This is a genomic window from Streptomyces sp. 796.1, assembly GCF_047525675.1.
Lineage (GTDB): Bacteria > Actinomycetota > Actinomycetes > Streptomycetales > Streptomycetaceae > Streptomyces.
In genome coordinates this window covers 244,732-301,320 of record NZ_JBLIWA010000002.1, presented here as the reverse complement: position 1 = coordinate 301,320, position 56,589 = coordinate 244,732, and the positions used below count along the sequence as shown (strand labels likewise).

Below are 56,589 nucleotides of genomic sequence, written 5' to 3'. Positions count from 1 at the left end.
GCCGGCGCCCGACCGCGCGGGCGGCCGGGCCCGCCGCCCGGGCCGTTGCGCCGCAGCAAAGCGCGACGCGCCAGCCGGCCCCCCGCGCCGCAGTGGGCGCGCCGCGCCAGCGGATCAGTTGCGCCGCAGCAGGCGCGACGCGCCGGCCGCGACCGTCGTCGCGAGCACCCAGCCGAGGAGCACCAGCGCCGCCGTCACCCACTGGGCCGGCCCGTGCGCCGTCCAGTAGCTGGCCTGGCCGAGGTCGATCACCGGTAACAGGACGTCCAGCGTGTACAGCGTGGCGTCCCACTCCGGGCCCTCACCGTCCTTGATCGGCGCCGGGCGGTGGTGGGCGAAGAAGACCGCGCCGACCGCCCACAGCAGGGCTATCCACACCGCCGCCCGCCCCGGCCGGTAGCCGTAGGCGACCATCCAGTCCTGGAGGTAGCCCCACGCCTTCCCGGCCAGCGGGAGCGTCTCGCGGCGCCGGCGCTGCTTGGCCAGCAGCACCACCCGGGCGAACTCCTCCTCGCCGCTGTCCCGCAGCGCGGCGGCCAGCATCTCGTACGGCTCGGGCGCGTACTCCGGCGTCGCCGCCGCCACCCACTCAAGGCGGCGGGCCAGCGGGAAGTGGCCGCGCGGGATCAGCGACTCGTAGCTGAAGCCGGCCATCGCGAGGCCGCCGGGCCCCGGCCAGCTCGTCGACTTGTCGACCAGATTGACCACCTTCGCACCGGACAGCACCACCCGGCCGCCCTGCGTGCGCTCGCACAGGAAGCGCAGCTCCGGCGTCTGGATGCGGCGCATCGACAGTTCCTGGTCGCTCGCCATGGTGAAGCGCGCCTGGTCCAGGTCGATGGCGTCGCCGAACCTGCCGTCGTCGAGCCGCACCCCGCCCTCGCACTCGAAGCGCTGGGTGCGCACCCCGCCGGCCGGGGCCAGCGGCGTGCCGTACGGCGGGGTCGTCCCGGTCGAGAACGGCGATCCGGTGACGCCCGCCGGCGTCAGGTACACCGTGCGCTCCACGCTGAGCTGCGGTGCGTTGAGCGCCCGGCGGCCGTGCGGATTGCGCAGCTTGCTGCCGCGCAGGCTCAGCGAGACGCCTATCTGGGCGCCGCGCATCGTCAACTCTCCGTACGACTCGATGAGCTCGGCCTGGAGGTCCTGCGCCACGCTCAGCCCGTCCGCGGTGATCGACCTGCCGTACCGGTCCTTGCGCACCACCAACTGGTTGAGCAGCAGGTCGGTGCCGATGTGCGCGTCGGTGAGCCGGATGCCGCGGGCCACCGTGCAGCGCGGCAGGTGGAGATCGCCCTCGGTGTGCAGCCTGGCGGCCTCGATCCTGGGTATCGCACAGCCCACCAGGCGCAGCGTGGTGAACCGCGACTCGGGCAGCAATATCTCCTGCTCGAAGCGGCAGTTGCGCAGCTCGACGAAGGGCTCGATGGTGCCGCCCGAGAGCTCCAGGGTCCCGGTGATGTAGGCGCCGTTGAGCTTGAGCGCGGCGACCCGGCCCGGCTGCGCCGGCGGCGGCTCCAACAGCAGCAGCGCCAGCACCCGGGCCCGCACGCTGCGCTCGGGGCCCCACGGGTGCGGGCCGGTCGGGTCGTTGCGGTGCTGGTTGGGGGAGCGCAGGTCGAAGGTGCTGCCCGTACGGAACGCCTGCCACATGCCCCACTCGGCGGGAGTGAGGCCCAGCCCGTCGGGCGGGTCCCCGTCATGTGGTTGCGTCACTGCTGTCTCTCCCCCTCCGGGTCGGTTGCGGTGGGCCGGGCCGTGCTGGCATCGGCTCGGCCCGGCAGTGGGCGTGCTCGTCGGGCTCGCGCTCCGGGTTCGCCGGCCGGGTGTGCTTCCGTCCGTGCGCTCCGGTTGCTCCGGTGCGCTCCGGTGTGCGCCCTGGTGTGGCGGCCGATGCCGGGCCCGTACGCCCGTACGGACCCCATTCCCGCTCTGTGACCGGTTGAACACCACAGGTCAGGGCCAACTTGCTGGACCGGTATCAGCGATTGATACGGTGCGCCGCGGCCCGGGAGGTGTCTGAGACAATTGTCCGCGTGATCTCCCGACTCGATCTGCGCGGTGCTGCCGGTGCCCCTGGGGCCACCGGTGACATCGACCGCGACCTGCTGCCCCGTGCCGAACTCGACGTCGAGGCCGCCCTGGAGAAGGTGCGGCCCATCTGCGAGGACGTGCATCATCGCGGCACCGCGGCACTGATCGAGTACGCCGAGCGGTTCGACGGGGTGCGCATCGAGCGCGTCCGGGTGCCGCGCGAGGCCATCGACCGGGCCCTGGAGGAGCTCGACCCGCAGGTCAGGGCCGCCCTTGAGGAGTCGATCCGGCGGGCCAGGAAGGTGCACGCCGCGCAGCGCCGCACCGACCACACCGTCCAGGTGGTGCCCGGCGGCACGGTCACCGAGCGCTGGGTGCCCGTCCAGCGCGTGGGCCTGTACGTGCCGGGCGGCAACGCCGTCTACCCCTCGTCGGTCGTCATGAACGTGGTGCCCGCGCAGGAGGCGGGCGTCGCCTCGCTCGCCGTCTCCTCGCCGCCGCAGGCCGCCTTCGACGGGCTGCCGCACCCCACCATCCTCGCCGCCTGCGCCCTGCTCGGCGTGGACGAGGTGTATGCGGCGGGTGGCGCCCAGGCGATCGCGATGTTCGCGTACGGCACCGACGAGTGCCGCCCCGTGCAGCTCGTCACCGGCCCCGGGAACATCTGGGTGGCCGCGGCGAAGCGCCTGCTCAAGGGCCGGATCGGGATCGACGCCGAGGCCGGCCCCACCGAGATCGCCGTCCTCGCCGACGACAGCGCCGACCCCGGCCACGTCGCCGCCGACCTGATCAGCCAGGCCGAGCACGACACGCTCGCCGCCGCCGTGCTGGTGACCGACTCGGAGCCGTTGGCCGACGCCGTCGAGGCGGAGCTCGTCCGCCGAGTGGCCCGCACCAAGCACCGGGAGCGGATCACCGAGGCGCTCGCCGGCCGGCAGTCCGGCATCGTCCTGGTGGACGACGTCGAGCACGGCCTCGCCGTCGTCGACGCGTACGCCGCCGAGCACCTGGAGATCCAGACCAGGGACGCCGCCGCCGTCGCCGCCCGGGTGCGCAACGCCGGTGCGATCTTCGTCGGCCCGCACGCCCCGGTCTCCCTCGGCGACTACTGCGCCGGCTCCAACCACGTGCTGCCCACCGGCGGCTGCGCCTGCCACTCCTCGGGCCTGTCCGTGCAGTCCTTCCTGCGCGGCATCCACGTGGTCGACTACTCGCGCGAAGCCCTCGCCGAGGTCACCCCGCACGTGGTGACCCTGGCCACCGCCGAGGACCTGCCCGCGCACGGCGCCGCGCTCACCGCGCGCTTCGGCGACGCGCTGCCAGAGCAGCCCGCCGCGGCCCCCGCCGGCGCGAGCGCGCCCGACCCCGCACGGAAGGCTCCACAAGGCACGTGACCGGCATCGACGACCTTCCCGTCCGGGACGAACTGCGCGGCAAGAGCCCCTACGGCGCACCGCAGCTCGACGTACCGGTACGGCTGAACACCAACGAGAACCCCTACCCGCTGCCCGACGCCCTCGTGGCCGAGATCGCCGAGCGGGTCACCGAGGCGGCCCGGCACCTCAACCGCTACCCCGACCGGGACGCGGTCGAGCTGCGCACCGGGCTCGCCGCCTATCTGACCCGCACCGCGGGGCACCCGGTGGAGCTGGCCAACGTCTGGGCGGCCAACGGCTCCAACGAGATCATCCAGCAGTTGCTGCAAACCTTCGGCGGCCCCGGCCGCACCGCGATCGGCTTCGAGCCCTCGTACTCCATGCACGGCCTGATCGCCCGGGGCACCGGCACCGGCTGGGTCGCCGGGCCGCGCCGCGCCGACTTCACCATCGACGTGGCCGCGGCCACCGCCGAGATCGCCCGGCTGCGCCCGCACGTGGTCTTCGTCTGCTCGCCGAACAACCCGACCGGCACCGCGGTGGCCGCCGAGACCGTGCTCGCGCTCTACGAGGCGGCGCAGGCCGCCCGCACCGGCGGCGCGCTGCTCGTGGTGGACGAGGCGTACGGCGAGTTCAGCCACCAGCCCTCGCTGCTGCCGCTGATCGCCGGCCGGCCGCGCCTGGTGCTCTCGCGCACCATGTCCAAGGCGTTCGGCGCGGCCGGGCTGCGGCTCGGCTACCTGGCCGCCGACCCGGCCGTGGTGGACGCCGTGCAGTTGGTGCGCCTCCCGTACCACCTGTCCGCCGTCACCCAGGCCACCGCGCTCGCCGCGCTCGCGCACACCGATACGCTGCTCGGATACGTCCAGCAGCTCAAGGACGAGCGAGACCGGCTGGTCAGCGAGTTGCGGGCGATCGGCGCGCCGGTCGTCGACTCGGACGCCAACTTCGTCCAGTTCGGCCTGCCGCCGGCCGCCGTCGGCCGCTGGGGCGACCCGGCAGCCGACTCGCACGGGCTGTGGCAGGCCATCTTGGCCCACGGCGTGCTGGTCCGGGACAACGGCGTGCCGGGCTGGCTGCGGGTGAGCGCCGGGACACCGGCGGAGAACGACGCCTTCCTGGACGCGGTCCGGGCGGTACTGAAGGAGAACGAGCGATGACCCGCGTAGGGCGCGTGGAGCGCACCACCAAGGAGACCTCCGTCCTGGTCGAGATCGACCTCGACGGCACCGGCAGGACCGAGATCTCCACCGGCGTCGGCTTCTACGACCACATGCTGGACCAGCTCGGCCGGCACGGCCTCTTCGACCTCACCGTCAAGACCGAGGGCGACCTGCACATCGACACCCACCACACCATCGAGGACACCGCCCTCGCGCTGGGCGCCGCGTTCAAGGACGCGCTCGGCGACAAGGTGGGCATCTACCGGTTCGGCAACTGCACGGTCCCGCTGGACGAGTCGCTCGCCCAGGTCACCGTCGACCTCTCGGGCCGCCCCTACCTGGTGCACACCGAGCCCGAGTCCATCGCCCCGATGATCGGCAGCTACGACACCACCATGACCCGCCACATACTGGAGTCCTTCGTGGCCCAGGCGCAGGTCGCGCTGCACGTCCACGTGCCGTACGGGCGCAACGCGCACCACATCGTGGAGTGCCAGTTCAAGGCGCTCGCGCGGGCGCTGCGGTACGCCAGCGAGCGCGACCCGCGCGCCGCCGGCATCCTCCCCTCCACCAAGGGCGCGCTGTGACCACCGGCGCCCGGACCGCGCCCGCCGCGGCGCGGGAGCGGAGCACCACCGGGCCCCGCGCCGCGTCGACCACCACCGGAAGGCAGCTGTGAACGGTCTGTCCACCGTCCTCATCGTCGTCGGGCTCTTCCTGCTCGGCGGCGTCATCTCCTTCAGCAAGCAGGGGATGCCCAAGGGCGTGATCGTGCTGCTGGGCATCAGCGCCGCGATGTGCCTGCTCGCGGGCGTCCTCCGGATCGACGGGTTGTACTGATGAGCGGACGCAAGCCCACGGTGGTCGTCTTCGACTACGGCTTCGGCAACGTGCGCTCCGCGGAGCGGGCGCTGGCGCACGTCGGCGCCGACGTGGAGATCACCGGCGACTACGAACGGGCCATGGCCGCCGACGGGCTGCTGGTCCCCGGCGTCGGCGCCTTCGCCGCCTGCATGCAGGGGCTGCGGGCCGCCCGCGGCGACTGGATCGTCGGCCGCCGGCTCGCCGGCTCCCGGCCGGTGCTCGGCATCTGCGTCGGCATGCAGATCCTCTTCGAGCGCGGCATCGAGCACGGCGTGGAGACCGAGGGCCTGGACGAGTGGCCGGGCACCGTCGGCCCGCTCGCCGCGCCGGTCGTGCCGCACATGGGGTGGAACACCGTCACCCCGGCCGCCGGCTCGGAGCTGTTCGCCGGGCTCGACGCGGACGCCAGGTTCTACTTCGTGCACTCCTACGCGGTACGGGAGTGGACCCTTGAGATCGCCAATCCCGCCATGCGCCCGCCCCAGGTCACCTGGGCCACGCACGGCGAGCCGTTCGTGGCGGCCGTCGAGAACGGGCCGCTGCGGGCCACCCAGTTCCACCCCGAGAAGTCCGGCGACGCCGGAGCCCAGCTCCTGACCAACTGGCTCGGCACCCTCTAGCCGCCGCACGCCGGCGGCCGGCGCTGACCAGATGCCTTCGACCCGAAAGACTGGCACCAGATGAGCAAGCTCGAACTCCTCCCCGCCGTCGACGTGCGCGACGGGCAGGCCGTCCGCCTCGTCCACGGGGAGTCCGGCTCCGAGACCTCCTACGGCGACCCGCTGGCCGCGGCCCTCGCCTGGCAGCAGGCGGGGGCCGAGTGGCTGCATCTGGTCGACCTGGACGCCGCGTTCGGCACCGGCGACAACCGGGCCCAGATCGCCGAGGTCACCCGCGCCATGGAGATCAAGGTCGAACTCTCCGGCGGCATCCGCGACGACGCCTCGCTGAAGGCCGCGCTCGCCACCGGCTGCACCCGGGTCAACCTCGGCACCGCGGCCCTGGAGTCCCCGGAGTGGGTGGCCGGCGTCATCGCCGAGCACGGCGACCGCATCGCCGTCGGCCTCGACGTGCGCGGCACCACGCTCCGCGGCCGGGGCTGGACCCGCGACGGCGGCGACCTGTTCACCACCCTGGCCCGCCTCGACGCCGAGGGCTGCGCCCGCTACGTGGTCACCGACATCGCCAAGGACGGCACGCTCCAGGGGCCCAACCTGCAACTGCTGCGGGACGTGTGCGCCGCGACCGACCGCCCCGTGGTCGCATCCGGCGGCGTCTCCTCGCTCGCCGACCTGCGCGCGCTGAGCGCTCTGGTGCCCGTGGGCGTCGAGGGCGCCATCGTCGGCAAGGCCCTGTACGCCGAGGCGTTCACGCTGGAAGAGGCACTGGCGACGGTGGCGGAGGCGGCCTCGGCATGAGCACGCCCGAGCCGGCCCGGCAGACGGGGGCGATCGAGCGGCACCGGGGCGAGGACCCCTGGGAGGAGTCGATCGGCTCGGCGCGCGCCGTGGCGGCCGGCGACCTGGTCCTCGTCGCCGGCACGATGCCGCTGGTCGACGGCGTTCTCCAGGGTGAGGGCGACCCGTACGAACAGACCAGGGCGGCGCTGCACAACGCGCTCGCCGCGCTCGACCGCTTCGGCCTCGGCGCCGAAGCGGTCGTCCGCACCCGCCTCTACCTCACCCACGCCCGCGACGTGGACGCCGTCAGCCGCGCCCACCGGGAGTTGTTCGCCGCCGTGCGCCCGGTCACCACGCTCGTCGTGGTCTCCGGGTTCGTGGACTCGCGGGTGCTGGTCGAGGTGGAGCTCGAAGCGTTCCGCCCCCGGCCCGGTGGGCCCGCCTCCACCAGCGACGACGATCCGGACCGGGCCGGCGGCGCCCCGGCCGGCAGCACCGAAGGACGAACCCCATGACCCTCGCGGTCCGAGTCATCCCCTGCCTTGACGTGGACAACGGCCGCGTCGTCAAGGGCGTCAACTTCCAGCACCTGCGGGACGCGGGCGACCCCGTCGAACTCGCCAGGCTCTACGGGGAACAGGGCGCCGACGAGCTGACCTTCCTGGACATCACGGCCTCGTCCGGCAACCGCGAGACCACCTACGACGTGGTGCGCCGCACCGCCGAGCAGGTCTTCATCCCGCTCACGGTGGGCGGCGGCGTCCGCACCCCCGGGGACGTGGACCGGCTGCTGCGGGCCGGCGCCGACAAGGTGGGCGTCAACACGGCCGCCATCGAGCGCCCCGAGCTCATCCAGGAGATCGCCGAGCGGTTCGGCCGCCAGGTGCTGGTGCTTTCGGTGGACGCCCGCCGCTGCCCGCCGGGCACCGAGACCGACTCCGGGTACGAGGTCACCACGCACGGCGGCCGGCGCGGCACCGGCCTTGACGCCGTGGCGTGGGCCCACCGCGCGGCCGAACTCGGCGCCGGCGAGATCCTGTTGAACTCGATGGACGCCGACGGCACCAAGGACGGCTACGACACGGCGATGATCGCGGCGGTCCGTGCCGAGGTCACCGTCCCCGTCATCGCCAGCGGCGGCGCCGGTGAGCTGGCCGACTTCCCGCCGGCGATCAGCGCGGGCGCCGACGCGGTCCTGGCGGCCTCGGTCTTCCACTTCGGCGACCTGTCGATCGCCGACGTCAAGGGGGCGCTGCGCGGGGCGGGGCACCCGGTGCGGTAGATCCTGGCGGGGCAGCACCGTCCGGGTGCGGTGTGTGGCGGGCGCGACCTCACCCGGTGCGGTACGGGCGGGCCGCCGTGCTCGCTCAGCGCCCGGATCCGCCGGACGCGGCTACAGCCCGAGCGGCGCTTCCGCGGCCTTGGCCACCGCCGCCGGGTCGCCGTCGGCGCTCACGTCGGCGACCTGCTGCCGGCCGTACAGGTAGAGCAGCACCTCGCCGGGCTCGCCGGTGAGGGTGACGACCGGGGTGCCCTTGTGGGCCACGGCCGTGCGGCCGTCGGGGATGCGGGCGACGAGCCCGACGGGGCTCTTGCGGGCCAGGGCGCGGGCCGTGCGTTCCACGCGCCTCCACAGCACGTCGGAGAAGACCGGGTCGAGCGTGCGCGGGGTCCAGCCGGGCTGGGCTCGGCGCACGTCCTCGGCGTGCACGTAGAACTCCAGCACGTTGGTCGCCTCGTCGACCTGCTTGAGGGCGAAGGGTGAGAACCGGGGCGGGCCGGTGCGGATGAGCTGGATCAGTTCCTCGTACGGCTTGGCCGCGAACTCGTCCTGGACCCGGGCCAGCCGGGCCGCCAGGGGCTTGACCAGGATGCCGGCCGCCGCGTCGCTGCGCCGCTCGCGCACCACCACGTGGGCGGCCAGATCGCGGGTGAGCCAGCCCTTGCACAGGGTCGGGGCCGCAGGTCCCGCCGCTTCCAACAGATCGGCGAGCAGCAGCCGTTCGCGCTTCGCGTACGTAGACATGCCGCCAGCCTACGACCGGCGCGTGGGCCCTGCCACGGATGGGCAGGCCACGGCGCGGCGGCCGAGCGGCGGCCGAGAGGGCCAAGGCGGGTCGGGGGTCAGGCCGTACCGCGCGGCTGCGCGCCACGGCCACCCCGCCTTCGCCGTCTGGTTCCTGCGCCCGGGCGCAGGGCGTTACTTCGGCAGCTTCTCCGTGAGCTTGGGGCCGCCCGGCGTGGAGCTGAGCGTCAGCGAGCAGGAGACCTGGTCCTCGCCGCGGAGGGTGTACGTCTGGTGCGCCGGGTACAGCGCGTAGTAGTAGTACGTCTTGCCGACCGGGATGTTCTTCATCCGGACCTTGGCGGCGGACTCGCACAGCGAGAGCGCCTTGCTCTGGATCTCCTTCTCGGTGGTGAAGGTGCCGGTCAGGGTCGCGTTGGAGATCACCTCACCGTCGTGCGGGCCGGTGCACGAGCGCCGTTCGACCTTCTTCACGCTGGGGTCGAGCCCCGGGTGGTCGAAGCAGGTGCCCGGGCTGAGCACCACGTACGGCACCACGTCGGTCGGCGACGAGGAGGTCGGGCCGCTGGACGGCGTGCTGGATGCGTCGCTGTCCGGCGTCTCGGTCTCGCCCCCGACGGGCGCGCCCTGGCCGGGGGAGCCCGAGGGCGAGGGCAGTTCGATGGAGGGCACCCCGGACGGCAGCTTCGGCGCGGAGGCGCTGGGCTTCTCCTTGGCCTCCTTCTCCTTGCCCTTGTCGTCGTTGCCCGAGGTGGCGACGACAACGCCGACGATGCCGGCCACGGCCAACACGGCGGCGCCGGCGATCAGCGCGACCTTGTTGTTGCGGCGGGGCGGCGGTGGCGGAGGCGGCGGGTACGCGCCGAAGCCGGGCTGCATCGGCTGCCCGCCGGGAGGTATGTGCTGTCCACCGGGCGGCATGGGCGGACCGCCGTAGGGCGGCTGTCCACCGGCCGGCGGCTGTCCTCCGGGCGGAGCGGGTGGGCCGAAACCTTGCTGCGGCGGGCCGAAGCCGCCGGGGTTTCCAGGCTGCTGAGGGTTGTTCGGCGGCGGCGGGTAAGTCATACCAGAAGCATGCCGCATGTTCGCCGAGAGGTGGTCAGCGGGCTGGACAGTGGGGCGGATGCGGGGCGTGGGGCGGCCCTGCCGGCCAGTCGTGGAGCGGCGCGGGGCGTCATCGGGCCGGCGTGCTCCGCCGACGGATCGGGCGTCGGGCGCCGTCGCTGCCCGGGCCGACCGCCCGGCCGCCACCGGCACGATCTGGCCGAAAAGCGACCATGGCGCCCCGTCGTGACATCCGCTGCCACGGTGGCCGAATCCGGGACGAGACGGTAGCTGTGCGGGGGCTGCGGGGGCTGCGGGGACCGGCTGGGGGGCTTGCGGGGCGTTCCGGAAGACCGCCAAGGCCCCGTGCCGCGTACCCATCCCGCTCCGCAGCCCCGCGGACGGGTCGCCGTCGCGCGCGCCCGGGGGTGTGGCGCGCGGGGCGGGCGCGTCGGGGGAGCGCTGCCCCAGGGCGTCGGCCGCCGGTGCCCGACGGCCCGTCCGTGCCGTGCGCCGCTGGGCATAATGGGCCCATGTCCAGCCCCGATTCCCCCGCCGACGCCGCCGACACCAGCTCCGGCCGCCCGAGCGGGCTCGACCCGGCCATCGCGGGTCGGCTCAAGCGCAGCGCCGACGGCCTCGTACCCGCCATCGCCCAGCAGTACGACACCGGCGAGGTGTTGATGCTCGGCTGGATGGACGACGAGGCGCTGCACCGCACGCTGACCACCGGCCGCTGCACCTACTGGAGCCGCAGCCGGCAGGAGTACTGGGTCAAGGGCGACACCTCGGGGCACGTCCAGCACGTCAAGTCGGTGGCGCTCGACTGCGACGCCGACACCCTGTTGGTCAAGGTGGACCAGGTCGGCGCGGCCTGCCACACCGGGGACCGCACCTGTTTCGACGCGGGCGACCTGCCGCTGGGGCAGTAGGCTCCGCTGCCATGAGGACCACCGGTGCCGCCGCGCGGCGCCGGCCATGACGAGGACGCCGGCCAGCGGCCGGCGCCCGACCCCCACCGGGCGCGCCGCGGCCGGGCCGCGGACCGCCGCGGCTGCCGGGCCCCGGGACCACCAGGACACACGAAGTGCACGACACGACGGGCGATGCGGGTATGACGGACGCGACGGGCACCATGGACCGCGAGACCTTCCGGAAGCTGGCGGCTGACCGCCGCGTCATCCCCGTCAGCCGCAGGCTGCTCGCGGACGGCGACACCCCGGTCGGCCTCTACCGCAAACTGGCCGGCTGCACGGGCCCGGCGGCCGGAAACGGGGCCGAAGGCCCGTACGGCGAGGTCGGTCGGCCCGGCACCTTCCTGCTGGAGTCGGCGGAGAACGGCCGGTCCTGGTCGCGCTACTCCTTCATCGGCGTCCGCAGCGCCGCCACCCTGACCGAGCGGGACGGCCACACGCACTGGCTCGGTACGCCCCCGGTCGGGGTGCCCACCGACGGCGACCCGCTGGCCACCCTGCGCGCCACCGTCGAGGCCCTGCACACCCCGCGCGACCTGGGCGGCCTCGTCCAACTCCCGCCGTTCACCGGCGGCATGGTCGGCTACCTCGGCTACGACGTCGTACGCCGGTTGGAGAAGATCGGCGACAGCGGCCGGGACGACCTGCGCCTGCCCGAGCTCACCATGCTGCTCACCTCGGACCTGGCGGTGCTCGACCACTGGGACGGCACCGTGCTGTTGATCGCCAACGCGATCAACCACAACGACCTGGACACCGGCGTCGACGAGGCGTACGACGACGCCGTCGCCCGGCTCGACGCGATGACCGCCGACCTCGCCCGCCCGGTGCCCAGCAGTCCCACCGTGCTGCCGCCCGCCGAACTGCCGGAGTTCACCGCGCTGTGGGGCGGCGAGGCGTACGAGGACGTGGTGCGCGACATCAAGGAGCGCATCCACGCGGGGGAAGCGTTCCAGGTGGTGCCATCCCAGCGGTTCGAGACGCCGTGCGAGGCCAGCGCGCTGGACGTCTACCGGGTGCTGCGGGCGACCAACCCCAGCCCGTACATGTACCTCTTCCGCTTCCCGGCCCCGGACGGCGGCGCCTTCGACGTCGTGGGCTCAAGCCCGGAGGCGCTGGTCAAGGTCGAGGATGGGGCCGCGATGCTGCACCCGATCGCCGGCACCAGGCCGCGCGGGGCGACGCCGCAGGAGGACGCGGCGCTCGCCGAGGAACTGCTGGCCGACCCCAAGGAGCGGGCGGAGCACCTGATGCTCGTCGACCTCGGGCGCAACGACCTGGGCCGGGTGTGCGAGCCGGGCAGCGTGGAGGTGGTGGACTTCATGTCCATCGAGCGCTACAGCCACGTCATGCACATCGTCTCCACGGTCACCGGCACCCTCGCCGCCGGCCGGACCGCCTTCGACGTGCTCACCGCCTGCTTCCCGGCCGGCACGCTGTCCGGCGCGCCCAAGCCGCGCGCCATGCAGATCATCGAGGAGCTCGAACCGACCCGGCGCGGTCTGTACGGCGGCTGCGTCGGCTACCTCGACTTCGCGGGCGACTCGGACACCGCGATCGCCATCCGCACCGCCCTGCTGCGGGACGGCCGGGCCTACGTGCAGGCCGGTGCCGGCGTGGTCGCCGACTCTGACCCGGCGGCGGAGAACGCCGAGTGCCGCAACAAGGCGGCGGCGGTGCTGCGGGCGGTGAGCACGGCCAACCGGCTGCGCCGGGCGTAGCGGCGGCCCCGGGGCGCCGGCTGCTGGCTCAGGGCGGGGCCGCGCCGGCGCCCGTGCCCGTGGCCGTACCGGGATGGGGCCGGTGCCGGCCCGGGCCGCGGCCCGGGTGCAGGCCGGCTCCGCCGCCGGCCGATCGGTCCGGAGACCGTCCCGCGCGCCAGCGGCCCGCCCCAACCGACCCCCGCGCGCCAGCGGCCCGCTCAGCCGGACCCCCGCGCAACCTGCCGCACCACCGGGTGAGGGATAGTGGTGGGCGTGAGTACAGCCGCCGTACCCCAACCCCGTAGCCAGGCCGAGGCCGCGACCCGTGCCGGAAGCGGACCTGCGAAGGGCAAGCGCACCGCGCTCACCCTCGCCGCCGGGCTGCTGTTCGCCGCGCTCGGCGCCGCCCTCGTCCTGCTCGCGTCCGGCCGCACCTGGGCCGCGGGCGACGCCGCCTTCGCCCAGGGCGACCTGCGCCGCACCGTCGACGGCCAGGACATCACCGGGCTGCCCGGCGCGCTGGCCATCGTCGGCCTCGCCGCGCTGGTCGCGGTCTTCGCCGTACGCGGCATCGGCAGGTACGCGGTCGCCGGCGTCCTCGCCCTGTGCGGCATCGGCACCGCCGTCGGCTCGCTCCTCGCGCTCGACGACACCAGCGCCCTGGAGGCGAAGGCCGCCGAGACCACCGGCATCGCCGACACCGCCATCCACGGCGTCAGCCACACGCCCTGGCCGTGGGCGGCGTTCGCCGGCGGCGTGCTGATCTTCCTGGCCGGGCTGTTGGCCCTGTGCTACGGCAAGGCGTGGCCCGCGATGTCCGGCCGGTACGAGCGCAACACCGGCGGCGCCGACCGGCCCCGCCCGCGCCGTTCCCGCCCGGCCCCCGACCCGGACCGGCCCGAGGAGTTGTGGAAGGCGCTCGACCGGGGCGAGGACCCGACCGGCCGCGAGGGCTGACCTGGCCGTTCGGCCCCCTCCGGCATCGTGCCGCGGTATGCCGCGGCACGGCTTGGCCGCTGGCGGGGCCGGCGTTCGGCCCGGCCGCGGGCGGCCGGTGACCCCTTCCGGCGGCGTCCCACGCGCGGGTGACCCGCTCCCGCCGGGCCGGCCCTGGGCCGGCGGCCTCCCACTCGGCCCACCCCAGGCTGATCTCGCATCAGCACGTCAGCGACAATGGACCCACGCAGCCCTGTGCCCCGATCCCGGGGACATCCGCCCACCCCGCCCAGGCGTCGTCCGGTCGCCAGGCGTGGCCCGGGGGGAGCGACACAGCGAACGAGGAGAACTCATGTCGGGTAGCAGCCACGGACACACCCCGGCCGCCTGGACCGGCGTCACCATCGCCTTCATCGGCTTCTGCATCTCCGGTGCGTTCACCGTGATGGCCAAGCCGGTGGGCTTCTGGGCTGGGCTCGGTGTGGTCGTGATCGGCGGCATCGTGGGCATGGCGATGTCGGCCGCGGGTCTGGGCAAGCCCAAGCGCAAGCCGCACGCCGTGCAGCCCGGCTCGCAGGCGTAACCCGCACCCAGCGCCACGGGGCCCGGGACCACATCCCGGGCCCGCGGGCCGCCCGCCCCGGCCGCGCGGCGAGCCCCGCCCCCCTCGGGCCCCCTGGGCCCGTCCCGACCTGCGGTGGGACCACGCAGAGCCCCGCCCGCACGCCGCGTGGCTGTGCGCCGGCCGCGCCCCGCGCCCTCCCGGGACGCCACCGCTCCCGATCCGGCCCTCGGCCCGCTCTCCGACGCAGCGGCCCGGCCTCTTCGTACGCCGCCGGCCCTGCGCCCGCCCCGGCTCACCCGCCTGCCGCTTGCTCTTCCGGAGCCCGGCCGGCTGCCGCTCGCCCAGCCCGCCCGACCTCGGCGGCCCCGCTGCCGGCCGTCGTCGGCCCGGCCGTGCCACACCGCCCGCGATCGCGCCCGCCGACCCGCCGCTGGTCACCCTCGAACGCCGCGGGCCACCCACGAACGCTCGCCCGCGCACGCCAGCGGCGCCGCGCCCCCCCATACGGCTGCCTCAGCCACGCCCTGCGGCTGCGCGGTGGCCGTCCGTGGCGGAGGCTTAGAGGGTGTCCGACCAGCTCAGGGGTGCTCGCTGCGGTGCGGGTGCGGTGCGTCGCCTCGCCGCTCCGGTCGGGGTGCTCGCGCTGGGCGTGGCCGGATTCGTGGGGGTGGCCGCGGTCGATCCGTACGAGCCGGGGCACTACCCGGCCTGTCCGATGCTCCGGTACACCGGTCTGCTCTGCCCGGGCTGTGGCGGGCTGCGCAGCGCGCACAGTTTCGCGCACGGGGAGTGGGCCGCCGCGCTGGGTGCCAATGCGCTCGCCGTCGTCGGGTACGTGGCCTGCGCCGCCCTGTGGACCTGGTGGTTCCTCCAGTGCGCCGGGCGGACCCGGCCCCGGAACAGGCCGCAGCGGCGCCGGGGCGCCCCGTACGCCTGGGCGGCAGTGGGGCTCGTGGTGCTGGTGTTCACCATCGTCCGCAACCTGCCATGGGGGGTGGCGTTGGCCCCGTGACCCCCCTCTGACGTGCGACGGGGCGTGCCACGGCGGTCTCAGCCGGCGACCGGATGCGCGAGCTGGGCCGTGTGGCAGATACCATCGCCATGCCTGGTGATGCGATCGTCCGCCGCACCGGCGCCGACCACCAAGCTCCACCGGAAGGGGGCCGCTCGCGTGAGTGTGCTCGATGAGATCATCGACGGAGTCCGTGCCGACCTCGCCGAACGGCAGGCGCGCGTCAGCCTCGACGAGCTCAAGCAGCGCGCCGCGAAGGCACCACAGGCCAAGGACGGTGTCGCCGCGCTCAAGGGCGACAGCGTCAAGGTGATCTGCGAGGTCAAGCGCTCCAGCCCGTCCAAGGGCGCGCTCGCCGCCATCGCGGACCCGGCCGGACTCGCCGCCGACTACGAGGCCGGCGGCGCCTCGCTGATCAGCGTGCTGACCGAACAGCGCCGCTTCGGCGGCTCGCTCGCCGACCTGGAGGCCGTCCGCGCCCGGGTGGACATCCCGGTGCTGCGCAAGGACTTCATCGTCACCTCGTACCAGCTCTGGGAGGCCAGGGCCTACGGCGCCGACGTCGTGCTGCTCATCGTCGCCGCGCTCGACCAGCAGGCGCTGGTCTCGCTGATCGAGCGCGCCGAGTCGATCGGCCTGACCCCGCTCGTCGAGGTGCACGACGAGGACGAGGTGGAGCGCGCGGTGGACGCCGGCGCCCGGATCATCGGCGTCAACGCCCGGGACCTGAAGACGCTTGAGGTGGACCGCGGCAACTTCGCCCGGATCGCCCCCGAGATCCCCGCGCACATCGTGAAGGTCGCCGAGTCCGGCGTCCGGGGCCCGCACGACCTGATCGCGTACGCCAACGACGGCGCGGACGCCGTGCTCGTCGGCGAATCGCTGGTCACCGGCCGCGACCCGAAGACCGCCGTCGCCGACCTGGTGGCCGCAGGCGCGCACCCCGCGCTGCGGCACGGCCGGGGCTGAGCCACCGTGTCCGCCGCCCCCGCCGAGCCCGACCGCCGCGCGTTGCCCCCCTGGCACCGCGGCTGCCGGGCGCCCGCGAGGCGGGTGCGGGGGCGCCGGGTGCGCTACCACATCGGAAGCGAACCCGGCCAGGTCAACGGGCGTCGATGGCCCGGGGCGCACACCGGCCGCTGAGCCGCACCGCGCCCCGCCGCCGCACCCGCCGAGCCCGTACGACGCCCCGAGCCACCGGTCCGACGACCGCAGGCCCACGGGCGCGCCGCGCACGGGCCGGGTGCCTGCGGGCCGGCATGGCGGCAGGCGCCGGGGCCGGACGCGCTCACGCACCACCCTGCGTGCTGCCGTGTCGCGTCGAGGTGTCGCTGTGCCGCCCCTCGCCGCGCACGAGGCTCGCCCGGTACGACGCTGCGCCGCGTACGAGCTGCCGCGTCCGGCCACCCCATCTCACCCGACGTTGCGTTGACCTCGCGTCGACGCGTCCGACGTCCGTCGTGCCCCTGGCGTAGCCGGGGCGCCCGACCCGCCGGACGCGCGGCGTTCCCACCACCGTCGCCATCCACCGCGCGTCCCGCGCCCGGCCCGTCCGGCATCCCCCGATGTCGGCGGCGCCGCGGCCCGGAGCGCCGCTGGTGGCGGCGTGCGATCCGCGGGGCTCCGGCCCCGACCGAGGAGTGCACCGGATGACTTCCGAGTTCTTCATCCCCGACCCGCAGGGTCAAGTCCCCACCGCCGACGGGTACTTCGGCGCATACGGCGGCACCTTCATCCCCGAGGCGCTGGTCGCCGCGGTCGACGAGGTGGCCGCCGAGTACGAGAAGGCCAAGGCCGATCCGGCGTTCGCCGCCGAACTCGGCGAACTGCTCAGCAACTACACCGGGCGGCCCAGCGCGCTGACCGAGGTGCCCAGGTTCGCCGAACACGCCGGCGGGGCGCGGATCTTCCTCAAGCGGGAGGACCTCAACCACACCGGCTCCCACAAGATCAACAACGTGCTCGGGCAGGCGCTGCTCACCCGGCGCATGGGCAAGACCCGGGTGATCGCCGAGACCGGCGCCGGGCAGCACGGCGTGGCCACCGCCACCGCCTGTGCCCTCTTCGGCCTGGAGTGCACCATCTACATGGGCGAGGTGGACACCGAGCGGCAGGCGCTCAACGTCGCCCGGATGCGGATGCTCGGCGCCGACGTCATCGCCGTGAAGTCCGGCAGCCGCACCCTCAAGGACGCCATCAACGAGGCGTTCCGCGACTGGGTCGCCAACGTGGACCGCACCCACTACCTGTTCGGCACCGTCGCGGGACCGCACCCCTTCCCGGCGCTGGTCCGCGACTTCCACCGGGTGATCGGCGTGGAGGCGCGCCGCCAGCTCCTGGAGCGCGCCGGTCGGCTCCCGGACGCGGCCGTGGCCTGCGTCGGCGGCGGCTCCAACGCCATCGGCCTCTTCCACGCCTTCCTCCCCGACGCCGGGGTGCGGCTGGTCGGCGTGGAGCCGGCCGGGCACGGCATCGACAGCGGCGAGCACGCCGCCACGCTCAGCGTCGGCGACCCGGGCATCCTGCACGGCTCCCGCTCGTACGTGCTCCAGGACGAGGACGGGCAGATCACCGAGCCGTACTCGATCTCGGCCGGGCTCGACTACCCGGGCGTCGGCCCCGAGCACGCCTACCTCAAGGACAGCGGGCGCGCCGAGTACCGCTCGGCCACCGACGACGCCGCCATGCAGGCGCTGCGGCTGCTGTCGCAGACCGAGGGCATCATTCCGGCCATCGAGAGCGCCCACGCGCTGGCCGGCGCGTTGGAGCTGGGCCGCGAACTCGGCCCCGAAGGGCTCCTGGTGGTCAACCTCTCCGGGCGCGGCGACAAGGACATGGACACCGCCGCCCGTTACTTCGGGCTGTACGACACCGCGCCCGAGGCGGCGCAGGACCGGGCGGGCCAGGCAATCCAGGCTGATCAGGCGGGCGTGGCCGGCCAGCAGGACGCGACGGAAGCGGGGGCCAAGTGAGCGGCAACATCAGGCTGTTGGACGACGTGCTGGCGCGGGCCAAGGCGGAGGACCGGGCCGCGCTGGTCGGGTACCTGCCGGCCGGCTTCCCCACCGTGGACGGGGGCGTACGCGCGATCTCGGCCATGATCGAGGGCGGCTGCGACATCGTGGAGGTCGGGCTGCCGCACAGCGACCCGGTCCTGGACGGCCCGGTCATCCAGACCGCCGACGACATCGCGCTGCGCGGCGGCGTGAAGATCGTCGACGTGATCCGCACGGTCCGCGAGGTGCATGCCGCCACCGGCGCACCGGTGCTGTGCATGACGTACTGGAACCCGGTGGACCGGTACGGCGTCGAGCGGTTCGCCGCCGACCTCGCCGCGGCCGGTGGCGCCGGCTGCATCCTGCCCGACCTGCCGGTGCAGGAGTCGGGCCCGTGGCGCGAGGCCGCCGAGCGGCACGGCCTGGCGACCGTGTTCGTCGTCGCGCCCAGCAGCCGGGACGAGCGGCTGGCCACCATCACGGCCGCCGGCAGCGGCTTCGTGTACGCCGCTTCGCTGATGGGCGTGACCGGCACCCGTGCGTCGGTCGGCCAGGAGGCGGCGGAGTTGGTGGCGCGGACCAGGACCAGCACCGCCCTGCCGGTCTGTGTGGGCCTCGGTGTCTCCAACGCGGAACAGGCCGCCGAGGTGGCCCAGTTCGCCGACGGGGTGATCGTCGGCTCGGCCTTCGTCAAGGAACTCCTGGCGGCGCCCGACCTGGAGTCCGGCCTGGCCGGGGTGCGCGCGCTCGCGACCGACCTGGCCAAGGGGGTGCGCCAGCGCGGCTGACCCCGCACCGGCAGCACGCCACAGGAACCGCGCCCCGGACGGCCCGACCGTCCGGGGCGCGGTCGTGTCCGGGGCCGTCCCGGGCGGCTCGTCAACCTTGGTTGACATCCTCCGCGTGTCAACGTAAGTTGACGTCATGACTGAGGCAACCGATCTCGCCCAGCAAGCAGGTGATCGCGATCCGCGGGTCGGTCTCCGCGCGGTGGCCGCCCTGCGGCGTCTGCTGGAGCAGTTGGAGGCCGTCCAGGTGCGCAGCGCCCGGGCGCAGGGGTGGTCCTGGCAGGAGATCGCCAGCGAACTCGGCGTCAGCAGGCAGGCCGTGCACAAGAAGTACGGGAGGCAGTGACCATGTTCGAGAAGTTCACCCCGAGCGCCCGCGACGCCGTGGAGGGCGCCGTCAAGCACGCAGAGCTGACCGGCTCGGCGACCATCACCGAGGAGCACTTACTCCTCGCCCTCCTCGACCTGCTCGACGCGGGCACCTCGGCGGGCGCCCGCGCGCTGGTCGCCCTCGGCGTCGACCAGCGGCGTACGGAACTGACCGCGGCGCTCCAGGAGGCCAAGCGGGTGGGCGGGCTGTCCCGGGCCGACATCGCGGCCCTGGCCCGGCTCGGCATCGACGTGCGGGCGGTCGTCGCCCGGGTGGAGGACGCCCACGGCCCCGACGCGCTGGCCACCGACCGCGGACCGCGGTGGTGGTGGCCCCGCGGGCACCGCCCGTTCTCGCGCGAGGCCAAGTCCTCACTCGAACGGGCGCTGCGCGTCGCCCAACGCCGCGGCGACCGCTCCATCGGCGACGAACACCTGCTGCTTGGGCTCGCCGCCGGCGCCGGCATGGTCGGCGACGTCATGGCCGAGCACGGCGCCTCGCGCACCGAGATCGAACGGGTACTGGCTACGCCAGGTGCGGGCCGCGCCGCGGCGGGCTGAACGAGCCGTGGCCACGCCGTAGCCGTAGCCGCAGGTGTGGCCGTAGCCGCAGCCCCGCCCCGGCGCGCCCCGCCACCCGATGCCCGTCCCCCGCCGGGTCGTGGGGCGCCGCCGCCCGGTCCGCCTTTCCAACTTCCCGCATTCCCGCAGGTCACGGCCGGTGTCGGCGCCTAAGGGCAGGGCTGGAGCCGGGCCCGGACCCGCACCCGCGCCGGGATGGCCGCCGAGGCCCCGGTGGTCGCTCGATCGGGCGAATACCCGGCCCGGTGGCGCAGCCCCGCCGATCCGGTTCGTTGTGTACGGGCGTGACTCAGAACCGTAGGGACAAGCGCAGCGCCCGTGAGCGGCTGCAAGAACAGCGGGCCAAGGACGAGGCGCAGCAGAAGCGGAAGCGCGCACTGGTCGCGGCCGGGGTCGTGGTGGTCGTGCTCGGTGCGGTGGGCGGCATCGGCGCCCTGATCGCCGCCCAGGACGATGACGACGACGGGGCCGCCAAGGGCCCGGTGGTCGACCCGAAGGGCGCCACCGGCGACCAGCGGGTGGCGATCCCCACCGGCGCGGCCGACGCCCCGGCCACCCTCACCGTGTACGAGGACTTCCGCTGCCCCGGCTGCGCCGGCTTCGAGCAGGGCTTCCGGGAGACCATCAACGACCTGCGCGACGCGGGCCGGCTCAAGGTCGAGTACCACCTGGTCCGGCTGATCGACGGCAACATGGGCGGCACGGGCTCGCTGCGCGCGGCCAACGCCGCGGCCTGCGCCCAGGACGCCGGCAAGTTCACCGCGTACCACGACCTGCTCTACCAGAACCAGCCGCGCGAGCAGGACGACGCCTTCGCCGACCGCGGCCACCTGATCGAGCTGGCCGGCAAGGTGTCAGGGCTGGACACCCCGGCCTTCCGAGCCTGTGTGAACAAGGGGACGCACGACAGTTGGGTGACCAAGGTCGACAAGGCGTTCGAGAAGTCGGGCCACGGCGCCACCCCGACCGTGCTGCTGGACGGCGAGAACGTCTACGGGGACCAGGACGACCCGCTGACCCCGGAGAAGCTGCGCGAGGAGGTGGCGAAGGCGGCCGAGAAGAAGGGCGGCAAAAAGGGCGGCTGACCGGCCGCGCGGGGCGCCGCCGCGGCGGTCCCGTTACGTAGCCGTTGTGCCGGGTGGGTTGCCGTGCTTCCCGCCCGGCAGGGTAGCGTCAGCCCTGTCATGGACCTCGCTTACATCCCCAGCCCCTCATCCGGCGTGATCGACCTCGGGCCGATCCCGCTGCGCGGCTACGCGTTCTGCATCATCATCGGCGTCTTCGTGGCGGTCTGGTACGGCGGGCGGCGCTGGGTCGCCCGTGGCGGCCAGGTCGGCACGGTGGCCGACATCGCCGTGTGGGCGGTGCCCTTCGGGCTGATCGGCGGCCGGCTCTACCACGTCATCACCGACTACCAGCTCTACTTCGGTGACGGCAAGGACTGGGTCGACGCGTTCAAGATCTGGGAGGGCGGCCTCGGCATCTGGGGCGCCATCGCGCTCGGTGCGGTCGGCGCCTGGATCGGCTGTCGCCGGCGCGGCATCCCGCTGCCGGCGTACGCGGACGCGCTCGCCCCCGGCATCGCGTTCGCGCAGGCCATCGGCCGTTGGGGCAACTGGTTCAACCAGGAGCTGTTCGGCAAGGCCACGGACGTGCCGTGGGCGCTGAAGATCGACGCGGACCCCGGCACCGGCACCCTCGCCGGCACCTACCACCCGACGTTCCTGTACGAGTCGCTGTGGTGCGTGGGCGTGGCGCTGCTGGTGATCTGGGCGGACCGGCGGTTCACCCTCGGCCACGGCCGGGCCTTCGCGCTGTACGTCGCCGCGTACACGGTGGGCCGGTTCTGGACCGAGTACCTGCGGGTGGACGAGGCGCACGAGGTGCTCGGCCTGCGGCTGAACAACTGGACCGCCGTCGTGGTCTTCCTCGCCGCCGTGGCGTACATCGTGCTCTCCTCCCGGGTCAGCCCGGGCCGCGAGACGGTGGTGGAGCCGGCGGCGGTCGCGGTGACCGGAGCCACCGGCGCGGCGGCGGACACCGACGGTGCCGCTGACGCCGCGGGCCCCGTCGACACCACGAAGGGGGAGCCGCGGGACGCGGCCGAGGACACGGCGCCGGACGCGAAGACGCCGGGCGGCGCGACCGCGGACAGCCCCGAGGCGTCCAAGAAGGGCTGAGCGCGAGCCAGACCGCGAACGCACCAGAGGCCGCCGGACCGACAGGGTCCGGCGGTCTTCTGCATGCGCGTGGCCCGTGCGTGGGGCCCGTGCGGCGCGTGCGTGTCGGGCGGCCGTGCGCGTCGGGGCGGACTCGCCTCGGGGCCCGTACGGAAGGTGGCGCGTAGGGCGTCTCGTACGCCAAGGAGGGCGGGGCGGCGGCCTCGGGTGGCGGCGGGGGATGTGCCCCGTGGTCGGCCGCGCCCCGGGGCGGCCCGCGTGGGACGGCAGTCACTTTCCGTCGCCGGCTTCGCATCGGCGCAGGTCAGCGAGGTAAGTTCGGCCTTCCTTGCTGGCGGGGGAGGGGAATTCGAGCGTACCTTCGAGGCGTTGGCGACGGGGAAGATGACCGTCGCCGTGTGAAGGGAGAGCTCTACCCCATGTCCGCCATCAGCGTGGCCGAACAGCCGCACATCGCCCACCGCGACAACCACACCCACCGCGACGTCACCGGCGGCTGGCTGCGGCCCGCGGTCTTCGGGGCCATGGACGGCCTGGTCTCCAACCTGGCCCTGATGACGGGCGTCGCGGGCGGCTCGCTCTCCCAGCAGACCATCGTGATCACCGGCCTTGCCGGGCTCGCCGCAGGCGCGTTCTCGATGGCCGCCGGCGAGTACACCTCGGTCGCATCGCAGCGCGAGCTGGTCCTGGCCGAGCTGGAGATCGAACGCCGTGAGCTGCGCAAGCACCCCGCGGACGAGCTGCTCGAACTGGCCGCGCGGTACGAGTCGCGGGGCGTCGAGCCCAAGCTCGCGCGCGAGGTGGCCCGCCAGCTCTCGGCCGACCCCGAGCAGGCGCTTGAGGTGCACGCCCGCGAAGAGCTCGGCATCGACCCCTCCGACCTCCCCTCGCCGCTGACCGCGGCCCTCTCCTCGTTCGGCGCCTTCGCGCTGGGCGCGCTGCTGCCGGTGCTGCCGTACCTGCTCGGTGCGACGACGCTGTGGCCGGCGGTGCTGCTCGCCCTGGTGGGGCTGTTCGGGTGCGGCGCCGTGGTGGCCCGGGTGACGGCTCGGACCTGGTGGTTCAGCGGGCTGCGACAGTTGGCGCTCGGCGGTGCCGCGGCCGGTGTCACGTACGCGCTGGGGGCCCTGCTGGGGACCGCCCTCGGGTAGCCACCGGCGAAGAGTTATGCAGGATGCTGAATAATATGCGGATTACCGCGCGGTTTCGAATCGCTTACGGACGGGCATAAGGCCGAGGCGTCGCGGGCAACGTCGCTCGCTCCGCTCGCCCTGCGGGCGCGCCCCGCTCGGACCTCCCCCTGTTGCCGCCGCCCTCTTGCGGTGTCCGCATATTGGAATGACTTATCCGCTTCTTGGGAAGCGGGCCATCATGTAACCTGCATCAACTCTTCGCAGAGGGCCAACGTCGTCCCTCGGCACCAGCACTTGCCACCGACGACGACGGGAGAGCCGATGCGTTCCGCGCACCCCCGGCCCGTGCCTTCCGTGACCGGCGCCGCCGCAGCCGCAGCCGCCGCCTGGTCCCCGCTCCAGGGGCGCCCCGCCCGACAGGGGATGTACGACCCCCGTAACGAGCACGACGCCTGTGGCGTCGGCTTCGTCGCGACCCTCACCGGCGAGGCCAGCCACACCCTGGTCGAACAGGCCCTCACCGTCCTGCGCAACCTCGAACACCGCGGTGCCACCGGCTCCGACCCGGACTCCGGTGACGGCGCGGGCATCCTGCTCCAGGTGCCGGACGCCTTCCTGCGCGAGAGCGTCAGCTTTCCGCTGCCGGCCGCCGGCGGCTACGCCGTCGGCATCGCCTTCCTGCCCGCCGACGGCGCGGAGGCGGCCACCGCCGTCACCCGCATCGAGGCCATCGCGGCCGAAGAGGGGCTGACCGTCCTCGGCTGGCGGGTCGTCCCCGTCGCGCCCGAACTGCTCGGTAGCGCCGCCCGCGCCACCATGCCCGCCTTCTCGCAGCTCTTCGTGGCCGACGCCGCGGGCAACCGCACCGGCATCGAACTCGACCGGCTGGCTTTCGTGCTGCGCAAGCGCGCCGAGCGGGAGGCCGGGGTGTACTTCCCCTCGCTCTCCGCCCGCACCCTCGTCTACAAGGGGATGCTCACCACCGGACAGCTAGAGCCGTTCTTCCCCGACCTGTCCGACCGCAGGTTCGCCACCGCCATCGCCCTGGTGCACTCGCGGTTCTCCACCAACACCTTCCCGTCCTGGCCGCTGGCCCACCCGTACCGCTTCGTCGCCCACAACGGTGAGATCAACACCGTGCAGGGCAACCGGAATTGGATGCGGGCGCGGGAATCCCAGCTCGCCAGCGACGTGCTCGCGGCCGACGGGCGGCCCATCGAACGGCTCTTCCCGGTCTGCACCCCGGGCGCCTCCGACTCCGCCTCCTTCGACGAGGTCCTTGAGCTGCTGCACCTGGGCGGACGCTCGCTGCCGCACAGCGTGCTGATGATGATCCCCGAGGCGTGGGAGAACAGCGCCTCCATGGACCCGGCCCGGCGCGCCTTCTACCAGTACCACTCCACGATGATGGAGCCCTGGGACGGCCCGGCCTGCGTCACCTTCACCGACGGCACCCAGGTCGGCGCCGTACTCGACCGCAACGGGCTGCGCCCCGGCCGCTACTGGGTCACCGACGAGGGCCTGGTGGTGCTCTCCTCCGAGGTCGGCGTGTTGGAGATCGACCCGGCCAAGGTCGTCCGCAAGGGCCGGCTCCAGCCCGGCCGGATGTTCCTGGTGGACACCGCCGAGCACCGCATCATCGAGGACGACGAGATCAAGGCGGCGCTCGCCGCCGAGCAGCCGTACGAGCAGTGGCTCGACGACGGCGAGATCGAACTCGAAGACCTACCCGAGCGCGAGCACATCGTGCACACCCACGCCTCGGTCACCCGCCGCCAGCAGACCTTCGGCTACACCGAGGAAGAGCTGCGCGTCATCCTCGCGCCGATGGCCGCCGCCGGCGCCGAGCCGATCGGCTCCATGGGCACCGACTCGCCCATCGCCGCGCTCTCCGACCGGCCCCGGCTGCTCTTCGACTACTTCACGCAGCTCTTCGCGCAGGTCACCAACCCGCCGCTGGACGCCATCCGGGAAGAGCTCGTCACCTCGCTCATCTCCTCGCTCGGCCCGCAGGGCAACCTGCTGACGCCGACCGCGGACTCCTGCCGCAGCGTCACCCTGCCGTTCCCGGTGATCGACAACGACGAGCTGGCCAAGCTCATCCACATCAACGCCGACGGCGACCGGCCCGGACTCGGCGCCGCCACCCTCTCCGGCCTGTACCGGGTCGGCGGCGGGGGAGCGGCGCTGGCCGCCAGGATCGCCGAGATCTGCGCCGAGGCCGACTCCGCCATCGCCGACGGCGCCCGGCTCATCGTCCTCTCCGACCGGCACTCCGACGCCGAGCACGCCCCGATCCCCTCGCTGCTGCTCACCTCGGCCGTCCACCACCACCTCATCCGCACCAAGCAGCGCACCCAGGTGGGCCTGCTGGTGGAGGCCGGTGACGTGCGCGAGGTGCACCACGTCGCGCTGCTCATCGGCTACGGCGCCGCCGCGGTCAACCCGTACCTGGCGATGGAGTCCGTGGAGGACCTGGTGCGGGCCGGCACCTTCCTGCCGGGCGTCGAGGCCGAGACCGCCATCCGCAACCTGATCAAGGCGCTCGGCAAGGGCGTGCTCAAGGTGATGTCCAAGATGGGCATCTCCACCGTCGCCTCCTACCGCGGCGCCCAGGTCTTCGAGGCCGTCGGGCTCGACCAGGGCTTCGTGGACGCGTACTTCCACGGCACCGCCACCAAGATCGGCGGCGCGGGGCTCGACGTGGTGGCCACCGAGGTCGCCGCCCGGCACGCCAAGGCGTACCCGGCCAGCGGCGTGCCCTCCGCGCACCGCGCGCTGGAGATCGGCGGCGAGTACCAGTGGCGGCGCGAGGGCGAACCGCACCTGTTCGACCCGGACACCGTCTTCCGGCTCCAGCACTCCACCCGGGCGCGCCGCTACGACATCTTCAAGAAGTACACGGAGCGGGTGAACGAGCAGTCCGAGCGGCTGATGACGCTGCGCGGCCTGTTCGGCCTGAGGGGCGACCGGCCCGCGGTCCCGCTGGAGGAGGTCGAGCCGGTCTCCGAGATCGTCAAGCGGTTCTCGACCGGCGCCATGTCGTACGGCTCCATCTCGCGCGAGGCCCACGAGACCCTCGCGATCGCCATGAACCAGCTCGGCGGCAAGTCCAACACCGGCGAGGGCGGCGAGGACCCGGAGCGCCTGTACGACCCGGCGCGGCGCTCGGCGATCAAGCAGGTGGCCTCCGGCCGGTTCGGCGTCACCAGCGAATACCTGGTCAACGCCGACGACATCCAGATCAAGATGGCGCAGGGCGCCAAGCCGGGCGAGGGCGGCCAGCTCCCCGGCCACAAGGTCTACCCGTGGGTCGCGAAGACCCGGCACTCCACGCCCGGCGTCGGCCTCATCTCGCCGCCGCCGCACCACGACATCTACTCCATCGAGGACCTCGCCCAGCTCATCCACGACCTGAAGAACGCCAACCCGCAGGCCCGCATCCACGTGAAGCTGGTCAGCGAGGTCGGGGTGGGCACGGTCGCGGCGGGCGTCTCCAAGGCGCACGCGGACGTGGTGCTGATCTCCGGCCACGACGGCGGCACCGGCGCATCGCCGCTCACCTCGCTCAAGCACGCGGGCGGCCCCTGGGAGCTCGGCCTGGCCGAGACCCAGCAGACGCTGCTGCTCAACGGGTTGCGCGACCGGATCGTCGTGCAGACCGACGGCCAGCTCAAGACCGGCCGTGACGTGGTGATCGCGGCGCTGCTCGGCGCCGAGGAGTTCGGGTTCGCCACCGCGCCGCTGGTGGTGTCGGGCTGCGTCATGATGCGCGTGTGCCACCTGGACACCTGCCCGGTCGGCATCGCCACCCAGAACCCGGTGCTGCGCGAGCGGTTCGCCGGCAAGGCCGAGTACGTCGTCAACTTCTTCCAGTTCATCGCCGAAGAGGTCCGCGAAATCCTGGCCGAACTCGGCTTCCGCACCCTCAAGGAGGCGGTCGGCCACGCCGAACTCCTGGACACCTCGCGGGCGGTGGCGCACTGGAAGGCCAGCGGACTCGACCTGGCGCCGCTGCTGCACGTGCCCGAACTGCCGGACGGCGCCGTACGCCACCAGATCGCGGTCCAGGACCACGGCCTGGCGAAGGCGCTGGACAACGAGCTGATCAAGCTGGCCGCCGACGCGCTCGCCGCCCCGGACGCCGCGTCCGCGCAGCCCGTACGCGCCCAGGTCGCCATCCGCAACATCAACCGCACCGTGGGCACCATGCTCGGCCATGAGGTGACGAAGAAGTTCGGCGGCGCAGGGCTGCCCGACGACACCATCGACATCACCTTCACCGGCTCCGCAGGCCAGTCCTTCGGTGCTTTCCTGCCGCGCGGCGTCACGCTGCGGCTGGAGGGCGACGCCAACGACTACGTCGGCAAGGGCCTGTCCGGCGGCCGGGTCGTGGTCCGCCCCGACCGCGGCGCCGACCACCTCGCCGAGTACTCCACCATCGCCGGCAACACCATCGGCTACGGCGCCACCGGCGGCGAGGTGTTCCTGCGCGGCCGGGTCGGCGAGCGGTTCTGCGTCCGCAACTCGGGCGCCACCGTCGTCTCCGAGGGCGTCGGCGACCACGGCTGCGAGTACATGACCGGCGGCCGGGCCGTGGTGCTCGGCGAGACCGGCCGCAACTTCGCGGCCGGCATGTCCGGCGGCATCGCGTACGTCATCGACCTGGACCCGGCCCGGGTCAACCGCGAGTTGGCCGCGGCCGTCGAACCGCTGGACGACGCCGACGCGCAGTGGCTGCACGACGTGGTGCGCCGCCACCAGGAGGAGACCGGCTCGACGGTGGCCGCGGCCCTCATCGCCGACTGGGACGCGGCCATCACCCGCTTCAGCAGGGTGTTCCCGCCCACGTACAAGGCCGTGCTCGCCGCCAAGGACGCCGCCGAGCGAGCCGGGCTCTCCGAGTCCGAGACCACCGAGAAGATGATGGAGGCGGCGACGCATGGCTGACCCCAAGGGCTTTTTGACCACCGGCCGCGAGGTCGCCGCGACGCGCCCCGTCGCGGAGCGGGTACGGGACTGGAACGAGGTCTACGTCCCCGGATCGCTGCTGCCGATCATCAGCAAGCAGGCCAGCCGCTGCATGGACTGCGGCATCCCGTTCTGCCACAACGGCTGCCCGCTCGGGAACCTCATCCCCGAGTGGAACGACTACGCCTACCGCGAGGACTGGACCGAGGCCAGCGAGCGGCTGCACGCGACCAACAACTTCCCGGAGTTCACCGGGCGGCTGTGCCCGGCGCCGTGCGAGGCCGCCTGTGTGCTGGGCATCAACCAGCAGCCGGTGACCATCAAGAACGTCGAGGTCACCATCATCGACAAGGCGTGGGACTCGGGCGACGTCACCCCGCAGCCGCCGGAGCGGCTGTCCGGCAAGACGGTCGCCGTCATCGGCTCGGGCCCGGCCGGTCTGGCCGCCGCCCAGCAGCTCACCCGCGCCGGCCACACCGTCGCCGTCTACGAGCGGGCCGACCGCATCGGCGGGCTGCTGCGGTACGGCATCCCCGAGTTCAAGATGGAGAAGCGGCACATCAACCGCCGCATCGAGCAGATGCGCGCGGAGGGCACCAAGTTCCGTACCGAGGTGGAGATCGGCCGCGACATCGACGCCGCCGACCTGCGCCGCCGCTACGACGCGGTGGTCATCGCCGCCGGCGCCACCGTCTCCCGCGACCTGCCGGTCCCCGGGCGCGAGCTGAACGGCATCCACGCCGCGATGGAGTACCTGCCGCTGGCCAACAAGGTGCAGGAGGGCGACTTCGTGGCGCCGCCGATCACCGCCGAGGGCAAGCACGTGGTGGTCATCGGCGGCGGCGACACCGGCGCCGACTGCGTGGGCACCGCCCACCGGCAGGGCGCGGCGTCCGTCACCCAACTGGAGATCATGCCGCGCCCCGGCGAGGAGCGCCCGGAAAGCCAGCCGTGGCCCACCTTCCCGATGCTGTACAAGGTCACCTCGGCGCACGAGGAGGGCGGCGAGCGGGTCTACTCGGTCTCCACCACCCACTTCGAGGGCGACGAGGCGGGGAACGTGAAGTTCCTGCACCTGGTCGAGGTGGAGTTCAAGAACGGCACGTTCGAGCAGCGACCGGGCACCGAGCGCAAGATCCCGGCCGAGCTGGTCACCCTCGCGATGGGCTTCACCGGCACCGACCAGAGCAACGGTCTGGTCGAGCAATTTGGCCTGGACCTGGATGCACGGGGTAACGTCGCCCGAGACGCGGACTTCGCCACCAACGTGGACGGGGTCTACGTCGCCGGCGACGCCGGCCGTGGCCAGTCGCTCATCGTCTGGGCCATCGCCGAGGGCCGCTCGGCAGCCCGCGCGGTGGACGCCTACCTGACCGGCACCAGCGCACTGCCGGCCCCGATCCGTCCCACCGACCGGGCGCTCACCGCCTAGTCACCCAGGTCCGCCAGCCGGACCCACGCGCTACCGGCCCACGCCGGGAGGTGTCCCGTACAGCGCGGTACGGAACACGCGGCGCCTGCCCGTCCCCGACCGGATGGCAGGCGTCGCTTTCTTTTCGGGTTCTCTTCGGGCCCGCAGGGGCTTCCTCGCACGGGGTGACCGCGCGGCTACCGGTGGCGGTACCGTGGGAGCGGCATCCACCATGCCGGCACGTCGCGCCGGGAGCGAGGAGTTGAGGACGGGTGGCCGAACGGGTTCCGAACGAGCGCCTTGCCGGTCTCTACCGCGAAACGGGCTGGACCCTGCGCCAGTTCGCCCAGGCGGTCAACCGCCTAGGCACCGAGCAGGGCACGCCCCTTAAATACCGTGAGCCCTCACCCCACAGTTGGCTCAAGGGGCACTTCCCGCGCGAGGCGGTCCGCCCGCTGGTCGTCGAGGCCCTGGCCCGCCGGCTGGGACGACCGGTCACGCACGCGGATGCGGGATTCCCGCGGCCTGCTGACGACTGCACGGCCGACCGGGGCACGACGCAGGAACTGGCCGACCTCCGGAGCGAGGACGGGCACCCGGCCCGGCGCGGGGTGCTCGCCGCCAGCCTGTACTCCGCCACGCTCGCCGTACCGGCGTTCGCGGGCCGGGCCGGGGCCGCCGAGCCGGCGCACCCGCCGCGCCACGCGGGCCGCATCGGCCCCGGCGAGGTGGCCACCGTACGCACCATGACGGACCGGATCGCCGACATCCTGGACGAGCTCGGCGGCGGCCACGCCCGCCCGATGGCGGCGGCCTTCCTGGTCAACACGGTGACGCCGTACCTGCGGGCCACGGCCACCGAGGCGGTCCGCAAGGACATGCTGTCCGCGGCGTCCGACCTGACGTACCTGACCGGCTGGATGGCGATGTACGAGCGCCGGCACGGCCTCGGCCAGCGGTACTACCTCAAGGCCCTGGAGCTGGCCCGGGCCGCCGACGACCACCTCACCTACTGCCGCACGCTGCGCGGCATGAGCCTGCAAGCCTCCCACCTGGGGCACGGCAAGCGGGCGCGGGACCTCGCGGACTCGGCGGCCGAGGCCGCGCCGCAGGCCGGGCCGCGGCTCGTCGCCTTCCTCCGCGGCCAGCAGGCGCACGCCGCCGCCATGGTGGGCGACGGGCGCGGGGCGCGCGACCGGCTGCGGGAAGCGGAGGCGGCGCTGTCCCGGGCGGACGCGCGGCGCGACGCCGTCGGCGGCTACGACCGGGCGGCCTACGAGTTCCACGTGGCCCACGTACGCGCCGAGTCCGGCGACCTGGCGGGCTCCGTCGCCGCGCTCCAGGCGTCCCTGCGCGCCCAGCCCGCCCAGCAGCGGCAGGGCAGGCTGCACGCCAATGCCGTGCTCGCCGAGCGACAGTTCGCGCTGGGACACCTCGATGCGGGCTGCGCGACGTGGTCGGCCTTCCTCGACGACTACCTGCTCCTGTCCACGGCCCGCGGGGACGAACACTTCGCCTCGCTCCGCCGCCAGCTCCGCGTCCACTCCCGCGTACGGGCGGTGCGCCAACTCGCCGAGCGGGCTCGTACGGTGGCCGCGCTCAAGGGCCCGACGGTGCGCTGACCTGGCGGGGGCGTCGCTGTTCGCCACGGCTGCCGCCTCGCCGTAGGTGCCTCAACGCAGCCGCCTCGCCGCGGCGGCCCCCCGCCGGGCCCGCCCACCCCGCGGTCCGCACCGGGCAGCGCCCCCGCCTGCCCGGCCCTGCCACGCCCCCTGACCAACCCGCCGCATCCCGGCGAACGCCGGGCTGCCGGGTGGCGACCGGGTCGTGGCCAGGTCGTGCCGGGGTTCCGGATCGTAGACGGGCCACGTCAGGGGCCTGTCGGGGGCGGGTAAGTTGAAGCGGATACCGGTTCCGTGGGCCGCTGCCTGACGTCGGGTCCGTCGTACCGGAGTGCTCCCGGGCGGCGGCGGGACGGCCGGCGCGGCGGTGGCGGGAGCGGGCCACAGCTACGGGGGTGCGCGGCAGCGTCAGCGCCGCGCCGAGGGGAGAGGCACCAACATGCGGCTGCACACGCAGGAGTGGGGCACGGGGGACCGGGTCGCGCTGCTCATCCACGGGATCATGTCGGACCACCGGACCTGGCGCCGGGTCGGTCCCGCGCTCGCCGCCCACGGCTACCGGGTCATCGCGGTGGACCTGCGCGGACACGGGTTCAGCGAGCGGGCGGCGGAGTACAGCGTGCCGTTGTTCGCGGCCGATCTGGAGGAGACCCTGCCGGTCGGCGCGGAGTTGGCCGTCGGGCATTCGCTCGGCGGGCTCTCGCTCTCCCTCGCGGTGCACGCGCTCCGCCCGCAGCGCGCCGTCTACAGCGACCCGGCCTGGGCGCTGGCCACCAGCGAGCGCCTGGTGGACGCCAAGATGCTGAACGCGCTGCGCAAGGCGAACCGCAACATGATCGCCTCCTTCAACCCGCGTTGGGAGGAGGCCGACGTGGAGGCGGAGCTGGCCGGCATCGCGGCCTGGGACCCGGAGGCGGGGCACGCGGTGGACCGTACGCACGCGGTCGACCACATACCCGAGCGGCCGATCGTGCCGTCGCTGGTGCAGGTGGCCGACCCGAGTTACGTGGTCTCCGCGGCGCACAAGGAGGAGCTGAGCGCACGCGGCTTCACCGTGCACACCATCGAGAACACCGGCCACTCCATCCACCGCGACGACTTCGACGCGTTCATGGGGTCGATCCTCGGCTGGGTACGCGGGGAGGAGCCGGCGGGCGTGCGCTGAGGGGGCGGCTGGCCGGCCGTCGACAAGGAGCGCACCCGGGCCGCCCGTGCCCGCCGCCCCACCTACGTCTGGCAGTCCAGCACCGTCCCGCACAGCCCGCACCTGGCCCGCAGCGTGCCGCGGACCGGGACCCGGATGCGCTGGTTGCACACCGGGCAGGGGAAGCGGACGCGGAGCGGGCCCCGGCCCTCGAAGGCGTAGCCGGTGGCCGGGTCGGTGGGTTCCGTCGCGGGGAGGTCGCCGTGCGTGCGCAGGCGGTCCTGGGCCTGCCGCCGGTCCTTGGCGTAGTGGCGGCGGCCGGTCCAGCCGCTGGCGGCCAGCGGCGGCTGCCGCTCGTCCCGGCGCGCCCTGGCCTGCCCCTTCACGTACGCGTCGTACGCCTGCGGGCTGGTGAACCACGGCGCGACGTCCTCGCCGAAGAACTGGCCGCGCTTGGCGAGCACGTAGCCGAACTCCTCCGGCGTCAGATAGCCGAGCTTCTGGCGGGAGACCGAGCTCTCCCGGTACGCGTCGAGCAGCAGCCAGCCGGCGCCGAGGTAGGCCGCCGCGGTGTCGGTGAGGATCTCGTTGTCCCGGGTGCCGGGGAAGGCGAGGTCGAGGCGGTGCAGGTAGACGTGCATCACCTCGTGTGCGAGGGCGGCCCCGATGTCGCGGCGGTGGGTCTTGAACCGGGCGTTGAGCTCGATGAAGTACTCGGGCCCCGCGGTCAGTTCGACGTTGCCCGCGTGCTCCATCTCCCGGAAGCTGATGATCATCCGGGCGTCGGGCAGCCGCAGGTGCCGCACCATCACCCGGGCGACGCGCTGCACCCCCAGATAGAGGTCGTCCTCGTCGGGGAAGGCCACGTCGGCCGGCGGCACGCTCAACGCGAAGGTGCGCACGGTGTCTTGGGACAGGCGCCGGTAGAGCGCCGTGATGGCCGCGCGCACCGTCTCCAGGTGCGGAAAGCCGTGCTGGATCTCGCTGCCTGTCGCCGCCACACCACACTCCCGCGCCATGGGCCCCACTGACCTGGCCCAACTCTACGGACGCCGCCCGGCGTCGTCAGCGCCGTCGGGCGGTTGCCGGGCGTCCTGACCGCAACTGGCGGGTAGGGAGCCCTTGTCATGCGGTTCACTCGGTACACATAATCGCAGTGCGCTTTGCGGGCTCACCCCACGGGGTCCGGACGTCTTACGGCTCGTCGCCTGGTCTGCACCAATTTTTTTCGGTGGATCTCCGGTGTCGAGTTCCGGATCTTCTCTTGGCATGGGCTCGCCAAACGCGTTCAACCCCCCACGAGAGGAAATCCGTTGTCCTTCCTGCGGAACGTCAAGAGAGGCGCCGCGTTCGGCGCCGTCGCCCTCGCCGCCTGTTCCCTCACCCCCGGCACGGCCCTCGCCCAGGGCGACCCCACCGGCCCGAGCACTCGGATCGTCGGCGGCACCCCGGCCGAACAGGGCGAGTTCCCCTTCATGGTCCGGCTATCGATGGGCTGTGGTGGCGCGCTGTACACCCAGGACATCGTGCTGACCGCCGCGCACTGCGTGGACGGCAGCGGCCCCAACACCGACATCGGCGTCACCGGTGGCGTGGTGGACCTGTCCGACCCCGCCGCCCAGACTGCCACCTCCACCGAGGTGCTCCAGGCCCCGGGCTACGACGGCACCGGCAAGGACTGGGCCCTGATCAAGCTCGACCGGCCGATCGACCAGCCCACGCTGAAGATCGCCGACACGGACGCGTACGACAACGGCGACTTCCAGATAGCCGGTTGGGGCGCCGACCGCGAGGGCGGCAACCAGCAGCAGCGGATGCTGAAGGCCACCGTGCCCTTCATGGACGACGCGACCTGCAAGGCCGCCGGCGGCTCGTACGCCGGGCTGGTGGACGACGAGGAGATCTGCGCCGGCACGCAGTCGGGCGGCGTGGACAGTTGCCAGGGTGACTCCGGCGGCCCGATGTTCCGCAAGGACGACGCGGGCGAGTGGATCCAGGTCGGCATCGTGAGCTGGGGCGAGGGCTGCGCCCGGCCCGGCAAGCCCGGTGTGTACACCCAGGTGAGCCACTTCGCCCAGGACATCAAGGGCGCGGCCGAACAGCTCGGCGGCTGACCGCGGGGGCGATGGCCCGCGGCCGGCCGGGGCTGGCCTTGGCCGGTTCGGCTGAAGTGACCGTGTGAACGGGTCGTACGGGGCGGCGTCGGTGCCGTCCCGTACGGCGCCCGGCCGTCCCGTGGCGCGCCCGGTCCGCTGCGACACCTGACCGCGCGGCGGCGTTGCTGCCGCGTTGCCTCGTTGCCCGTTCCGCGCCGCGAACCGCCCGACGGATGCCCGATCAATTCCGCGTACGCGCATTTCGCGTACGTGGAATTTCGCATGTCCGCTTACGGCGAGCGGGCATTGTCGGCCATGGATTGCGGTCCGGTGTTTCGCCGCTACTGCATTTCCGTGAACGCCCCTGACGGCTTTCCCGTAATGGGCCTTTGGGGACTTCGGGCGGTGCCGGGGTAGGGGCCCGGCGGTCTGGAGCATGTGGTTTCTGGGGCTGCTGCCGGCTTGGTCGTGTGGTGCTTCTCACCCGTTCTGAACTGGGGTGATGGCGGATCGCCGGGGTGGCTCGCGGGGCTGCGCGGCGCCGGCTCGATGGCCTTGCGGGCTCCCGGTGTCCGTATATCGGAGAGCGTGGCGCGAGGCGATCGCTATGCATTCCCGGCAATGCGGCAGGCCCCAGCACCGCCCGTGGAATCTGTCCGGAAAATCTTCTGCGGTGTCCGGAACATGACCCTTGCCAGCGCGTCCATAGGCTCCACATAATTCGAGCGGCACTTTCACGGTCTTGTTCCAATGAATCCGGACGTCGTGCGGTCCGCTGTTCCACGCTTCAGGGATGTGTTGAGGCAGCGGCAACCGGATTCTGGTTGTCATGATTCTGCCAATTGTGTGCTAACCACCCACGAGAGGACATCCGTTGAAGCTCATCAAGCACCTGAAGAGATGCGTCGTCGCGGGCGCCGTTGCGCTGGCCGCGGTCAGCCTGAGCCCCAGCACCGCCATGGCGCAGAGCGACCCGAGCGGTCCGAGCACCCGGGTCGTGGGTGGCACCCGGGCCGCGCAGGGTGAGTTCCCGTTCATGGTCCGGCTGTCGATGGGCTGTGGTGGCGCGCTGTACGCCAAGGACATCGTGCTGACCGCCGCGCACTGTGTGGACGGCAGCGGCCCCAACACCGGCATCACCGTCACCGCCGGCGCCGTCGACCTCCAGAGCTCCAGCGCGGTGAAGGTCAAGTCCACCCGCGTGCTCCAGGCCCCCGGCTACAACGGCAACGGCAAGGACTGGGCCCTGATCAAGCTGGCCAAGCCGATCAACCAGCCCACCCTGAAGATCGCCACCAACTCGACGTACGACAACGGCACCTTCGACATCGCGGGCTGGGGCGCCAACCGCGAGGGCGGTGCCCAGCAGCGCTACCTGCTCAAGGCCAAGGTGCCCTTCATCAGCGACGCGACCTGCAAGGCCGCGGGCGGCTCGTACAGCGGTCTGATAGCCAACGAGGAGATCTGCGCCGGCCTCCAGCAGGGTGGCGTCGACACCTGCCAGGGTGACTCCGGTGGCCCGATGTTCCGCAAGGACGGCGCCGGCGAGTGGATCCAGGTCGGCATCGTGAGCTGGGGCGAGGGCTGCGCCCGCGCCGGCAAGCCCGGTGTCTACACCCAGGTGAGCTACTTCTCTTCGGCCATCAAGTCCGCGGCCAGCTCCCTCGGCCGCTGACCCGGCACGCCAGGTGACCTGCGACCGGCGGTCACCGGCGGGCTGACGGCAACTCCGTACGGTACGGGCCGCGCCCCCTGGGCGCGGCCCGTCTGCGTTCTGGCACTACGGGCCGTCCGCGGCACCGGTGTGCGGGTCGGCTGCGTCCGCCGGGCGCGGCCCGGCTGTGATTCCGGCTGCCCTCCGGTGCCTGGCGCCGCCGGGTCTCGGCGGGCTGGGCCTCGGCGGCGTGGGTGGTCAGGGGCGGCGGGTCGGTACGGGCAGCAGGGTGGGCCAGCGGTCCCGTGCCTGCCGGTGCAGGGTGTGGCACAGGGCGCCGAAGGCACGCAACTCATCGCCCTGCGCGGCAAGTTCGGCCACCACGGCGAGTCGGTGCAGGAGTCGCTGGCGCGCCGTGCAGGTGCCCCACTCCCAGTCCTCGTGCGGCAGCCGCGCCAACTGGTCGGCGGCGCCCCGCAGGGCCCGCTGCACCAGGGCGTCGCCGCGGATCAACCAGCCGGCGCAGGCGTCGGTGAGGTCCAGGACCAGCGGCTCGCCGGTCAGCTCGCGCCAGGTGTCGGCGTAGGCGCCCTCGGCCCGCCGGAGCAGCGCGGGCTTTGCCGCGGTGACGCACCAGCAGGTGGGGAAGCCGATGCGCAGATAGGCGAGTTCGACCAGGCCGCTGCCCCAGGACGCCCCTTCCAGGTCGATGAACCTGACACCGTCCGCGGTGTGCAGGTCATTGCTCGGGCAGGGGTCGCCGTGCAGCAGGGCCCGGCCGGGCGCCGCGGCCAGCCGGGCGACCAGCGCGTGCAACTCGTCCGCCACGCCCGGGGCGACCGCCACCCCGAGCGCGCCGGCCAGCGCGAGGAACGCCGCGACGTCGGCTTCCGTCGGCCCCTGCCACCGCGGCAGCACGTCGGCCACCTCGGGCCCGGCGCTCGCGTGCAGTCGGGCCAGCGCCCGCGCGTAGGCCACGATCCAGTCCGGCGCCGGCGGCCGATGGGTGAGGTGTTCGAGCACGATGAGCCGCTGCTCGGGGTCGGTGCCCCAGAGCGCGGGCACCACCGGGTCCGCCGCCCGCCCGGCCAACCGCAGGGCGGCCACCTCGCGCCCGTACCGCTCGTCGGCGTCCGCGGCGTCCACCCCTTCCACCACCTGCTTGACCACCGCTGCCCCGGCGGCCAACGCGACCCGCCACACCCGTGACCGCGGGCTTGACTCAAGCAGTTCCGGTTCGCGCGGCGGCCCGAGCCGGGCGTGCAGGGCCGCGCTGAACGGTGGCGCTGCCGGCTGCGGCGTCGGCTCCGGTGAGGGCTCTGGCTGCTGTGATGACCGTGGCTGCTGCGGGGGTGGCGAGGGTGGCATGGGGCGCATGGTGTCACGGGAGTGGGGGCGCGGCGCGGGCTGGTGCGGGGGAGACCTGTGCGTACGGGGTGGGTGGTGGTCGCGGACCCGGGCGGTCTCGGAGGGGCCCCGGGCGGGGGATGGGCGGGCCCCCCTTCGTCGCGGCCCCGCGCGCGATGCGCAGCGGCAGCCGCCAACGTCGAGTTGAGCCGGGTGATCACATCAAGTCGACGCCGTGTCGGGAAGCTTGACGCGGTGGTGGCGGCCAACTGATCATCCGGACATTCGTTTGCTCGGCCATCGCACGTCCCTACTCGCCGAACGGGAGACCTGTCCGATGTCTGCGTCTGATGAGCGTGCCGCCTCCGAACGCGCCACTAGCGAACGTGCCGCCTCCGAACGCCCTGCTGCTGACCGTCCCGGCGCGCGCCACGCCATTCCCGAAGGCGCCGCACCCGAAGGCGCCGCACCCGAGTGTGCCGGCGCCGGTCGGCCCGGGGCGGGGCTGACGCGGCGGGACGCCGGCCGGTTGTTCGGCGTCGCCGCCGCGGCCTCGCTGTTCACCGGTGCGGGGCCGGCGCTCGCCACCGCCTCGCCGCGGTCCGTGGCCGGGGGCGGCCCCGCCGACCTGGTGTTCCGCAACGGCGACGTCCGTACGATGGACCCGTCGCGGCCGAGCGCGTCGGCCGTCGCCGTCCGGGCGGGCACGATCGTCTACGTCGGCGACGACTCCGGTGCCCGGTCCTTCGCGCGGGCCGGCGCCCAGGTGGTGGACCTGCGGGGCCGCACCCTGTTGCCGGGCGTCAACGACACCCATCTGCACACCGCCGTCTACCGGTTGAACCTGCCGCCGTACGCGCTGGACCTGGGCCCGAGCGCGGTGCGCTCGATCGCCGACATCGTTGCCGCGGTGGCCGCAGAGACCGCGCGGGTGCCCGCCGGGCAGTGGGTGCGCGGCTCCGGCTGGAACCCGGGTCGGCTGACCGACCAGCGCGGCCCGAACCGCGACGACCTGGACCGAGTCTCGCCCGACCATCCGGTCTTCCTCCAGGACAGCGGCTACCACGTCAGCGCGGTCAACTCGCGCGCCCTGGCGCTGGCCGGCATCGTCGACGCCGGGCCGAACGATCCCCGCACGCCCGGCGTCGAGTACGACGCGAACGGGCGCCCCACCGGCGTCCTGCGGTACGGGGCGCAGGCGCTGGTCCAACTGATCCTGCCGCCCTGGCCCCGCGAGCGGCGCAAGGAGGCCATCGCGGACGCGGTCACCCGGCTGCACGCGCAGGGCATCACCAGCTTCACCGATCCGGGCCTGGGCCCCGGCGGCGAAGGGCTCGGCGGCGGCACGCAGGGCACCGAGACCCTGACGGCGTACGCGGAGCTGGCCGGGTCGGGCGGGTTGCGGGCGCGGGTGAACGCGCTGTTCCTGCCCTGTTCGCAGTCGGGCGGTTCGGCCGCCGCCGTGCGGGCCGCGCTCGACGCGTTCACGCCGCCGACCGGGGTGGACCCGCGGCGGCTCGCGGTGCGCGGGGTCAAACTGTTCTCGGACAGCGGCGGCGACCTGCTCGTCGAAGGCGCCACCAACGAGGAGCGGGCCGCCGAGCTCACCGAGATGATCCGCATCGCGCACGCCGCCGGCTACCAGGTGGGCGTGCACTGCTACCGGTGGGTGCCCACGGTCGTCGCCGCGTTCGTGGCCGCGGCGCGCCGCCATCCGCGCCCCGACCCCCGCCACGTCCTGATGCACGGCCCGTTCACCCCGCCCGGCCTGCTGCCCACGCTGGCCGAGCACGGCATCGGCTTCGGCCCGCAGGCGCAGAGCTGGGCCAACGTGGTGCACGGGGCGGCGCAGGGCCCCGAGGGCGACGCGTTCGTGCCGTGGCGCTCGGCGGTCGACGCCGGCGTCCCCTTCGTCGGCAGCTCCGACACCCCGGTCAACTCGCCGAACTGGCGCGCCGGCGTCGCCGCGCTGACCACCCGCATCGGCGCCTGCGGCGAGGTGCACGGCCCGGACCAGCGGCTCACCCTGGACCAGGCCCTGGCCGCGTACACCACCGGCGGTGCCTGGCAGGACGCCGCCGAGTCCTGGAAGGGGTCGCTGACCGTGGGCAAGGTGGCCGACCTGTGCGTACTCGAAGCAGACCTGCGGACCACGCCGCTGGCGGAGATCGCCGAGGTGCCGGTGGGGATGACGGTGTTCGACGGCGAGGTGGTGCACGGGGGGTGAGGGGGCGTCGGGCGGCGGGCCATCGCCCCCGCGGGCGCCCGTGCGGTGACGTCCGCGGGGGCCGGGCGGGGCGCGCTCAGCCCGCGTCCTCCGCGGGCGGCAGCCCCTGGCCGTAGCACAGGCAGAACGGGTGACCCGCCGGGTCGGCGAAGGTGAGGAAGCCGGAGCGGGCGCCGCCGGAGTCGTGGAGGAAGGTGGCGCCCAGGGCCTCCACCTCGCGCCGGGCGCGGATGACGTCATCGCGCGTGTCGACCTCGAAGTCGAAGTGGAACTGTTGCGGGTGGGCCGGGTCGGGCCAGCGCGGCGGGCGGTGGTCGGCGACCTGCTGGAAGGCGATCTGTTGGCCGTCGGGCGCGGTGAGGGTCGTCCACGTGGGGTCGTCGGTGACCGGGCGCCAGCCCAGGACGTGTCCGTAGAAGGTGGCGAGCGCGGTGGGGTCGGGGCAGTCGATGACGGTGCACTGGAGTTTCGCGATCATCAGGGCAGCCTGCCCGGGGCGCGGCCGGGAGTCCACAGGCCCTCACCCGACCGGCTGCCTCGCCCGCGGCGCGGGTGGGGACGTACGCCGTACGAAGCGGCCGTACGAAGCGACCGGAGGAAGCGGCCGTACGAAGCCGTACGGAGCTGTACGAAGGGGCCCCTCTGTCGGTCCAGTCGGTCTTGCCGCCTCTGTCGGGCCTGTTGGGCCTGTCGGGCCTTGCGGGTCCTGCCGGTTCGTCGACCCGCCGCCCGGTTGGCGACGGCGGGCGGCCGGTCGGGCGCGTCCGACGGCGCGGACGCGGGGCGGCGCGGTGATCGGGCCGTGGGCCGCGCGGGGTGGCCGGGCGGGCGATCACGCCGGCGGGCGCCCTGTTAGCGTGGCGCCGTTTGCCGCCCGTGACCGCATCGGGAGACCCACGCCATGAACGACCAGCCTGATCCGTCCGTACCCAGCACCCCGCCGGACCCGCCCGGGCCGCCCGCCGCCGGAGCCGACACCTCCGCCCTGGACGACGCGGCGGTGCGCGCTGAACTGTCGCGGCTGCGGGACAGCATCGACAACATCGACGCCGCCGTCGTGCACATGCTCGCCGAGCGCTTCAAGTGCACCCAACGGGTGGGCCGCCTGAAGGCCGACCACAAGCTGCCCCCGGCCGACCCGGCGCGCGAGGCCCGGCAGATCGCCCGGCTGCGCGAACTCGCCGGCAGCGCCAAGCTCGACCCGGGGTTCGCCGAGAAGCTGCTCAACTTCATCATCGCCGAGGTCATCCGCCACCACGAGCAGATCGCGGACGACGTGGAGACCAGTGGCGGGGCGGCGGCCGGACGGTAGCCGCCCGTCCCGGCCGGGCGAGCGGAGTCAGGTCACCTACGGGCCAGGCGCCGGCCCGGCGCGCGGTGCGTCGCCGGCCGGACCACCCCCGTCGCGCGGTCCGGCCCGGCGATCGTGCGGCCCCTTCCCCCGTGGGGACCGAAACGCTCGCTCCTTGCGCGGGGCCGGCAACGCCGGTGCCGGCCCCCTCTTCCGTACGTGGTCGTGGTCGGTGGGTGGGCGTGGTTCCCGCCGGCCGGGCGCACCGCCGCGTGGGGTGGGCCCGGCCGGGCCGCCCCCGCCGGTTACGACAGGTGGGCGTACTGGCCGACCACGTAGTCGCCGGCCGGCTGTTGGCTGATGAGGTTCAACCGGTTGAAGGCGTTGGTGACGGCGATGATGCCGGTGAGGGCGGTGAGCTCGGCCTCCGTGTAGTGCTTGGCGGCCTCGGCCCACACCTCGTCGGAGACGCCGCCCGCCGCGTCCGCGATGCGGGTGCCCTCCTCGGCGAGTTCGAGCGCGGCCCGCTCGGCCGGAGTGAAGAGCGTGGCTTCCCGCCAGGTCGCGACCAGGTGCAGCCGCGCCGAACTCTCCCCTTCGTGCTCGGCCTCCTTGGTGTGCATCTCGACGCAGCGGGCACAGCCGTTGATCTGGCTCACCCGCAACAGCACCAACTCCCTTGTCGCCGCGGGCAGCGGCCCGTCCGCGAACACCTTGCCGGCCGCGATCAGGTGCTTCACGGACGCCATCGCCTGCGGGCTTGCGAAGAAGTTCAACCGAGCATCCATCGTTCACTCCCGTGTCGTTCTCGGTGGCTACACCCCTGTGACGAAACGGCGCGGAGCGGTGTGACGGGGACGGGTGTGAGCTACCTCTCGCGGGGCGCCCGGGGTGCCCGGGTGCCGGGCGGAGCGGAGCAGGTCGGTGGGGCGTGGGCCGGGCCCGTCGGAGCGGGGCGGCTACTCCGGTGAGCCGGGTGCCCCCGCGGCCCGCAGTGCCAGGTAGTGCGCCCGGCGCTGGTCGTCGGCGGCCAGCGCGACCCCGGCCCAGGCCATGGCGCGGGCTGCCGCGAGCGCGGCTGCGTCGGCCGCGGCGCCGCCGGTCCACTCGGCGAACTCCCGGGTGTGCGGGGTGCATTCGGCGCCCTCGATGCCCACGTGCGGATGGATCGCGGGCAGCGCCCGGGTCACGTTCCCCATGTCCGTCGACGCGCCGATGCGCCGCGGCGGGCCAGCTGGCTCGGCGGGGGTGCGGCCGGCGGCGCGCAGCCCGTCCGCGTAACGCGCCATCAGCCAGCCGTCGTTGCACAGGTCCAGGTAGTCGGGCTGGGTGGGCTCGATCGTCACCGTGCACCCGGTGGCCAGGGCCGCGCCGTGGAAGCAGTTCGCCACCCGCCGGCGCAACTCGGTCAGTTCCTCCGCGGTCGGGGTGCGCACCTCCCAGTCGAGTACCGCGCGTTCGGGGATGATGTTCGCCTGGTCACCGCCGTGCCGGACGATGCCCGACACCCGGTAGCCGTCCGGGAGTTGCTGCCGGAGCTGGCCGACGGCGACCTGGGCGACCACGGCCGCGTCGGCGGCGTTGATCCCCAGGTGCGGGGCTGACGCGGCGTGCGCGGCGCGCCCGGTGAAGGTCACCGCGAAGCGGGCCACCGCGGTGGTGGACGAGCGCGGGTCGACGTCGTCGGCCGGCCCGGGGTGCGCCATCATCGCCACCGTCACGTCGTCGAAGGCGCCGCGTTCGAGCAGCAACACCTTGCCGCCGCCGTGCTCCTCGGCCGGCGTGCCGAGCAGCCGTACCGCGAAGCCGAGTTCGTCGGCGACGGCGGCAAGCCCGATCGCGGCGCCCGCACCCGCCGCGCAGATCACGTTGTGCCCGCAGGCGTGGCCGAGGCCGGGCAGCGCGTCGTACTCGGCGCACACCCCGATCACCAGCGGCCCGGTCCCGTACGAGGCGGTGACCGCGGTCGGCAGGTCGTGGCCGCCGCGCTGCACGGCGAACCCGGCCCCCGCCAGCAGGTCGGCCAGCCGCTCCGACGCCCGGTGCTCGGCGAAGGCGAGTTCGGGATCGGCGTGCAGCGCGCGGCTCAACTCCGTCAGGCGCCCGGCGTACGCGTCGATCCGGGCGAGTACGCGCTGTCGCGCGGCCTCTTCGGCGGCGGTGGACGCGGGCGGGGGAGCGGCCCCGACCGACGCGCCGGCCCCCTCCCCGGTGGGCGCCGTGCCCGCCGGCCGAACCTCTGGCGCCGAGCCCGACGGGTCCTGCGCGGCAGCCGGTGGCGTACCGGGTCCTGGGTGGCTCATCGGGCACCCGCCCGGCGTATCGCAGGGTGCTGCGCCGGCTGCGCGGGGCGGTGGGTGCGGCCCGGCCGCCGGGCCCGGGCGGGCCGCGGGGCGTACGGGGAGGTTACGGCGATCGTCATGCCCCCACCCTGCCACCCGGGCCCACCCCGCGATCCGGCCCCGGCCGGTCATCCGGGTCCGCGCCCGACCCGACGCATCCCCTCCCACCTGCGTAAAGCCAGCCCACACGGACCCGTGCCCCGGCCGGTCACCGGCTCCCGGCAGCGGGCCCGTGCCGGACCGTCCCCGCACCACCGCGGTCGGTGATCGGGCCGTACGAAGTGGTGTCTCGCACACCCCCCGCGGCCTGCACGCCGCGCGAGCCGTAGGGCAGCATGGCTCCCATGTCCGTACTGACGCGCGATGAAGCGCAGACCCGTGCCGCCCGCATCGGCCTCCGCCGCTACACCATCGACCTCGACCTGACGCGGGGCGACGAGGTGTTCGGTTCGACCACGTCCGTGCGCCTGTGCGTGCGTGAGGCGGGCACCGACACCTTCGTCGAGCTGGAGGCCGCCGCCCTGCACCGGGTCACGCTCGACGGCGTCGAACTCGACACCGCGCGCTACGCCGACGGCCGGTTCCCGCTGACCGGACTCCCCGAGGGCGAGCACGAGCTGCTGGTCGAGGCCGACATGCGGTACTCGCGCACCGGCGAGGGAATGCACCGCTTCACCGACCCCGCCGACGGCGAGACGTACCTCTACACCATGTGCTGCATGTCGGACGCGCCCAAGGTGTTCGCCTGCTTCGACCAGCCCGACCTGAAGGCCGTGTTCGAGGTCAGCGTCACCGCGCCGCCCGAGTGGACCGTGCTCGGCAACGGCATCGCGACCCGGGTCGGGGACGCCGCCGACGGCCGCTGGCAGCTCGCGCCCACCCAGCCCATCAGCACCTATCTGATGGCGCTCGCCGCCGGCCCCTGGCACTCGGTGCGCACCCAGCACGCCGGGCTCCCGTTCGGCCTGCACGTGCGCCGCTCCCTCGGGGCCCAGTTGGACGCCGACGCCGAGGAGCTCTTCGACATCACCCGGCGCTGCTTCGACCGGTACCACGAGATCTTCGACGAGCCGTACCCGTTCGACTCCTACGACCAGGCGTTCGTGCCCGAGTTCAACTCCGGCGCCATGGAGAACCCGGGCCTGGTCACCTTCCGCGACCAGTTCATCTTCCGCTCCGCCGTCACCGAGGGCGAGCGGCAGAGCCGGGCCATGGTCATCGCGCACGAGATGGCCCACATGTGGTTCGGCGACCTGGTCACCATGCGCTGGTGGGACGACATCTGGCTGAACGAGTCGTTCGCCGAGTACATGGGCTTCCAGATCCTCACCGAGGCCACCCGCTACACCGACACCTGGGCCGACTTCGGCGTCCGCCGCAAGAGCTGGGGGTACGACGCGGACCAGCGGACCTCCACGCACCCGGTGGCGCCCGAGCCCGACGGGGTGCCCGACACGGCCGCCGCCCGGCTGAACTTCGACGGCATCTCCTACGCCAAGGGCGCCTCCGCGCTGCGCCAGCTCGTCGCCTACCTCGGTGAGCGGGACTTCCTCGCCGGCATCAACGACCACTTCACGCTGAACCGGTTCGGCAACGCCACGCTCGCCGACTTCATCGACGCCCTCGCCCGCGCCTCGGGGCGGCCGGTGCCCGAGTGGGCCGACGCCTGGCTGCGCACCACCGGCGTGGACACCCTCACGCCGGTGGTCGAGGAGAGCGCCGACGGCTGGCGGCTGCGCCTGGTCCACCAGGGCAGCCGGCCGCACCAGCTCACCGTCGGCTGCTACGACCACGACCCGGCCACCGGCCGGCTGGTGCCGCGCCCGGCGCTCCAGTGGACCGTGCCGGCGTCCCCGGCGGACGCCGCCACCGACGGGCAGGCGCCCGCCGAGCAGGTGCACGAGGAGCAGGGCCCGCGCCCCGATCTCGTACTCGTCAACGACGGCGACTACAGCTACGTCAAGATCGGCTTCGACGAGCGGTCCTGGGCGACCATCGGCGCGGCCCTGTCCGGGCTGCCCGAACCGCTCTCCCGCGCCGTCGTCTGGAACGCCGCCCGGGACCTGGTCCGCGACGGCAAGCTGGCGCCCACCCGTTACCTCGACGTGCTCCGCGCCCACCTGCCGAAGGAGAGCGACGTCGTCATCGTGCAGGGCGTACTGGCCTTCGCCCGCGGCCAGCTCGCCGACCGCTACCTGCCCGTCGAACAGCGCGCCGCCGCCCTCGCCACGCTCGTCGACACCTGCCGTGACCTGCTGCTCCGTACCGCGGACGGCTCGGCGCCCGGCCTTCGCCTGGCGGCCGTGCAGACCCTCGCCGACAGCACCGACGACGGGGACGAGCTCGCCGGCTGGCTCGCCGCGGGCACCGTGCCCGGCGGGCCCGAGCTCGACCAGGAGCTGCGCTGGCGGCTGTTGCTGCGCCGCGCCGTGCTGGGCGTCGTGACGCCGGCCGACATCGAGGCCGAGCTCGCCCGCGACTCCAGCGCCACCGGGCAGGAGGGCGCCGCCCGCTGCCGCGCGGCGCTGCCCGACCCGGCGGCCAAGGAGGCGGCCTGGGCGGAACTGTTCGACAAGGACGACCTGTCCACCTACCTGGTCACCGCGACCGCCGAGGGGTTCTGGCAGGCCGAACAGCACGAACTGCTCAGCGGCTACGTGGCCCGCTACTTCCCGGCCGCCACCGCCGTCGCCGCCCGCCGCGGCCCCGCCATCGCGCAGGCCGTGGGCCGCTTCGGCTTCCCGCACCAGGCGGTGGACGCCGAGACGGTGCGGCTCGCCGAGGAGTGCCTGCGCGACGCCGACCCGACCCCGGCGCTGCGCCGGCGGCTCGTCGACGAACTCGACGACCTGCGTCGGGCGGTACGGGTACGGGAGGCCGCCGCGGCCACCGACTGACCGGGCGCCCGGCCCCCGCACCCCGCGGGGGCCCCTCGACACCGCCCGACGCACCCGCCGCCCCGATCGCCTCGCTGCCCCCGGCCCGCTACACCCGCGCGGCGCCCCCGGCAACCGCCGCGCCGCGGTGCCGGCCCCGGGTTGCGGCCCCGTGCGGATGGTGCGGCGCCGCCAGACGGCCGTACCGGGTGCGGCGCGCGGGCGGGGCTCGGGCACGCCGACGCCCGGCGCCGGTGCGCCGCCGGCCCGCCCCGCGACCCGTACCGCACCCCGTTCCCCCTGGCCACAGCACAGACGGCGGTCCGAATCCACCAGCGGCTCGCCGGGGCGGGCCGTTCGGGTGGGTTAGCATCCGTGACCGGCGCAAGCTGCCGTGTCACTGACGGCTGTACAGCCGGCCGCTAACGACGATGCCCGGCATGAGATCCATCTCCAAGCGCCTCACAGCGCTCCGAACACGCGCCGGCACAGCCGGCGTGGCATGTGCTGTGGTCGCCACAGCCGTGCCGCTCTTGACGTTCGGACTCACCACGACACCAGCGGCGGCGGCGCCGTTGCCGGGCGGTCTCGGGCCCTGTCTGCCCGGCTCCTGCCCCGATCCGTATCCGCCGATCAACAACGACGCGTTCCACGGCCGCGACAACAACATCAACATCTTCGTCGGCAACGACTTCCTGGTACGGGAAGGGGCCGCCGAGGCCGAGGGCCGCGTGGTCGTGCTCGACGAGTTCGACCAGAACAAGGGCGCAGGGCGCAGCGGCCTCTACAACCTCGGCATCGTCGGGGTCGGCTCGCGCGTGCCCCCGCCCACCGACGCGGACTTCCTCACCACCGGCGGCGGCGTGACCGTCGCGCCCGGTCAGACCCTGGACACCACCGGTGGCGTCGCGGGCGAGATCGGCACCGTACGGCACGCGGGGCCGCTCTCCGGCACCCTCACCGGCACGGCCGTCCAGGACGACGCGGCGGTCGCCCCGTACACCGCGCTCCGCGACCAGCTCACCGCCGCCAGCCGGTGCTACGCCCGGGTCGACGGCTCGCCGCGGACGCCCACCGGCACCGCGGTCAACCAGGGCTACCAGACGCTGTTCACGGGTGACGGGACCTCCTCGCTCCAGGTCTTCAACGTGGACTTCGACATGGTGGGCTCGGGCGGCGGCGCCCAGGGCATCGCCTTCGAGAACGTGCCCGCCGATGCCACGGTGCTGGTCAACGTGTTCGGCGCGAACCGGGTGCTCAACACCTACAGCGGCGGCATCACCGATGACGACCCGCTGAACGCCTACCGCGAGCGGCTGCTGTGGAACTACCCGGACGCCACGTCGGTGGATCTCGGCGGAAGCGGCCAGTTCCAGGGCAGCGTCCTGGTGGGCGAGCAGTCCTCGACCACCCGGGTCACGCTGCCCGGTGTCAACGGACGGTTCTTCACCACCGGCTCGCTGACCCACACCAGCTCCGCCGTCGGCGGCGGCCAGGAGTTCCACGCCTACCCGTTCAACGGCGACCTGCCGGACTGCGGGGGACCGGCGCCGGTGACCGGTGAGGTCAGCGTCCTGAAGACGGACGCCGCGACCGGCGACGCGCTCGCCGGTGCGGAGTTCACGCTGTGGCGGGAGTCGAACGGCACCGCCGGTCTCCAGACCGACGGCGCGGACCCCGACACCCGGGTCTCCACCTGCACCACGTCCGCCACGGGCGTGTGCGCGGACACCACCAGCCCCGGTACGTACTACTGGGAGGAGACCGCCCCACCGGACGGCTACGACCTCCCGACACCGAACGTCTTCGGGCCCCTGGTGCTGACGGAGGACAACGCGGCCGAGGGCGTGCGGGTCACGGCCGAGGACACGCGCACCCCGGTGCCGCCGGTGACCGGTGACGTCAGCGTCCTGAAGACGGACGCGGAGACCGGCGCACCGCTCGCGGGCGCCGAGTTCGTGCTGTGGCGCGAGTCCAACGGGGTCGACGGCCTCCAGGTGGACGGTGCCGACCCGGACACCCGGGTCGCCGAGTGCACCACACCGGCCAGTGGTGAGTGTGCCGAGACCACCGAGCTCGGCACGTACTACTGGCAGGAGACGGCCGCACCCGCCGGCTACGAGCTGCCCGATCCGGCGGTCTTCGGGCCGTTGACGCTCACCGAGGAGAACGCCGCCGATGGTGTCCGCGTGGAGGCCGCGAACAGCTCCACGCCGGTGCCGCCGGTGACCGGTGAGGTCAGCGTGTCCAAGGTCGAGGAGGGTACGGGCGACGCGCTCGCCGGTGCGGAGTTCACGCTGTGGCGGGAGACCAACGGCACCGACGGTCTCCAGACCGATGGTGCGGACCCCGACACCCGGGTCTCGACCTGCACCACGCCCGCCACGGGCATCTGTGCGGACACCACCAGCCCCGGTACGTACTACTGGGAGGAGACGGCCGCTCCCGACGGGTACGAGCTGCCCGACCCTGCGGTCTTCGGCCCGCTGGTGCTGACGGAGGAGAACGCCGCCGAGGGCGTCCGGGTCACCGCGGAGAACACCCGCACCCCGGTCCCGCCGGTCACCGGCGAGGTCAGCGTCCTGAAGTCGGACGCCACGACGGGTGACCCGCTCGCGGGCGCCGAGTTCGTGCTGTGGCGCGAGACCAACGGCGTCGCCGGCCTCCAGACCACCGGCGACGACCCGGACACCCGGGTCGCCGAGTGCACCACGCCGGCCAGCGGCGAGTGTGCCGAGACCACCGAGGTCGGCACGTACTACTGGGAGGAGACCGCGGCCCCCACCGGCTACGACCTCCCGACACCGAACGTCTTCGGCCCGCTCACCCTCACCGACGAGAACGCCGCCGGTGGCGTACGGGTCGAGGCGGAGAACGCCCGCACCGTGGTGCCGCCGACGACCGGTGAGGTCAGCGTCCTGAAGACGGACGCCGAGACCGGTGACCCGCTCGCCGGCGCGGAGTTCGTGCTGTGGCGGGAGACCAACGGGACCGCCGGTCTCCAGACCGAGGGCGCCGACGCCGACACCCGGGTCTCGACCTGCACCACGCCCGCCAGCGGCGTCTGTGCCGAGACCACCGAACTCGGTACGTACTACTGGGAGGAGACCGCCGCGCCCGACGGCTACGAGCTGCCGGACCCGAACGTCTTCGGCCCGGTGACGCTCACCGAGGAGAACGCGGCCGATGGCGTCCGGGTGGAGGCTGGCAACAGCTCGACCCCGATCCCGCCGGTCAACGGCGAGGTCAGCGTCCTCAAGCGGGACGCCGAGACCGGTGACCCGCTCGCCGGTGCGGAGTTCACGCTGTGGCGGGAGACCAACGGCACCGACGGTCTCCAGACCGATGGTGCGGACCCCGACACCCGGGTCTCGACCTGCACCACGCCCGCCACGGGCATCTGTGCGGACACCACCAGCCCCGGTACGTACTACTGGGAGGAGACGGCCGCGCCCGAGGGTTATGAGCTGCCTGACCCGGCGGTCTTCGGGCCGCTGGTGCTGACCGAGGAGAACGCCGCCGAGGGCGTCCGCGTCACCGCGGACAACACCTCGACGCCGGTTCCGCCGGTCAACGGTGAGGTCAGCGTTCTGAAGACGGACGCGGAGAACGGCGAGCCGCTCGCCGGCGCCGAGTTCGTCCTGTGGCGCGAGTCGAACGGCACCGACGGTCTCCAGACCACCGGCGCCGACCCCGACACCCGCGTCGCCGAGTGCACCACGCCGGCCAGCGGCGTCTGTGCCGAGACGACCACCCTGGGCACCTACTACTGGCAGGAGACGGCCGCACCCACCGGGTACGAGCTGCCTGACCCGGCGGTCTTCGGGCCGTTGGAGCTGACTGAGGAGAACGCGGCCGACGGCGTCCGGGTGGAGGCTGGTAACAGCTCGACCCCGATCCCGCCGGTCAACGGTGAGGTCAGCGTCCTGAAGACGGACGCGGAGTCCGGTGACCCGCTGGCGGGTGCCGAGTTCGCGCTCTGGCGCGAGACCAACGGCACGGACGGCCTTCAGCAGGTCGGTGCGGACCCGGACACCCTGGTGTCCACCTGCACCACGCCCGCCACGGGCATCTGCGCCGACACCACCAGCCCCGGTACGTACTACTGGGAGGAGACGGCGGCTCCTGAGGGTTACGAGCTGCCGAGTCCGAATGTGTTCGGTCCGTTGGAGTTGACGGAGGAGAACGCTGCTGAGGGTGTTCGGGTCACGGCTGAGAACACGCGGGAGCCGGTGCCGCCGGTGACCGGTGAGGTCAGCGTCCTGAAGACGGACGCCGAGTCCGGTGACCCGCTCGCGGGCGCCGACTTCGTGCTGTGGCGCGAGACCAACGGGACCGCCGGTCTCCAGACCGACGGCGCCGACGCCGACACCCGCGTCGCGACCTGCACCACGCCGGCCAGTGGCGTGTGCGAGGAGACGACCAGCCCCGGTACGTACTACTGGGAGGAGACGGCGGCTCCTGAGGGTTACGAGCTGCCGAGTCCGAACGTGTTCGGTCCGTTGGAGTTGACGGAGGAGAACGCTGCTGAGGGTGTTCGGGTCACGGCTGAGAACACGCGGGAGCCGGTGCCGCCGGTGACCGGTGAGGTCAGCGTCCTGAAGACCGACGCGGAGACCGGTGCGCCGCTCGCGGGCGCCGAGTTCCTGCTGTGGCGCGAGACCAACGGCACCCCCGGTCTCCAGACCGACGGCGCCGACACCGACACGCGTGTCGCGGCGTGCACCACGCCGGCCAGCGGCATCTGCTCGGAGACGACCAGCCCGGGTACGTACTACTGGCTGGAGACGGCTGCTCCCGAGGGTTACGAGCTGCCGGACCCGGCGGTCTTCGGGCCGCTGGAGCTGACCGAGGAGAACGCTGCTGAGGGCGTTCGGGTGGAGGCTGGCAACAGCTCGACCCCGATTCCGCCGGTCAACGGTGAGGTCAGTGTCCTCAAGCGGGACGCGGAGTCCGGTGACCCGCTCGCGGGTGCCGAGTTCGCGCTCTGGCGTGAGACGAACGGTACGGACGGTCTCCAGCAGGTCGGTGCGGACCCGGACACCCTGGTGTCCACCTGCACCACGCCGGCCAGCGGTGTCTGTGCCGACACGACCAGCCCCGGTACGTACTACTGGGAGGAGACGGCCGCCCCTGACGGCTACGACCTGCCCGACCCCGCGGTCTTCGGGCCGCTGGTGCTGACCGAGGAGAACGCCGCCGAGGGCGTCCGCGTCACCGCGGACAACACCCGCACCCCCGAGCCCCCGGTCACCGGTGACGTCAGCGTCCGCAAGACGGACGCGGAGTCCGGCGATCCGCTCGCGGGCGCCGACTTCGTGCTGTGGCGCGAGTCGAACGGCACCGAGGGTCTCCAGACGGACGGCAGTGACCCGGACACCCGGGTGGCCCGGTGCACGACGCCGGCCAGCGGGGTGTGCGAGGAGACCACGCGTCCCGGCACGTACTACTGGGAGGAGACCGCGGCTCCGGAGGGTTACGACCTGCCGGACCAGAACGTCTTCGGCCCGCTGGTGCTGACCGAGGAGAACGCCTCGGAAGGCGTGCGCGCCCACGCGGAGAACATCCGCAAGACCGAGCCGCCGGTCAAGGGCTCGATCAAGTTGGTCAAGACCGACGAGAAGCACGGCAAGCCGCTGGCCGGCGCCGTGTTCGAGCTGTGGCGCGAGACCAACGGCGTGCGCGGCCTCCAGTCGGACGGGGCCAACCCCGACACCCGTGAGGGCGAGGGCTGCTCCACCGACGACGCCGGTCTGTGCACCTTCGGCGACCTGGACCGCGGCGAGTACTACCTCAAGGAGACCGCGGTCCCCGAGGGGTACGTACTGCCCGACAACCCGGTCTTCGGCCCGTACGAGGTGACGAAGGACAACAGCGCCGACGGCGTCACCGTCAAGATCAAGAACAAGCGCGGCGAACCGTGCAAGGGCAAGGACTGCAAGCCGAAGCCCCCGTGCGACTGCTGCGAGTGCTGCAAGTGCTGTGACCACCACGGCAACGGCGGCCACCACGGTGACCACTGCAACCACCACGGCAAGCACCACGGTGACCACTGCAACCACGGCGAGCACCACGGCCACCACGGCCACGGCAAGCCGCACGACAACGACAAGCACCACGACAAGAACCACCACCACGACAAGCACCACGACAAGAACCACCACGACAAGAAGCAGGGACACCGCAAGGAAGGCCAGCACCACGAGGGCGACAAGGGCGGCCAGCAGCCGCACGCCGCCTAGGCACTCCTGACCACTCACCGGTTCGGCCGCCCTGAACTGGGCGGCCGGGCCGGGGGAGTGGTGCACTGACAGGGCCCGGAACGTCATCCCTGGAGGTTGCGACGTGCGCCCTGTCCGTCTCCCCGGTGCCGTGGCCGCAGCAACGGCCACCACGGCCACGGCACTCTTGTGTGCTGCGGCCCCCGCCGTCGCCGCCCCGGCCGCACCGCCGGCCGACGCCGCCTGCACCGCGCCCACCGGCCCCTACCAGCGGCAGTTGGAGAAGCACCTGGACCGGCCGGTGGACGGCCGCCAGTCGGTGGCGGACTGCCAGGCCATCCGCGGCTTCCAGCGCCAGCACGGCATCGCCCGCGCGGACGGCTACGCGGGGCTCGGCACCTACCGGACCCTGGTCGCGGTCCAGGCCCGCGACAACCCCAACGCCGCCGGCCACTGCCCGGTCCGGTCCCACCGGGTGACCTGCGTGGACATGGACCGCCAACTGCTGTGGGTGCAGACCGGCGACCGGGTCGGCTTCGGTCCCGTCCCGGTGCGCACCGGTCGCGACGCGCAGGAGACCCGCCCCGGCTGGCACGAGATCTACCAGCGCAGCCGGGACCACGTCTCCACCATCTACGACAACGCCCCCATGCCGTACTCCCAGTTCTTCGACGGCGGCCAGGCCCTGCACGGCCACCCCGGTGACCTCTACGACGGCGGCGGCTCGGCCGGCTGCGTCAACCTCACCGTCGACGACGCGGCCACCCTGTGGGACCTCCTGGGCCTCGGCGACAAGGTCTTCGTCTGGGGCACGAAGCCGGGAACGGCCGACTGAGGGACCCGCCCTGCGGGGTGGCCCGTCGGTGTGGGGCGGGCTCACAGGGGGGGCGGCTTTCCGACGTTGGGCGGTCCTCCCGCGCGGGGTCTCTCTCACCCGTGGGGTGGTTCGTCGTACGGGGCGCTGCCTCGTACGGGGTGGCCCCGCGCGTGGGTCAGCCCCTCGCGCGGGGTGGTTCTCCGTCATGGTCCTAGGCCGATGGTCGCAGCGGGCCTCGGTCGAACCGGTGATTCGGAGGCTGCATCCGGTTGACTAGCCTGGCGGAGCCAACCGAAAGCCGAGGCCCGGCACCCGCCGGGCCCACCCCAACTCCCTTCATCCGCTGACCCGTTCGGCACCGATGCCGCCCGAAAGCACCCGGGCGCCGCCGAGCGGCCGGTGCCCGGCCCGCGCTCCGCGGCGCCGCCGCCAGGTGCGCTCGCCGTCCGACGCGCGTGCCGCGTGCGTGCCGTGCCCGTGCCCTGTGCGGCCCGGGACCTGCGCCGCGGCACGCGTGCCGCACGGGAACTGCATGGCGTACGTCCTGCACGGCGTACGTGCTCCGTGGCGTCCGTGCCGTGCGGGCGGCGGGCGGAGGGGGCGTACAGAAAGGCGGCCCACCCGTGATCGTCGTGACCGGTGCCTCCGGAAACGTCGGGCGTTCGCTCGTCTCCCAACTCCTCGCCGAGGGGGCGCCCGTCCGCGCCCTCACGCGTGACCCGGGCCGCGCCGCGCTGCCGGCAGGTGCCGAAGCGGTACGCGCCGACTTCGCCGACCGGGCCGGGCTGCCGGCCCTTTTCGCCGGCGCCACCGGCCTGTTCCTCAACCTGTCCGCGGTCCATGGCCGCGTCCCCGACCTGCTGGCCGCGGCGACCGCGGCCGGCGTGACGCGCGTGGTGCTGCTCTCCAGCGGGGCCGTCGACGAGGGCGCCGACGAGTCCCATCCGGTCGTCGCCCACCACCTCGCGGCCGAGCGGGCCGTCACGGCCAGCGGCCTCCGGTGGACCCTGCTGCGGCCCAACGCGTTCGCCACCAACTCCTTCCAGTGGGCCCCGCAGGTCCGCGCCGGCAACACCGTACGCGGCCCGTTCGCCGGGGCCCGCACCGCGCCCATCCACGAGGCGGACATCGCCGCGGTCGCCGTCCGGGCACTGCTTGGCGACGGTCACCACGCCGCCGTCTACCGCCTGACCGGCCCCGAGGCCAGCACCACCAGCGAACAGATCGCCCTCATCGGCGCGGCCGTCGGCCGTCCCGTGACCTTCACCGAGATCCCCCGCGACGAGGTGGACCGCGACCTGTTCCCGCACGTGCCGCCGGGCATGTTGGAAGCGATCCTGGACGCGTTCGCCGCCGCGGTCACCGCCGAACCCGAGGTCACCACGACCGTCGCCGAGGTCACCGGCCGCCCGGCCCACACGTTCGCCCGCTGGGCCACCGACCACGCCGCCGACTTCACCGCCCCGACCACCTGACCCCACGGCCCGCCCACGTACGGCTCGGTGCGTACGCGCCGCACCGAGCCGGCCCCGCCCCCTACCCGCCCCGCCGGGCCGTAGCAGCCCCGCCCCGCGGACGCGTCACCCAACGAAACGCCGACGTACGAGAACGCCCCAAGCCCTACCAGATCGCGTCGACCCCACCCGCCCCGCCCTCCCTCGTACGAGCAGCGGGCTACCCCCTAAAGGGTGGTGTCCAGGGAAGGGGAGCCGCGGGTCCTGGCGGCGCCAGTAGCTTAGGCCAGCCTCAATCCCGCCTCCCTCATTGGAGGGCACATCCGTGCCTGTGCCGGTTGCCGACGCCGACGCCGAACCGCCCCTCCCGCCGCTGGCCGGTGGCGCCGCGGGTCCGCGCGCGCTGCGCCCGCTCATCGACGCCGTTCTGGACACGCTCGCCACCGGCGCCCGTGACCGCGCAGGCCCGCTGCCGCCCGGTGGGCCGGCGGCCGTCGCCGCGACCGTACGCCGCACCGTCGGCGCGGCCCTGCCGGCCGAAGGCACCGGCGTCGAGGAGGCCCTGCGCGTCCTGGTGCACGCCGTCGCCGCCGGCGCGGCCGACCCCGCCGACCCGCACTGCGCCGCCCACCTGCACTGCCCGCCCCTGGCCGTGGCCGTCGCCGCCGACCTCGCGGCCAGCGCGCTCAACCCGTCGCTCGACTCCTGGGACCAGGCCCCGGCCGCCTCCGAACTCGAAGCCCTCACCAGCCGGGCGCTCGCCGAGGTCGTCTACCCGGCGACGCCGACCGCCGACGCCCTGATCACCACCGGCGGCACCGAGTCCAACCAACTCGCCCTGTTGCTGGCCCGCGAGGCCGCCCGCAGCGGGCCGGCCGGCCCGCTGCCGGCCCCGGCCACCAGGCTCGCCGCCCGGCCGGCGGCCCGTACCGCGGCGGCCCCGCGCGACCTCACACCGTTCGCCGCCCCCACCGAGCAACTGGCCGAGCTGCCCGAGCCCCTGACCGGCCGCGCGCCCGACCACCCCGCCCAGGGCCCCCACCCGGCCTCGCGCCCGCTGCCAGGCCCCCGCCGCCCGCCGGGCTCCCCGCACCCGGGCGCCCACCCGCCCCGCGCGCCTCACGCGCCGCCCGCGCTGCGCGTGGTCTGCGGCGAGAACGCGCACCACAGCGTGATCCGCGCGGCCTGGGTGCTCGGGCTGCCCGACCCGATCGTGGTCGCCACGCCGCACGGCGTGCTCGAACCCGCCGCCGTCGCCGCCGCGCTCGCCGGACTGCCCGCGCACGCCCCCCTGCTGGTCGTGGCCACCGCAGGCACCACCGACAGCGGCGCCATCGACCCGCTGCCCGCGCTCGCCGACGTGGCCGCGGCGCACGGCGCCAGGTTCCACGTCGACGCCGCCTACGGCGGGCCGCTGCTGCTCAGCGACGTGCACGCGGCCAAGCTGCGCGGCATCGAACGCGCCCACACCGTCACGCTCGACCTGCACAAACTGGGCTGGCAGCCGGTCGCGGCCGGCCTGCTCGCCGTCCCCGACCGCGCCGACCTGGCCCCGCTCGGGCAGCGCGCCGACTACCTCAGCGCCGACGACGACACCGAAGCCGGCTTCCCCGACCTGCTCGGCCGCTCCTGGCGCACCACCCGGCGCCCCGACGTCCTCAAGGTCGCCGTCACCCTGCGGGCGCTGGGCCGCACCGGCCTGGCCGCCCTCATCGACCGCACCTGCGCCGCGGCCCAGCACCTCGCCGACCTCATCACGGCCCACCCCGACCTCGAACTGCACTCCCGGCCCACCATCAGCACCGTGCTGTTCCGCCCGGTGGGGGCCGACCCGCCCGCCGTCGCCCGGGCCCGCCGCCGGCTCCTCACCGAGGGCCGGGCCGTACTCGGCCGCGCCGCCCGCCCCGACGGCCTCTGGCTCAAGGCCACCCTGCTCAACCCGCACACCCAACCCAGCGACCTGGAAGCCCT

General features: G+C 73.8%; 44 protein-coding genes (1 of these 44 only partly in view). 36 read left to right on the top strand and 8 right to left on the bottom strand.

What is annotated here, in order from left to right; all coding sequences use genetic code 11:
* Positions 1–114: 114 nt before the first annotated feature.
* Positions 115–1,716, bottom strand: coding sequence for an oxidoreductase (locus ACMA1D_RS02815; RefSeq protein ID WP_414722232.1), 1,602 nt, complete (start codon positions 1,714–1,716; stop codon positions 115–117).
* 320 nt (positions 1,717–2,036) lie between these two features.
* On the opposite strand from ACMA1D_RS02815, the gene hisD reads away from it, so the two are divergent.
* The 8 genes from hisD to hisF all read left to right on the top strand — a co-directional run bounded on the left by hisD (position 2,037) and on the right by hisF (position 8,119).
* The gene (hisD, locus tag ACMA1D_RS02810) at positions 2,037–3,428 is read left to right on the top strand and encodes a histidinol dehydrogenase (RefSeq protein WP_414722231.1); all 1,392 of its coding nucleotides are present in this window, start codon (positions 2,037–2,039) and stop codon (positions 3,426–3,428) included.
* Positions 3,425–4,570 (top strand): histidinol-phosphate transaminase, encoded by a 1,146-nt coding sequence (locus ACMA1D_RS02805; protein WP_414722230.1) that lies wholly within the window; start codon positions 3,425–3,427, stop codon positions 4,568–4,570. The genes hisD and ACMA1D_RS02805 overlap by 4 nt, the downstream gene beginning before the upstream one ends.
* On the top strand, positions 4,567–5,160 hold the full coding sequence (hisB, locus tag ACMA1D_RS02800) for an imidazoleglycerol-phosphate dehydratase HisB (protein WP_414722229.1): 594 nt from the start codon (positions 4,567–4,569) through the stop codon (positions 5,158–5,160). Before ACMA1D_RS02805 ends, hisB begins: the two co-directional genes overlap by 4 nt.
* Before the next feature lie 88 nt (positions 5,161–5,248).
* A complete protein-coding gene (locus ACMA1D_RS02795) occupies positions 5,249–5,413 on the top strand; it encodes a hypothetical protein (RefSeq protein ID WP_349994100.1) in 165 nt (54 codons plus the stop codon).
* Positions 5,413–6,057, top strand: coding sequence for an imidazole glycerol phosphate synthase subunit HisH (gene hisH, locus ACMA1D_RS02790; RefSeq protein WP_414722228.1), 645 nt, complete (start codon positions 5,413–5,415; stop codon positions 6,055–6,057). The genes ACMA1D_RS02795 and hisH overlap by 1 nt, the downstream gene beginning before the upstream one ends.
* Positions 6,058–6,117: 60 nt before the next feature.
* Positions 6,118–6,855, top strand: coding sequence for a bifunctional 1-(5-phosphoribosyl)-5-((5-phosphoribosylamino)methylideneamino)imidazole-4-carboxamide isomerase/phosphoribosylanthranilate isomerase PriA (gene priA, locus ACMA1D_RS02785; protein WP_414722227.1), 738 nt, complete (start codon positions 6,118–6,120; stop codon positions 6,853–6,855).
* Positions 6,852–7,352, top strand: a complete 501-nt coding sequence (locus tag ACMA1D_RS02780; protein ID WP_414722226.1) for a Rid family hydrolase — start codon at positions 6,852–6,854, stop codon at positions 7,350–7,352. Before priA ends, ACMA1D_RS02780 begins: the two co-directional genes overlap by 4 nt.
* On the top strand, positions 7,349–8,119 hold the full coding sequence (gene hisF / locus ACMA1D_RS02775) for an imidazole glycerol phosphate synthase subunit HisF (RefSeq protein ID WP_414722225.1): 771 nt from the start codon (positions 7,349–7,351) through the stop codon (positions 8,117–8,119). Before ACMA1D_RS02780 ends, hisF begins: the two co-directional genes overlap by 4 nt.
* A gap of 111 nt (positions 8,120–8,230) precedes the next feature.
* Here hisF and ACMA1D_RS02770 read toward each other — a convergent pair whose 3' ends face one another.
* Both ACMA1D_RS02770 and ACMA1D_RS02765 read right to left on the bottom strand, forming a co-directional pair.
* On the bottom strand, positions 8,231–8,863 hold the full coding sequence (locus ACMA1D_RS02770; protein WP_414722224.1) for a TIGR03085 family metal-binding protein: 633 nt from the start codon (positions 8,861–8,863) through the stop codon (positions 8,231–8,233).
* 174 nt (positions 8,864–9,037) lie between these two features.
* Positions 9,038–9,784: a hypothetical protein gene (locus tag ACMA1D_RS02765; protein ID WP_414722223.1), complete on the bottom strand. Its 747-nt coding sequence runs from the start codon at positions 9,782–9,784 to the stop codon at positions 9,038–9,040.
* Between the two features lie 656 nt (positions 9,785–10,440).
* Here ACMA1D_RS02765 and hisI point away from each other — a divergent pair.
* The 19 genes from hisI to ACMA1D_RS02670 all read left to right on the top strand — a co-directional run bounded on the left by hisI (position 10,441) and on the right by ACMA1D_RS02670 (position 32,314).
* A complete protein-coding gene (gene hisI, locus ACMA1D_RS02760; protein ID WP_414722222.1) occupies positions 10,441–10,839 on the top strand; it encodes a phosphoribosyl-AMP cyclohydrolase in 399 nt (132 codons plus the stop codon).
* Between the two features lie 182 nt (positions 10,840–11,021).
* Positions 11,022–12,602: an anthranilate synthase component I gene (locus tag ACMA1D_RS02755; RefSeq protein ID WP_414722221.1), complete on the top strand. Its 1,581-nt coding sequence runs from the start codon at positions 11,022–11,024 to the stop codon at positions 12,600–12,602.
* Between the two features lie 255 nt (positions 12,603–12,857).
* Positions 12,858–13,541: a TIGR02234 family membrane protein gene (locus ACMA1D_RS02750; RefSeq protein ID WP_414722220.1), complete on the top strand. Its 684-nt coding sequence runs from the start codon at positions 12,858–12,860 to the stop codon at positions 13,539–13,541.
* A gap of 331 nt (positions 13,542–13,872) precedes the next feature.
* On the top strand, positions 13,873–14,103 hold the full coding sequence (locus ACMA1D_RS02745) for an HGxxPAAW family protein (RefSeq protein ID WP_414722219.1): 231 nt from the start codon (positions 13,873–13,875) through the stop codon (positions 14,101–14,103).
* A gap of 547 nt (positions 14,104–14,650) precedes the next feature.
* The gene (locus ACMA1D_RS02740; protein WP_414722218.1) at positions 14,651–15,097 is read left to right on the top strand and encodes a DUF2752 domain-containing protein; all 447 of its coding nucleotides are present in this window, start codon (positions 14,651–14,653) and stop codon (positions 15,095–15,097) included.
* Positions 15,098–15,256: 159 nt separating this feature from the next.
* A complete protein-coding gene (gene trpC / locus ACMA1D_RS02735) occupies positions 15,257–16,066 on the top strand; it encodes an indole-3-glycerol phosphate synthase TrpC (protein ID WP_414722217.1) in 810 nt (269 codons plus the stop codon).
* A gap of 6 nt (positions 16,067–16,072) precedes the next feature.
* Positions 16,073–16,240 (top strand): tryptophan biosynthesis modulator TrpM, encoded by a 168-nt coding sequence (gene trpM, locus ACMA1D_RS02730; protein ID WP_414722216.1) that lies wholly within the window; start codon positions 16,073–16,075, stop codon positions 16,238–16,240.
* A 506-nt stretch (positions 16,241–16,746) separates the two neighbouring features.
* Complete coding sequence (trpB, locus tag ACMA1D_RS02725; protein WP_414722215.1) at positions 16,747–18,069, top strand: tryptophan synthase subunit beta; 1,323 nt, start codon at positions 16,747–16,749, stop codon at positions 18,067–18,069.
* Positions 18,066–18,881, top strand: coding sequence for a tryptophan synthase subunit alpha (trpA, locus tag ACMA1D_RS02720; RefSeq protein WP_414722214.1), 816 nt, complete (start codon positions 18,066–18,068; stop codon positions 18,879–18,881). The genes trpB and trpA overlap by 4 nt, the downstream gene beginning before the upstream one ends.
* 136 nt (positions 18,882–19,017) lie before the next feature.
* Entirely contained in the window at positions 19,018–19,227 is a 210-nt protein-coding gene (locus ACMA1D_RS02715) for a helix-turn-helix domain-containing protein (protein ID WP_414722213.1), read from the top strand.
* A gap of 2 nt (positions 19,228–19,229) precedes the next feature.
* Positions 19,230–19,811 carry a Clp protease N-terminal domain-containing protein gene (locus tag ACMA1D_RS02710; protein WP_414722247.1) on the top strand — a complete coding sequence of 194 codons (582 nt, stop codon included), beginning with the start codon at positions 19,230–19,232 and terminating at the stop codon, positions 19,809–19,811.
* A gap of 305 nt (positions 19,812–20,116) precedes the next feature.
* On the top strand, positions 20,117–20,917 hold the full coding sequence (locus ACMA1D_RS02705) for a DsbA family protein (protein ID WP_414722212.1): 801 nt from the start codon (positions 20,117–20,119) through the stop codon (positions 20,915–20,917).
* A 99-nt stretch (positions 20,918–21,016) separates the two neighbouring features.
* Positions 21,017–22,012: a prolipoprotein diacylglyceryl transferase gene (gene lgt, locus ACMA1D_RS02700; protein WP_414722211.1), complete on the top strand. Its 996-nt coding sequence runs from the start codon at positions 21,017–21,019 to the stop codon at positions 22,010–22,012.
* A 258-nt stretch (positions 22,013–22,270) separates the two neighbouring features.
* The gene (locus tag ACMA1D_RS02695; protein WP_414722210.1) at positions 22,271–22,414 is read left to right on the top strand and encodes a hypothetical protein; all 144 of its coding nucleotides are present in this window, start codon (positions 22,271–22,273) and stop codon (positions 22,412–22,414) included.
* Between the two features lie 17 nt (positions 22,415–22,431).
* A complete protein-coding gene (locus ACMA1D_RS02690) occupies positions 22,432–23,163 on the top strand; it encodes a VIT1/CCC1 transporter family protein (protein ID WP_414722209.1) in 732 nt (243 codons plus the stop codon).
* A 405-nt stretch (positions 23,164–23,568) separates the two neighbouring features.
* The gene (gltB, locus tag ACMA1D_RS02685) at positions 23,569–28,095 is read left to right on the top strand and encodes a glutamate synthase large subunit (protein ID WP_414722246.1); all 4,527 of its coding nucleotides are present in this window, start codon (positions 23,569–23,571) and stop codon (positions 28,093–28,095) included.
* Positions 28,088–29,548: a glutamate synthase subunit beta gene (locus tag ACMA1D_RS02680; protein ID WP_414722208.1), complete on the top strand. Its 1,461-nt coding sequence runs from the start codon at positions 28,088–28,090 to the stop codon at positions 29,546–29,548. The genes gltB and ACMA1D_RS02680 overlap by 8 nt, the downstream gene beginning before the upstream one ends.
* A gap of 251 nt (positions 29,549–29,799) precedes the next feature.
* On the top strand, positions 29,800–31,149 hold the full coding sequence (locus ACMA1D_RS02675) for a hypothetical protein (protein ID WP_414722207.1): 1,350 nt from the start codon (positions 29,800–29,802) through the stop codon (positions 31,147–31,149).
* Between the two features lie 439 nt (positions 31,150–31,588).
* Positions 31,589–32,314 carry an alpha/beta fold hydrolase gene (locus ACMA1D_RS02670; protein ID WP_414722206.1) on the top strand — a complete coding sequence of 242 codons (726 nt, stop codon included), beginning with the start codon at positions 31,589–31,591 and terminating at the stop codon, positions 32,312–32,314.
* A 62-nt stretch (positions 32,315–32,376) separates the two neighbouring features.
* On the opposite strand, the gene ACMA1D_RS02665 is transcribed toward ACMA1D_RS02670, so the two are convergent.
* Positions 32,377–33,312: a hypothetical protein gene (locus ACMA1D_RS02665; RefSeq protein ID WP_414722205.1), complete on the bottom strand. Its 936-nt coding sequence runs from the start codon at positions 33,310–33,312 to the stop codon at positions 32,377–32,379.
* Positions 33,313–33,606: 294 nt separating this feature from the next.
* Here ACMA1D_RS02665 and ACMA1D_RS02660 point away from each other — a divergent pair, with 294 nt between their 5' ends.
* Positions 33,607–34,407: a S1 family peptidase gene (locus ACMA1D_RS02660; RefSeq protein ID WP_414722204.1), complete on the top strand. Its 801-nt coding sequence runs from the start codon at positions 33,607–33,609 to the stop codon at positions 34,405–34,407.
* An 856-nt stretch (positions 34,408–35,263) separates the two neighbouring features.
* The gene (locus ACMA1D_RS02655; protein ID WP_414722203.1) at positions 35,264–36,064 is read left to right on the top strand and encodes a S1 family peptidase; all 801 of its coding nucleotides are present in this window, start codon (positions 35,264–35,266) and stop codon (positions 36,062–36,064) included.
* Positions 36,065–36,301: 237 nt separating this feature from the next.
* Here the strand turns inward: ACMA1D_RS02655 and ACMA1D_RS02650 are convergent, their stop codons facing one another.
* Positions 36,302–37,411: a phosphotransferase family protein gene (locus ACMA1D_RS02650; RefSeq protein WP_414722202.1), complete on the bottom strand. Its 1,110-nt coding sequence runs from the start codon at positions 37,409–37,411 to the stop codon at positions 36,302–36,304.
* A 316-nt stretch (positions 37,412–37,727) separates the two neighbouring features.
* On the opposite strand from ACMA1D_RS02650, the gene ACMA1D_RS02645 reads away from it, so the two are divergent.
* Entirely contained in the window at positions 37,728–39,617 is a 1,890-nt protein-coding gene (locus tag ACMA1D_RS02645) for an amidohydrolase family protein (RefSeq protein ID WP_414722201.1), read from the top strand.
* A 76-nt stretch (positions 39,618–39,693) separates the two neighbouring features.
* Here the strand turns inward: ACMA1D_RS02645 and ACMA1D_RS02640 are convergent, their stop codons facing one another.
* On the bottom strand, positions 39,694–40,095 hold the full coding sequence (locus ACMA1D_RS02640; RefSeq protein WP_414722200.1) for a VOC family protein: 402 nt from the start codon (positions 40,093–40,095) through the stop codon (positions 39,694–39,696).
* Positions 40,096–40,518: 423 nt separating this feature from the next.
* Here ACMA1D_RS02640 and ACMA1D_RS02635 point away from each other — a divergent pair, with 423 nt between their 5' ends.
* Entirely contained in the window at positions 40,519–40,929 is a 411-nt protein-coding gene (locus ACMA1D_RS02635) for a chorismate mutase (RefSeq protein WP_414722199.1), read from the top strand.
* Positions 40,930–41,213: 284 nt separating this feature from the next.
* On the opposite strand, the gene ACMA1D_RS02630 is transcribed toward ACMA1D_RS02635, so the two are convergent.
* Both ACMA1D_RS02630 and ACMA1D_RS02625 read right to left on the bottom strand, forming a co-directional pair.
* Positions 41,214–41,696 carry a carboxymuconolactone decarboxylase family protein gene (locus tag ACMA1D_RS02630; RefSeq protein ID WP_414722198.1) on the bottom strand — a complete coding sequence of 161 codons (483 nt, stop codon included), beginning with the start codon at positions 41,694–41,696 and terminating at the stop codon, positions 41,214–41,216.
* A 171-nt stretch (positions 41,697–41,867) separates the two neighbouring features.
* Positions 41,868–43,211: an amidohydrolase gene (locus ACMA1D_RS02625; RefSeq protein WP_414722197.1), complete on the bottom strand. Its 1,344-nt coding sequence runs from the start codon at positions 43,209–43,211 to the stop codon at positions 41,868–41,870.
* A 383-nt stretch (positions 43,212–43,594) separates the two neighbouring features.
* Here ACMA1D_RS02625 and pepN point away from each other — a divergent pair, with 383 nt between their 5' ends.
* From pepN to ACMA1D_RS02600, 5 genes are all read left to right on the top strand, one after another.
* Positions 43,595–46,147, top strand: a complete 2,553-nt coding sequence (gene pepN, locus ACMA1D_RS02620) for an aminopeptidase N (protein ID WP_414722196.1) — start codon at positions 43,595–43,597, stop codon at positions 46,145–46,147.
* 512 nt (positions 46,148–46,659) lie between these two features.
* Positions 46,660–52,368: a SpaA isopeptide-forming pilin-related protein gene (locus tag ACMA1D_RS02615; protein WP_414722195.1), complete on the top strand. Its 5,709-nt coding sequence runs from the start codon at positions 46,660–46,662 to the stop codon at positions 52,366–52,368.
* A gap of 103 nt (positions 52,369–52,471) precedes the next feature.
* The gene (locus ACMA1D_RS02610) at positions 52,472–53,182 is read left to right on the top strand and encodes a L,D-transpeptidase family protein (protein ID WP_414722194.1); all 711 of its coding nucleotides are present in this window, start codon (positions 52,472–52,474) and stop codon (positions 53,180–53,182) included.
* A 605-nt stretch (positions 53,183–53,787) separates the two neighbouring features.
* On the top strand, positions 53,788–54,639 hold the full coding sequence (locus ACMA1D_RS02605; RefSeq protein WP_414722193.1) for an NAD(P)H-binding protein: 852 nt from the start codon (positions 53,788–53,790) through the stop codon (positions 54,637–54,639).
* Positions 54,640–54,943: 304 nt separating this feature from the next.
* Positions 54,944–56,589: the 5' portion of a pyridoxal phosphate-dependent decarboxylase family protein gene (locus ACMA1D_RS02600; protein WP_414722192.1), read on the top strand. 31 nt of this gene lie beyond the right edge of the window; the window shows 1,646 of its 1,677 coding nt (coding positions 1–1,646); the start codon lies at positions 54,944–54,946; its stop codon lies beyond the right edge, outside the window.

Bases quoted from the DNA above. Each gene is read 5' to 3' on its own strand.
- hisB (WP_414722229.1), top strand. From the start codon at position 4,567: ATGACCCGCGTAGGGCGCGTGGAGCGCACCACCAAGGAGACCTCCGTC.
- hisH (WP_414722228.1), top strand. From the start codon at position 5,413: ATGAGCGGACGCAAGCCCACGGTGGTCGTCTTCGACTACGGCTTCGGC.
- priA (WP_414722227.1), top strand. From the start codon at position 6,118: ATGAGCAAGCTCGAACTCCTCCCCGCCGTCGACGTGCGCGACGGGCAG.
- ACMA1D_RS02780 (WP_414722226.1), top strand. From the start codon at position 6,852: ATGAGCACGCCCGAGCCGGCCCGGCAGACGGGGGCGATCGAGCGGCAC.
- hisF (WP_414722225.1), top strand. From the start codon at position 7,349: ATGACCCTCGCGGTCCGAGTCATCCCCTGCCTTGACGTGGACAACGGC.
- ACMA1D_RS02770 (WP_414722224.1), bottom strand. From the start codon at position 8,863: ATGTCTACGTACGCGAAGCGCGAACGGCTGCTGCTCGCCGATCTGTTG.
- ACMA1D_RS02765 (WP_414722223.1), bottom strand. From the start codon at position 9,784: ATGCCGCCCGGTGGACAGCACATACCTCCCGGCGGGCAGCCGATGCAG.
- hisI (WP_414722222.1), top strand. From the start codon at position 10,441: ATGTCCAGCCCCGATTCCCCCGCCGACGCCGCCGACACCAGCTCCGGC.
- ACMA1D_RS02755 (WP_414722221.1), top strand. From the start codon at position 11,022: ATGACGGACGCGACGGGCACCATGGACCGCGAGACCTTCCGGAAGCTG.
- ACMA1D_RS02745 (WP_414722219.1), top strand. From the start codon at position 13,873: ATGTCGGGTAGCAGCCACGGACACACCCCGGCCGCCTGGACCGGCGTC.
- trpB (WP_414722215.1), top strand. From the start codon at position 16,747: ATGACTTCCGAGTTCTTCATCCCCGACCCGCAGGGTCAAGTCCCCACC.
- ACMA1D_RS02715 (WP_414722213.1), top strand. From the start codon at position 19,018: ATGACTGAGGCAACCGATCTCGCCCAGCAAGCAGGTGATCGCGATCCG.
- ACMA1D_RS02710 (WP_414722247.1), top strand. From the start codon at position 19,230: ATGTTCGAGAAGTTCACCCCGAGCGCCCGCGACGCCGTGGAGGGCGCC.
- lgt (WP_414722211.1), top strand. From the start codon at position 21,017: ATGGACCTCGCTTACATCCCCAGCCCCTCATCCGGCGTGATCGACCTC.
- ACMA1D_RS02690 (WP_414722209.1), top strand. From the start codon at position 22,432: ATGTCCGCCATCAGCGTGGCCGAACAGCCGCACATCGCCCACCGCGAC.
- gltB (WP_414722246.1), top strand. From the start codon at position 23,569: ATGTACGACCCCCGTAACGAGCACGACGCCTGTGGCGTCGGCTTCGTC.
- ACMA1D_RS02680 (WP_414722208.1), top strand. From the start codon at position 28,088: ATGGCTGACCCCAAGGGCTTTTTGACCACCGGCCGCGAGGTCGCCGCG.
- ACMA1D_RS02670 (WP_414722206.1), top strand. From the start codon at position 31,589: ATGCGGCTGCACACGCAGGAGTGGGGCACGGGGGACCGGGTCGCGCTG.
- ACMA1D_RS02665 (WP_414722205.1), bottom strand. From the start codon at position 33,312: ATGGCGCGGGAGTGTGGTGTGGCGGCGACAGGCAGCGAGATCCAGCAC.
- ACMA1D_RS02650 (WP_414722202.1), bottom strand. From the start codon at position 37,411: ATGCCACCCTCGCCACCCCCGCAGCAGCCACGGTCATCACAGCAGCCA.
- ACMA1D_RS02645 (WP_414722201.1), top strand. From the start codon at position 37,728: ATGTCTGCGTCTGATGAGCGTGCCGCCTCCGAACGCGCCACTAGCGAA.
- ACMA1D_RS02640 (WP_414722200.1), bottom strand. From the start codon at position 40,095: ATGATCGCGAAACTCCAGTGCACCGTCATCGACTGCCCCGACCCCACC.
- ACMA1D_RS02635 (WP_414722199.1), top strand. From the start codon at position 40,519: ATGAACGACCAGCCTGATCCGTCCGTACCCAGCACCCCGCCGGACCCG.
- ACMA1D_RS02630 (WP_414722198.1), bottom strand. From the start codon at position 41,696: ATGGATGCTCGGTTGAACTTCTTCGCAAGCCCGCAGGCGATGGCGTCC.
- ACMA1D_RS02625 (WP_414722197.1), bottom strand. From the start codon at position 43,211: ATGAGCCACCCAGGACCCGGTACGCCACCGGCTGCCGCGCAGGACCCG.
- pepN (WP_414722196.1), top strand. From the start codon at position 43,595: ATGTCCGTACTGACGCGCGATGAAGCGCAGACCCGTGCCGCCCGCATC.